Origin of the sequence: Planococcus sp. S3-L1, assembly GCF_030063085.1 — a bacterium.
GTDB classification, from domain to species: Bacteria; Bacillota; Bacilli; order Bacillales_A; family Planococcaceae; genus Planococcus; species Planococcus kocurii.
Genome location: NZ_JASISN010000023.1, coordinates 1 through 51604 on the forward strand (window position 1 = coordinate 1; position 51604 = coordinate 51604).

Below are 51604 nucleotides of genomic sequence, written 5' to 3' on the forward strand. Positions count from 1 at the left end.
TGGGTGGTATGTCTGATACCGGATCATTCCCGTTCATGTGGGTACTGGCCGGCTTAATGTTAGCGGCATTGACGACCGTAGTGGCGGTTCGTACACGCAAGCAATAAGCGTTAGTTTAAACGGAAAAAGCTAGCCTAACTGGCTAGCTTTTTTTTATCGCATTCGCTTAAGGAAGTTGTGTTTATTTGGAAAGCTATTACATTAAACCTTGCACTGAATACAAGAGGAGGTATTCGATTATGGAGATGGGATGTGACCTTGTTGTAGATTGCATCAATAGGTCTTTGCCGTTTGAAAGAAAGTGGGAAGAAAAGGTTGAAAAGCATCTAGAGGTTTGTCAGGAGTGTCAGGAACTTATGCAGTTCATAAGTGAACTCCCTTCCCTCATGAATGATGGCGTGTTTTCAGCCCAAATGAAAAAAAGAATTTTGACTACGGTGTTTGAGGAGAAGGTCGTATCAATTTCGGCAGAAAAACCTTTTCATGGTAAAATAGTTGGGTTGCTATTTCTTTCCGTCCCTTTCGTTACATCATTGTTTCGCAAGATGATCAAAGGGACCAAGTGAATTTTAAGGAAAGAAGCGATAAAGAATTAACGGTTTTGAATTTTTAAAAACCAGGAAATGGAGCGACTAAAGATGAAAAAAATTATCCTACTACTCGTATTAACGCTCTTCTCAATGCCATTAGTTGGCCAAGCACACACAACGCTGTCTTCATCATCACCTGCAGAAGGGTCAGTGGTGGTCGAATCGTTAGAAGAAGTGATGCTGACTTTCGGAACTGTCGTTGAACAAGGAAGCACAATGACACTAGAAAGCGAAGGCACTACTTACGAGTTTGATGAAATTTTACTGTCAGATGAAGTTATGACAGGGACGATAACAGAAGAGCTACCGAACGCTCCGTATACGATTAACTGGAAAATCATCGGTGTAGATGGCCATCCAATAGAAGGAATTGTGTCGTTTGAGTTGAACGTTGAGGCGATAGCTGAAGAACCAGTGGTAGAAGAGCCAGCAACTGAAACGGCAGAAGAAGAACCAGCTGTCGAAAAAGAAACATCAGTGGCAGAAGAACAAGCCGTTCAAACTGTAGACAACTCTTCAGAAGATAAAGGCAATTCACTGGTCACCATTTTGCTAGTGTTAGCCGTTCTGGTCATTGGATTTGTTGGGTATCGACTTATGAAGAAAAAATAACATGATAGCTAACAGAAAAAGAGAGGAGCTTCCAATAAAGCTGCCTCTCTTTTTGTGCAATTGCCTAATGGAATGACGACCAACTACTCAACCAAACCATCTTTCATCGTAACAATATGGTCAGCATATGACAGCATGTCTTCGTCATGTGTAACTAATAGCGTAGTGATACCCAAAGTTTTGGTCAAATTTTGGATGAGCTCCATGATTTCTTTCGAGCGCTTTGAATCTAAGCTCGCCGTTGGTTCATCGGCAAACAGCATTTTAGGTTTGTGGATAATGGCACGCGCAATCGCCACACGCTGTTTTTCTCCGCCTGACATGGATGCCGGATACGCATCTTTTCTGTGACTCATTCCAATTTGTTCTAGAAGTTCGCGCACTTCTTTTTTTTGCTGCTGTTTGGTTAATTTGGATCCTGACACTTCAAGCATCAATAGCAATTGTTCTTGCGCTGTCAGAAAAGGGACCAAATGTGCGGATTGAAAGATAAAGCCAAACTCACTTGCCCGAATTTCTCGGATTTGTCCTGGATTCATCGCAGTCAAATTTTTACCGTCAAAAATAATTTGACCACCCGTCGCTGGTTGTAGTCCTGCAGCAATGGTTAGTAGCGTACTCTTGCCGGAACCAGAAGCCCCAACAAGTGCGGTAATTTCGCCTTCGTGAAGTGAAAGATCAATGCCTTTCAAGATTTCTTCCGCTATTTCGCCGTTGGTAAATGTCTTTCTCACTTCTTGAGCTGTGAAAATGGTCATTTTAAACCTCTCCTTGTTGAATCGCTTGTAGCGGTTCGACTTTTTTAATTTGAATGCCTGATAACGTAGCTCCAATAAACCCGATGATTAAGAATACAATCGATAGCTGAATTGTTACGGTAGCTGTTAAGCTAAATGGCATGCCAGCCGGTGCAAATTGGTTGAAAAGTTGGCTCAGTGTAATTGAAAAGACCAACGCAATTCCTGTAATAAAGAACATCTGCATCCACATCATTTTAAACAAGGTACTGGTTTTCACACCAATGGCTTTCAATATGCCATACAAGCCTATTTTCTGTACATTCATCATATAGAAGAAAATAGCGAACAATAAAGCGCTAATGACTACTAAAAACCAAACAATCATGTTAAGTGATAGTTGTTCGGCACTATAGCTTGGCATAGCCGAAAGAAACTCTTTGTTCGTAAAAGATTGCATGCCAGCAATGGTCGGGTACATGTCACTTTCAGGAACAAATAGCATTTGCATTTCAGTGGTGCGGTACATTTCTTTATAATTGTCCATGTTAATAAAAGCAACAGGGGCATGGCTGTATTTTTGCTGATCGACGAAATCTTTTATAACAAATTCGCCGCTGAATTGGTCATTTGTTAGTGTGTCGCCCACTTGTAAGCCCGCTTCTTCTAATGAGCGATCGAGTACGATTTCGCCTTTTTTCACATCTTCAAACAGTGGGGACTCTGTAGAAGTAACAAACGCAACACTGCGTTGTTTGTCTTCTTCATCATTCAAAAAGCCCATTTGAATGGATAAAGCAACGGCATCTTTGGTTTCTGTTAGCATTTCATCTTGAATCTCTACATCGATACGCGATAAATTATTGGTGCCTTCCGCATCTTCAGCCATGTAAAACTGGCCTTCTGGTAAATCTTTAATAAGTGCTGCATTATCTTGTGAAAGCCCATTTGCTAGTCCTGAAATAATAAATGTTAAAAGGCTAACGAGAAAAACAATTGAACCTAAAATTGCGAACCGTACTTTATTTTTTTTAATTTCTTTCCATGCGATATTCATGATAGCGCCTCCGTTTTCTTTAATAACTTAAGTTTAACGCTCGTAGATGAACGGAAGATGAACAGAGGGTGACAATGATAAAAAAGCCGATTTTCTCTGTAGAAGAGAAAATCGGCTTTTTAAAGTACGGGTCATTCGGACAAAGGGAGTGTTACTTGTACGGTAGTGCCTTCTCCCGGAACACTGGATAGTAGGACCGTTCCGCTATGAAGCTCTACAATTTCTTTTACAATCGCAAGCCCTAAGCCTGACCCTTTTGATGAGCGAGTCCGTGCTTGGTCTGCACGATAAAATCGGTCAAAGGCGTGTTCGACTTCATTTGGGGACATGCCGATGCCTTCGTCTTGAATGGCTAACAGAAGTTGTCCAGAGTGAATACGTAACTGGACATCGATAGAACTTCCGGGTTCACTGTATTTGATGGCATTGGTCAAAAGATTTTCCCAGACGGTTTGAAGAAGAACGGCATTTCCCTTTACAGTCCCTGTTTCTAGTTGCGCTGAAATGCCAATGTCTTTTTCTTCAAAAGCATAGCGCAGGTGCGAAAGGGTTTGCTGAAGTTGCTGGTGTACAGGCACTCTTTCAGATAGCTCTGCAGATTCTGCGTCAAAGGATGCTAAAGTCAGCAATTGCTTTGTGAGTAGAGATAAGCGTGCTGTTTCATCTTGAATAATCGCGGTGTAATGTTCTTTTTCGCTCTTTTGAAGGCCTTCTTTTTGAAGCAAGGCCAGATAACTTTGGATAGTGTGGAGCGGCGATTGAATATCGTGGGAAACGTTATGGACAAATTCTTTGCGTTTTAAGGTGGATTGTTCGATTCGCGAACGCATCGTTAAGAATTGATCAGCCAAACGACCAATTTCATCTTTGCGATGGATAGTGAGCGGCACATCAAACGTTTCTGTTCCCATTTTTTCAGTCGCTTCGGTCAATTTTGTAATCGGTTGTATTAGCAAGCGTGCAACGATCAACATGCCGATAAAACTAAGTAAAATAATGCCTACTGCCAAGCCACCAAACAATAAGTGAAGTTCTTGAAATAGTAATTTAATGTCAGGTCGCATAAAGAGTGCATAGGGCTCACCGTCTAATTCAACTGGAACACCCACTGTGTTTTTCAATTCATTGGCAAAAAAACCAGTAACGAACGTTTCGCGAGGGAACTCACGAATCCCATTAAAGGACTCTCCAGCAAGCACTTGTTGAATATTAGCTAGATCAATTGACTCATCCCGGTAGTCGCCGCCAAAACGTTCTACAGAGTCACCGTTTGTTACATAAAGTTGATAGCCAGCATCGCCAAGCATGGTCAAAGTGGCTTGTGCTCGTTCTGTAGATTCTCCATCTAAAAAATCTGCAAAAGACAACGCAATGGCCATGTTTTTATCATTGTTTTGTTCTTTTAAATGACTGTGATAATAAGCATTCATTCCGAAAAATGCGATGCTGCTACTAACGAGCATTGTCGCGAAAGTAAACCAAATAAATTTGACATAAAGACTCATCCAACAACCTCCAGCTTATAGCCCACGCCTCTGACCGTGACAATCCGAACGTCAGGTGCAAACCGCTCTAAACGCTGACGCAGTCGTTTAATATGAACGCTAATTGTTTGTTCGTCCCCTTGAAAATCAATGCCCCAAACCGACTCAATGATATGGTCTCGGCTTACAACTTGAGGAGATTTTAGAGCGAGAAGTGCCAGTAAGTCAAATTCCTTTAACGGAATAAATAACATCCCGGTAGTTGATCTGATTTCATAGCTTTTTAAATCGATAGTTAAAGAGCCTACAGTTAGTAAGTCGTTTTCAGGATGGTTGTACCGTCGCAAAATAGCTTTGACTCGGTACAAAAGCTCTTTTGCTTCAAACGGCTTGACCAAATAATCGTCAGAACCAGCTGAAAATCCGCGTTCTTTATCTTCGATATGATGTCTAGCTGTTAGTAAAATTACGGGCAACTTATAGTCTGCGCGAAGTATGCGGGTCAGCTCAAAGCCGTCGATGCCTGGCATCATTACGTCAACGACTGCTAAATCGACTGTTTCGGATTCCAAGAGTTGCAAAGCCTGCTCGCCTGAGTTTGCTTCTAGGACTTCATAGCCTGTTTGGCGAAGTTCGGTAGCAACAAAATTCAACATATGCACATCATCATCCACTGCTAATATTCGAATCATTGAAATCAGCCTCCTTGATTTGTATTATACAGTGATTTGGTGAAAGTGCGGATTTAGGAAGAGGGCGCGGTCTTTTCTGTCATCCTCAGTAAAAGATGCTCCACACAAAACAGGGATTGCCTCTGTTTTGTGTGGAGCATCTTTTTGGTAAAGCCTGCATGTTATTTGGTGCATCTACTAATGGATTAACGAAGGGATGCCTACTAGTTGCCAGACCTATTCATAAACTTTATACGCATCGCGATCAATTTTTTTAGCTTCATACAAAGCTAAATCGGCACATTTAATCAATTGTTTTTCACTAGTAGCGTGATCGGGATATAAGGAAATTCCGATGCCTGCGCCCATCGTAATTTTATAGCCGTTAAAAAGAAATGGAGCTTCATATGACGTTAAAATTCGTTTAGCGGTATCAATCGCGGTTTTTACAGAGTCGATATCAGGCAAAATAACAGCCATCTCATCTCCACCTAAACGCGCAGCCGTATCACACGGACGAACGCAAGCTTGTAGGCGCCTAGCCATTTCTTTAATGACGGCATCTCCCGCATCGTGGCCAAATTGGTCATTAATTTGTTTGAACTTACGTCCATCAAGCATCAAAAGGGCGATTTTTTTGCTTGATGGATCAACTTGTAGAAAGGCTTTTTCCAATTTGCTATCAAAATTACGTCGATTAGGAATTCCTGATAAATGGTCATAAAAAGCCATTTTTGCAATTTCACTTTGAAGTTTTTTGCGCTCTGTAACATCTCTAGCAAGTGTAAACAATTGAATCATTTCTCCATTTGAAAAGACCGGATTAAAAGAAACTTCCATCCAAATGTAATGACCATCCCGGTGCAAGTAACGAACGTCTAATGGAATCGGCTTTCCTCCATTAAGAAGAGCCGTAATACGATCTGATAAATGCAAGACGTCTTCTGAATGGATATTTTGAGTAAAGGAGTTCCCAATGTATACGTGATCAGAAAATCCTAGAACTTTTTCGCTAGCAGGAGAGACGTATTCAATTTTTCCAGAAAGATCCATTAGCGTAATGATATCTAATGTATTCTCTGTGATCAATCTGTATTTCTCTTGGCTTTTTTGAAGTTCTTTTTCAATTTTTTTAAGTTCGGATACATTGTTGTATATGATGGTTGCTCCAACGACTTCTTTCCTCTCGTTACGCACAGGTGAATAAGAAGAAATGATATTTAGTAATTTCCCTGACTTGGTTACACGGAGTGTGTCATGCGATTTGACCGTGTCTCCTTTTAAAATTCTTTCCACAATATGATGTTGATCTGACTTCATCCCTTTCGGAATAATAGTCCCTTTACCGGCTATCATTTCTTCTTCTGTAAATTCAAATGTTTCTTCAAATGCGGGATTTACTTTTAAGATATCTCCTTGTGCATCAATATAAAAGATGGGAACTGCGGAATTTTTCCAAAAGATTTCAAGTTCTTCTTTTGTTTTAGTTAAGCTTTGTTGAGCCTGTGTAATTTCAGTGATGTCGGTCACTACGCTATGAATTCCAACCAACTGACCATGTAAGATGAGGGGGATGTTTGTTGCTTGAAGATAAATGAGCTGCCCGTTTTTATGATGGCAAGCAAATTCATAACGCTCGGACTTGTTGTTAGTGATTGTCTCGTGAAAATGATAACTTATTTTTTCTAGTTCATCCGGGATAATCTTGGCTATAAAGGATGTCTCGAGCAATTCCTCTACAGAGTACCCCGTAATATTTTCTGTTCCAGGATTCGCATTCTTTAAACGCCCCTTTTCGTCAAAAACAAAAATTCCGTAAGGATGGTTAGCGACTAGTGATTTATAGCGCTGCTCACTTTCTTGCAAAAGCCACTCTGTTTTTTTCTGTGTGGTAACATTCTTGGCAATCGCATAGACCCCAGTTAACGTTTCTTCAATAACTATAGGAACCGTATTCACTTGAAAAACAACTACTTCATGTTTTTTTGTATAAAGAGTCATTTCAAATTCAATAGGTATTCCTGCTAAAGCCTGTTCGAAATTCAAAAGTGTAGCTACTAATTGGTTTTCGACAGTTAAGGAGAACAAAGATTGAACGAGCAATTCTTCTTTACTAAAGCCGGTAATTTCAATAGCTTTAGCATTGACGTTGACGATTTTCTTTTGCTGGTCGAACTCGAATACAGCATGAATATTGTTTTCAAAAATAGACATTCCTTTTTGTCGTTCTGCATCCAAAGATTGAAGCGTTTCTTGCAGCATATTGTCTTTGTTCCTCTGTTCTGTAATGTCTTTTACGGTGGCTAAAATATAGTGACAGTAGCCGTCTTCTGTCAAGATGGGATTGAGTACAACTTCTCCTAAAATTTCTCCGCTTTCGGTTTCAATACTTTCAATCATTTCGATCGATTTTTGTGAAGCATGAACTTTATGGTAGTACTCAAAATGGATTTGAGCTCGCGCGGGAGATAGGACATCTTCTATGTTTTTGCCAATATCTGTTTGTTGGAGTGAGAGAATTTTGAAAGCAGCTGCATTTGCGTAAACATAACGGAATGTTTCGTGATCTTCGGCTACCAAAAAAATCGCATCTTGCATCAAGTCAAAAAGTTCAGTAGAAAGTAAAGTAGTCTGTTTTGATTTGTCTAAAAAATTTTTCAATTTTCTTGATCTCCCTTCGATACAGAAAGCCACTATTTCAATCAAAATCTATGTAGTGTACTGTGAAAATGCATGATTGGAACAGTTTTTTGACACTTGCAGCTCCAGTCAAGTCGATTGTTGCTATCAGTTGATCGCTACTTAAAAGTAAGTATTTAACATCTTTCTCCAGTTTAGTGGATTAACTAACAACAAGATATAGTTTTTTGAAATATCGCTTTAAGTTATATCGTGTCATGGCAAAGAGAGGAGATTTTATTTTTCAATTTAGTGGAATGGGGATAACTGAATATAAGTTTATACACTACTAGCTATTGAAGGAGTATTCTGTCATTTGATTTGAAACGGAGAGACATTTCCCTTATGATGAAGAGACATCAAGGAGTGCAGGTTCATAGAGCTAAGACCGCATCACAATTTGAGGAGGAACTCATTCATGACAAAAATCGGGATTATTACAGGCAGTACACGACCAGGACGTAATAGCTTGCAAGTTGCTCAGTGGGTGAAAGACATTGCTGATCAGCGTGGAGACGCTGAATACGAAGTAGTGGATTTGGCAGAATTCAAGTTGCCGATGTACGCAGAGCCTATTTCAGCAGCATATAGTCAGGATTACAAAACACCTGAAGCCATTCCGTGGTCGAAAAAAATTGCGGAACTCGATGGCTATGTCTTTATTTGTCCGGAATACAATCACGGTGTAACGTCTGCCTTGAAAAATACGATCGATTATTTGTATCCGGAATGGAACAACAAAGCAGCAGGAATTGTCAGTTACGGCTCGTCAGGAGGCGTGCGCGCAGCTGAAGCATTACGGGTTATTTTAGCAGAGTTACAAATCGCAACGGTCAGAACCCATCCGGCTATGTCGTTATTTACGGATTTTGTGAAAATGAGTGAATTCAAACCGGCAGATCTTCACACAAAATCAGTGACAACCTTGCTTGATCAAGTGAATGCGTGGACCAATGCGTTTGAACCACTTCGAAATAAAGAATGAATAACTAGAAATAAAAAAGAGTGATCTGAATTTTTGGATTTCTTTTTTCTGCTGTATGACAGATTTAAAAGTTGAGGTGAATCAGAAATTATAAGTAGCAAAATGTTTAGTAGATTTGAGGATAGCAACATCAGCCAAGTTTATTTTATTGATTTTGGTGAAGTTCTTTCTGGTTAGTGATTCTTTTGCTTCATCTAATCTACAATGTAGTGTCACTCATTGTTTGCTAATTTACTAAAAAAATGCCACAGAACTTATACGATGGCTTACTGATCGATCACTAGTTATTTGGTGCTTGCTCCTATCAGTGCGTGCAGATAGAGTCTTTAAAAGAATTTTTTTAGACACATTTACTAGTTGGACATACGGGCTCAAGGTGCTATACTAATATCACAACTCAATAGACTTTGACATCACGTCAAAGGGGAGTAGCTATAGGGAAACCTATTTCACAGTCGTCAATACATGGTTTGTAGCCATCGGTTGTGATAGCAAAATTTTGCTTAGCGAGACCTTTGCCTTTTATTAGGCAAGGGTCTTTTTTGTTGTCAAAAAATAAGAGGAGGCTGAAAGATGGAAGCGATTTTATTGGAGTATGTATGGGTGTTACTGGTGTTGGTGGCGTTGGAAGGGTTGTTAGCTGCAGATAATGCGGTAGTAATGGCAGTAATGGTCAAGCATTTACCGGAAAAACAACAGAAAAAAGCGTTGTTTTATGGATTAGTAGGAGCATTTGTTTTCCGATTTGCAGCTTTGTTCATGATTACACTATTGGTAAACGTATGGCAGATTCAAGCATTAGGTGCTGCGTATTTACTGTTTATCGCGTTTAAGCATATTTATGATCAGCGAAAAAGAAAAGATCATAGCCTTGAACCAGAGGCGACAAAAGGTTCTGGTTTTTGGATGACTGTATTGAAAGTTGAACTAGCGGACATTGCGTTTGCGATTGACTCAATGCTAGCAGCTGTTGCATTGGCGATTACTTTGCCTCATTTGGAGTTGTTCGGTGTCAGTGAAATTGGCGGCATTAACTCGGGTCAGTTCGCGGTCATGTTGGCAGGCGGACTAGTTGGACTCGTTATAATGCGGTTTGCTGCCCACAAATTCGTCAAACTCTTAGCCGATTATCCGCAGTTAGAAACAACTGCTTTCATCATTGTTGGTTGGGTAGGTGTTAAGTTGACCGTACTTACGCTAGGACATGAAAAGCTCGGGATTATCCCATATGATTTTGCTCATTCTACAGAGTGGAAACTTATTTTCTGGGGAGTGCTGCTTGGAATCGTTGCAGTAGGTGCATTAATAAGTATCAAAAAGAAAAAAGAACAGCAAGCATAAAAGCAGTATCCAAAAGGCCGCATGTATGTTAAATCTAAGGGAAAAAGTCCATTTAAATATGTTGCTATAGTAATCACCTACTTAAGAGATGAGGAAATAAGTTGAAAAAAGAAGTTGTTATTATTGGACTGGGCAGATTTGGGACAAGCATGTGCCGAGAGTTAAACCGATTAGGACATGACATACTCGCTATTGATACAGATGAAGAGAAAGTCAATGAAGTCTCGGATTGTACGACTCAAGCCGTTATAGCAAATGCCACAGATGAAAATGTATTGACATCATTAGGAGTGCGCAATTTTGAACACGCCGTTGTAGCAATTGGAGATAATCTTCAATCTAGTGTGTTATGTACGTTAATCCTCAAGGAAATGGGGATTTCAACTATCTGGGTCAAAGCCAGAGACTTGCAGCATCAAAAAATTCTTGAGAAGGTGGGGGCAGACCGAGTGATTCAACCAGAATACGAGATGGGAGTGCGTATGGCACATCACTTAAACTCTGAAAAAATCATTGATTATATTAATCTTTCGGAGGAATATAGCATCATCGAATTGGTCGCTCCCCCGTCTATTTCAGGAAAAACCTTGTTTCAGCTTGATATTCGTGCCAAGTTTAATTGCACGGTACTGGCGATTAAACGTTTTGAAGATGTCAACATTGCCCCGAGTCCAGAAGACGAGATTGTCAAAGGAAATATTCTGGTCTTGATGGGCCATAAAGATGATTTAAAGCAATTTGAGGAAAAAGGACTGTCATAGCTTTCCCCTGTTTGGTTTTATAAAGAGACGGCTAAACAAAGGTCACGAACAGTAAGCTAAAGCGACTTTCTTAACGTATAGTGATGAGTTGGAATTATCGTCTTGAGTAATGGCGTATGGTTGTGTCGAAGGAAACGCTAGAGAAGTCATAGCAAAAGAGGGAGCTCAGTTCAGTCATGCTGGAGTTCCTTCTTTTTTGTGTAAATAGCTAGGTTCATAAAGTCGTAAGAATTACCGCATAATGCAAGAACCAACTTTGCTATAGTAAGGAGGAGAGGAGAGATACTATGAGAGTTCCATTTTTTGTGATTATGGTGGCTTTACTAGGGTTACTAGCAGGATGTACGGAGGAACCATCGCTAACCCAAGCTGAAGTAAAGGAGTTAGTGTCTGACTTAAGTGGGAGTGACAAAGTCAGTGCAGCTTCGATAGATGATCAAGAACTAACGGTTGAAGACGAGGGAGAAACAGCTGTCTATCCGTTATCCGGAGAAGAGTTTTTTGTTTCAATCGCACCTTATGAGACATACACACATCCTTGTGAAATTCATAGTTTGACGGGATGCCAAGGAGAGCTAGCAGAAAAAGAAATGACGGTAAAGATTATAGATGATCAAGGAGAAGTTTATGTAGACGAGGTGATGACAACGCCGGCAAACGGGTTTATCGACCTCTGGTTGCCTCGTGACCGAACATACACAATTGAAATTGAAGCAGAAGGTAAAAAGGGAGAGATTGGCTTTTCTACATTTGCAGGCGATCCTACTTGTTTAACCGATTTACTGCTGAGCTAAGTTGAAAGTTCGCTAGTATAACTTCCTTTAAAATTGTGCTTTATGTCTTGAAAAAATTGGCATGAATTACACGACCATAATGAGTTGAGAGACTTATAAAATACTGTCATTAGGCTGTTTGCGCCCTGGATTTTATGGGCGCAAGCAGCCTAATTTTTGGGGATCGGATTTGCATTCGCGTACTTCTGTAGATGATCGTTGGAAAAGGCAAAGGGTGGTTCATCTTTTTTGACTCCATTAAAGTAGACATCAGCCTATTCTGTAGTAGGCAAAAAGAGCTACACTCAAGAAGTCATTTTTCATGACCTTATAGGACAGCCTTTTTAAATTAAAGCTTTAGCATTCTGTAACCAACACGTACATGGGTCTGAATGTATTTTGGATCTGAAGGATTTTCTTCGATTTTTTTTCGTAAAGTGGCCATAAATACACGCAAACTCGGAACGTCAGATTGAGATACATGCTTCCAAACTTCTTTTAATAGAAAGTTATGCGTCAACACTTTTCCTACATTTTTGGAAAGTACAATCAGTAATTTATATTCAATCGGAGTTAAGTGAATTTCTTGCCCATCGATAAAAACGGTATTTGCTAAGTAATCAATACATAAATCACCATTTTTGAACAACGGTTGTTCGTTCTCATAGTTGCGTTCAATCGTATTTCTTCTAAGAGCCACACGAATACGAGCTAAAAGTTCATCAACGCTAAACGGTTTTGTTACATAATCATCTGCGCCTGCGTCAAGCGCATTTATCTTGTCATGGTCTTCTCCTCGAGCGCTTACTATAATGATTGGTGTTTGTGACCAGCTTCGGACTTTATGAATCACATCAATTCCATCCAAGTCAGGCAGCCCAAGATCTAGAATAATAAGGTTTGGTTGAATGGAGAGCACCTTTTGCAGTGCAGACTCACCATTAGTTGCAATTTCATGTTCATATCCATTCACTGTTAATGTCATTTTAATTAAATTTGCAATTGCAACATCATCTTCTACCACAAGAATTCGTTTATTCATCGTCATTAATGTCTCCTTTTTTTAGCATAAAACTAAAAATAGTACCTGTTGGATGATTGTCCAATACCGTCAATTGACTACCGTGTACGTGTAGGATTGACTGACATAATGCTAATCCAAGTCCAAGTCCTCTACCACTGTCACTTCGATGTATTTTTCCTGTAGTAAAAGGTTCAAATAGTATGGATTTCAATGTGTCGTCAATACCTTGTCCAGTGTCACTAACAGTAATTTGAATATCATCATCAATTTCCTCAGCTTTTAAACTTATTTCAGTGCCTACAGGTGTGTACTTTAATGCATTATCAATGAGATTAATTAGTACTTGGATGAGCAGCCTAGCATCCATCATCGCGATTGCTAATGCAGGCTCGACTTGGCATGAAATACGGTGTGTGGTTTTGTTGTGAACTACATGTAAAAGAGCTTCTTGCATAATATCTTGCATAATCTCAGGCTGCATTTCAATCGCGAGTTTCCCCTCATCCAATCGAGATACAGCTAGTAAATTTTCAACTAACTGCACGAGCCATTTTGAATTGCTGTAAATATCATTATACAACTGATTTTTTTGTTCATCGGTAATTTTGTTTGAGCTAGTCAATAATATATCTGCGTTGCCTGAAATACTTGTTAAAGGCGTACGCAAATCATGTGAAATCCCACGCAATAAATTAGCCCTCATTTGCTCTAGTTCTGCTTCTCGTTTTACTTCTTCGGTCGCTTTTTGCAAATACCATTTATCTAGTGCAAACGCAAAATCATTGAGAATAGCATTTAAAATATGACGTTCAAAAGCGGGTAGTGGCACTTCAATGGGTAGTAAAATACCGAGGACGCCTTTAACACTTTCACCAGAAAAAAATGGAACATAATAAGCGCTCGCTTCAGGAAACGTATCAGTTGTCATACCTGCTTGTTGGTTATTATTTGCTACCCACGTTATTACACCACGCTCGTTGGCATTATGGAATTTGGAGAGTAGCTCCTTATTTTCCTGAGCTGTTAAGACGTCAGAAGACGAAGCTACTGAATGTGTGATGAGTTCGTTTGCAATTTCACAAAAAATAACAGGTCGTTCGATGAGTTTTACAACTTGAGACATTCCTTCTGTAATAATCTCTTCTAGCGATTTTGCATAGTTTAATTTGCGACTTGTTTCTAACAATACTTCCGTTCGGTAGGACTTGCGTATCGCTTCCCTAGCCTGTTTTTTTACTTTCCGTGTCAAACTGCTTGTGATAAAACCAGATATGAACATGATGGGAAACGTCATTGCGTAATCCCGATGATATGCTTCAAACGAAAATCTGGGTTCAGTAAATAAAAAATTGAAAAGTAATACGGCAATTAGCGAACTGACTATGCTGACCATCCACCCACTTGACCACAAGGCGAGTACTAACACTCCTAAAATATAAATAGTAATAATATTCGATTCACCTACGCCAAATGTAAAGAAAAGCAAACCGATTGCTGATACCGCAATAAAAATTACTATCATCTTTAATAAGTCGTTCCAGTCAAGTGAAAACTGTGGCTTTACAGGAAGAAAACCTTTTGGTTCTTGATGTTCATCTACGACAATGAACATCGCCAAGTTAGGCGCGTACTTACTAATCTGATCAGCTATTTTGAAATTTGTAGACCACCATCGATTTTTAGTTACCGACTTCCCTATTACTAAATTTGTTACACCACTCATCCGTGCATAGTTTGCGATAGTCGCAGCGACATCATCTGCTTGCATACTGACAACGCGCCCGCCAAGCTGTTCTACTAATTTGCTATGTTCTTGAATTCGTTGTGAGTCTGAAGGATAAGACCGATCATTATCATCTTTTTGTACATATATAGCGGTGAAGTTCCCGTGAAGGGCTTGGGCAAGTCGTGCTGCTGACCGTATCACTTTAGGATTAGTAGACGAGCTACTTATACCGACTAATATATGTTCTTCTATATGCCCGCTGGTCCCGAATGAACCCGCTTCGTGAGCCGTTCGACGATAAACGGTATCTGCTGTACGACGAAGTGCAATTTCTCGAAGTGCAACAAGATTTTTTCTTTGAAAAAAGTGATCCATTGCGTATTTGATTTGTTCAGATTTATAAATTTTCCCCTCTATTAATCGCTGTATCAGATCATCTGGTTCAATATCGACAAGCTTAATCTGAGAGGCATTGTCAATCATGAAATCTGGAATACGCTCGCGCACATTGACTCCAGTAATCTCTTCGACCAAATCGTGAAGACTTTCAATATGTTGAATGTTAACGGTGGTATAAACATCAATGCCTTGTGCTAATAATTCGTTTACATCGCCGAAGCGCTTTAAGTGACGCATCGTTGGAACATTACTATGTGCTAACTCATCTATCACTACAATTGAAGGCTTTCTTTTAAGAATTGTATCGATATCGAGTTCTTTGAAGGTCTTTTCTTTGTAGTCGATTTTAATTGGTGGTATGGATTCAAGACCGTTGAGTAAAGCTGTGGTTTCTGGTCGGATATGTGGCTCAATATAGCCAATTATTACATCTATTCCAAGCGCTTTTGCATGATGCGCAGCATCTAGCATTGCGTAGGTCTTACCAACACCTGCCGCATACCCAAGAAATATTTTTAACTTTCCTTTTTCTGAGTCCATCTGCTGTTGTTTGATTTTTGCTAAGATTTCTTCTGGATTCGGCCGGTTGTCTTCCATCAGTCTTCACCTCTTCTTGATTATACCGCCAACTATCATTAAGACAGTATTAAGATTGGCATCTTAATACTGTCTTAATACAATTTGTCTTTCTCTAACGCTACGTTAATTTAACAAGCAGTATGATGAAAATAATTACTAAGTAGAAAGGGTGATAGATGTGATAGATGTTTATATGGTCGCTTTACTCGGCATTTGCTTTACTAGTCTCTACGGTTTTACTAATTGGTGTTATCAGAAAGAAAATAAGTAGGAGGAGATTTTATGTGGGTTGTTATCCTCATTATCGTTGGATTGTTTGTCTATTTAGGTCATGCATTACTCTACCCAGAAAAATAGTAATAAGCCAATAGGAGGTTAAGAAAATGTGGCAAATCGCTTTCGTATTACTTATCTATCTACCTATGGTCGTGTTAATAGGCCATTATTTATACCATGTAACAATGCGCGAAAAAACATGGTTAGATCCGGTTATGGATCGTATCGATGGAGTTATTTACAAAATTTCTGGTGTTAAGCAAAATAATATGACTGGTAAACAATATGTGCTGGCACTCATTCTTTCGAATGCGCTCATGGTATTTATCGGTTATATTGTACTGCGTATTCAGTCAGTCTTATTTTTAAATCCAAATGAAATTACTAATATGGAAGCAACGTTATCATTTAATACGATTATCTCCTTCATTACCAATACAAACCTACAACATTATAGCGGTGAATCAGGACTAAGTTATTTGTCTCAAATGCTTGTTATTACATTTCTGATGTTCACTTCTGCAGCAACGGGTTACGCGGCGTGCATGGCATTCTGTCGACGTTTAGTAGCAAAAAAAGATACACTCGGCAATTTTTTTGTCGATATGGTACGTGTAATCACTCGAGTGTTACTGCCGATTTCATTTATTGTTTCAATGATTTTAGTGTTCCAGGGTACACCGCAAACTTTTAAAGCAAACGAAACTGTTCAAACTATTGAAGGAAAGATGCAAGATCTTGCCCTTGGGCCTGTGGCATCTTTAGAATCTATCAAACACGTTGGTACAAACGGCGGCGGTTTTTACGGTGCCAATTCAACGACGCCATTTGAAAACCCGACTGTGTTAACAAATATTATTGAAATATTATCTATGATGATACTGCCAGGGGCATGCGTTATTGCGTTTGGCTTAATGGTTGCAGCTCGACGTAAGAGAGCCTTAATTGGAAAGCAAGGAATGGTTATTTTTGCTGCGATGGGAATCTTATTTCTGGCTGGCTTAACTGCTTGTTATATGGCAGAGCGTGAAGGAAATCCAATCATTAGTTCACTCGGTATTACTCAGGAACTGGGTAGTATGGAGGGGAAGGAAATGCGTTTTGGTGTTGCACAATCGGCTTTATTTACTACCGTAACAACGGCTTTTACAACAGGTACTGTAAATAATATGCATGATACGTTAACGCCAATTGGAGGTATGGTTGCGTTATTTAATATGATGCTTAACGTTGTGTTTGGAGGTAAAGGTGTTGGGTTGATGAATATGATGATGTATGTCTTGCTGACAATTTTTATTGCTTGTCTGATGATTGGACGCACGCCGCAGTTTTTAGGTAAGAAAATTGAGGAGAAAGAAATGAAGTTAATCGCGCTGTGTATTTTAATTCATCCGGCAATTATCTTAAGTTTCTCAGCAATTGCAATTTCGACTACGGCAGGTATCGCAGGTATTACAAATCCAGGTGCACACGGGTTGTCACAAATTCTTTATGAGTACGCCTCTTCTTCAGCAAATAATGGTTCTGGCTTTGAAGGATTAGCAGATAATTCAACGTTTTGGAATGTGACAACGGGCTTAGCGATGTTTTTTGGTCGTTATCTTTCAATTATTATTCAACTGGCTATTGCTTCCATGCTTGCGACTAAGTTACTACACAGTGAAACGGCTGGAACATTAAAAACAGATAACGTAATGTTTGCATTCATGCTGATTTCAATTGTACTAATGATTGGTGCTTTGACATTTTTACCGGCTTTGGCACTTGGTCCAATTACAGAACACTTGCAAATACGTTCTTGACGAGGAGAGACAACGATGGAGACTGTGTCTAAAAAAAGTTTTATCACAAGTGAAATTATGAAAAGTTCCATTACAGCAGCTTTTAAAAAGTTAAATCCCGTTTATATGGTGAAAAATCCGGTAATGTTCGTAGTCGAAATCGGTTTTATTTTTGTTCTTGTATTAACTATTTTTCCCGCTTTATTAGAGGATAGTAGCGTTCAGTATGCACGTCTTTATAACGCGCTCGTTGCGGCTATTTTGTTTATCACAATTCTCTTCGCAAATTTTGCTGAAGCAATTGCGGAAGGTCGAGGTAAGGCTCAAGTACAGACACTTAAGAAGACAAAAACAAGTACAGATGCACGTGTCGTGATGGCTGATGGTACGCATCTTATGAAACAAGCTGAAGATCTTAAAAAGGGAGATGTTGTCTTAGTAAAGACTGGTGAAATCATTCCTAACGATGGTGAGGTAGTGGATGGAATTGCCACTGTTGATGAATCTGCAATCACTGGTGAATCTGCTCCGGTAGTGAAGGAGCGTGGTGGAGACTTTTCATCAGTTACCGGTGGTACGACTATAACAAGTGACTGGTTGAAAGTTGAAATCACTTCGTTACCAGGAGAATCGTTTCTAGACAAGATGATTGCGTTAATCGAGGGAGCAAAGCGTAAAAAAACGCCAAATGAAATTGCATTAAATACATTATTAGTCAGTTTAACTATTATCTTTTTACTAGTTGTAGTCACACTTTACCCTATGACCATCTATTTAGATGTTGATATCCCCATTTCAACACTTATTGCGTTAGTCGTTTGTTTAATACCAACAACAATCGGTGGGCTATTATCGGCAATTGGAATTGCAGGTATGGATCGCGTGACGCAATTTAATGTAATTGCAATGTCAGGAAAAGCTGTGGAAGCCTGTGGAGATGTAGATACTTTGATTTTAGATAAGACGGGGACAATTACTTATGGAAATCGTCAAGCTTCAGAGTTTTTGCCAGTACAGGGTATTGATCGGAAAAAACTTCTACGTGCTGCATGGCTAAGTTCACTAAAAGATGATACACCGGAAGGTAAATCCATTTTAACTCTTGCAACTACATTAGGTATTGAAAAAAATGATGAAAAAAAACTTGTCGAAACGAGCACTCACGTAGCATTTACAGCCCAGACGCGTATAAGTGGGGTGGATTTAGAGAATGGTCAAAAAATTCGAAAAGGCGCTTACGATTCAATGAAAAAAATGAGTGATGCTGCCAATCAAGTGATACCGAAAGACTTGGAGGGCATCGTTCAACAAGTATCATCTCTTGGTGGAACCCCGTTAGTAGTTGCAATAGATGAAAAAATACTGGGCGTCATTTATTTAAAAGATGTTGTGAAATCTGGTTTAAAAGAACGCTTTGAACTACTACGCGCGATGGGTATTAAAACCATCATGTGCACCGGGGATAATCCATTGACAGCAGCCACAATTGCAAAAGAAGCAGGTGTTGATAGTTTTGTTGCAGAAAGCAAACCTGAAGACAAAATCAATTTGATTAAAGAAGAGCAAGCGCTTGGGAAGGTTGTCGCTATGACTGGTGACGGTACAAATGATGCACCTGCACTTGCGCAAGCCAATGTTGGATTAGCGATGAATTCTGGAACAAATGCGGCCAAAGAAGCGGCAAATATGGTTGATTTAGACTCGAATCCAACCAAAATTATTGAAGTTGTAGAAATCGGAAAGCAATTGCTAATGACTAGAGGTGCATTGACAACTTTTAGTATTGCCAATGACGTTGCAAAATACTTTGCAATCCTACCAGCGATGCTAATGGTAGCGATTCCAGAGATGGACGTCTTAAATATTATGCATTTAAATTCACCAACAAGTGCGATTATCTCCGCATTGTTATTTAACGCAATCATCATTCCATTGCTCATCCCTATTGCGTTAAAAGGTGTTTCTTACAAACCCATGAGTACAGAGAAATTATTAACTAGGAACTTGCTACGTTACGGTCTAGGTGGGGTTATTGCGCCTTTTGTGGGCATTAAATTGCTTGATATACTGACAAGTCCTATTTTAACTATGATGAATTTATAGGAGGTAGATGAAATGAGAGGACTTTTTGAATATACAAAACAAGCCATGTTTATAACGTGTTCGTTGTTCATCTTATGCGGGCTAGTTTATCCATTTGCAGTCACTGGTGTTGCGCAAGTGTTTTTCAAACAACAAGCAAACGGTAATTTAATACAGGTTGACGATAAAGTAGTGGGATCTAAAAATGTGGGACAAGCGTTCACAAATCCAGCTTATTTTTCAGGTCGGATATCTGCAATTAATTACAATGTTTATACAAAAGAAGATACCTTACCGGATGTAAATGGCGACATAGCTTTTGGAGGTGTTAGCTCGGGAACATATAATTATGGACCTTCTAATCCAGAACTGGAGAAACGAATTGAAACAGACATAGTCGCATTTTTGAATGCTAATCCAGATGTAAAACGCGAGCAAATTCCAGCAGATTTGATGACTGCCTCTGGGTCGGGTCTTGATCCTCATATTAGTATTGAAGCTGCACAGATTCAAGTGAGCCGAGTAGCACAAGCAAGTGGATTATCTATAAAGGAAATAAATACGATTGTGCTGGACAATACTGAAAATAAAGTATTGGGATTATTGGGTGAAGATAAGATGAATGTTTTAGGGTCAAATATAGCTATTTTTCAAAAAATAAATGAAAAATAATCTTTTTGCTAGCGGTTCATAAAAATCAGTACAAAGTATAAGTTGTTAAAGAGCATCTAATGTAACTTAAAAAGATGCTCTTTTTCTTTTATGTATAGTTTCGATTGTTCTCAACTACCAACCTGAATCATTTTTTTATATCACAGCAGAACCAATTAAACATCAAAAAGAAAAGCCAACTCAACTAGTTGACACCCCAAAAACTACATGGTATTATTATCTTGAATTAAAGATAAATTGTTTCGAGATAGTTTATGTTGATAGAATCTTGGATTTATTAATTGTGAAATTTACTAAGCTTCTGTTGAGCCACTGAAAATTAGAGAACGATTAAATTTTTTTAACTATATATCTCGAATTCGAGATATTAATTGCTTTCAAAAAGAGGAGAGAATTTGATGAACGAATTAAAAGGAATTCACCACGTAACAGCCATCACTAGCAGCGCGGAAAAAAACTATGAATTTTTTACGCATGTATTGGGCATGCGTCTTGTCAAGAAAACGGTGAACCAAGACGATATCCAAACGTATCATCTATTCTTTGCAGATGATAAAGGGTCAGCGGGAACAGATATGACGTTCTTTGACTTCCCGAACATTCAAAAAGGCGTGCACGGAACAAACGAAATTTACAAAACGGCTTTCCGCGTGCCAACGGATAGCGCGCTCGACTACTGGATCAAACGTTTTGACAAATACCAAGTGGCACATAAAGGTATCGAAGAAATATTCGGTAAAAAAACGATTTCGTTCGTCGATTTTGATGATCAACAGTATATGCTGATTTCAGATGAAAATAATAGAGGTGTAGCATCCGGCACACCGTGGCAAAACGGTCCTGTGCCACTGGAGTTTGCAATTACAGGGCTTGGCCCCGTGCATATTCGGATCGCAGATTTTGACAGCTTGAAAAAAGTATTAGAAAGTGCGATGTTGATGCGCGAAATTGCAAAAGAAGATGCTTTCCATTTGTTCGAAATAGGAGAAGGTGGAAACGGGGCGCAAGTCATTGTCGAGCATAACACGTCGTTGCCATCTGGACGTCAAGGTTTTGGTACGGTTCACCACGCGGCTTTCCGTGTAGCAGATACTGACGTATTGCAGGAATGGATCGACCGGATGCAAAGTCTTGAGTTCCATACATCCGGCTATGTCGATCGATTTTTCTTCGAATCGTTGTATGCACGAGTAGGACAAGGCATTCTGTTTGAATGGGCAACAGACGGTCCAGGGTTTATGGACGATGAGCCTTATGAAACTGTTGGAGAAAAATTGTCGCTGCCACCGTTTTTGGAACCGAAACGTGAAGAAATCGAACAATTAGTGCGTCCAATCAATACGGTACGCAGCACACAGACGATTGAAAAAGAGGTTTTGTAACGATGGGAAAAAGAACAAGCATAATGAGTAAATTGTTCGGAACCAAACAAGAGGAGGAAATAACAATGACAACAGTAAATATCGGCATCATCTTAGGATCAACACGCGAAGGGCGCTTAAGCCCACAAGTAGGCAACTGGGTAAAAGAATTAGCAGACAAACGCGGTGATGCGAACTATACAATTATTGATATTGCAGAATACAAATTGCCGCTTCTTGGCGAAAACGGTGGCGACGCATCCGGAGCAGCTGGCTGGTCTGAAGCGATTGCTAAACAAGACGGCTTTGTCTTTATTACACAAGAATACAACCATTCCATTACAGGGTCACTAAAAAATGCACTCGATTATTTACGCGTGGAATGGAACAATAAAGCAGCGGGTATCGTATCGTACGGATCTGTTGGTGGAGCGCGTGCTGCAGAACATTTACGGGGCATTTTGGGTGAATTATCTGTAGCGGACGTTCGCGTTCATCCAGCATTGTCATTGTTCACAGACTTTGAAAATGGCGCAGAGCTAAAAGCTGCACCGGTTCAAGCAGATTCCGTCAATCAAATGCTCGACCAAGTAATTCCGTGGTCAACAGCATTGAAAACAATCCGTTAATCTTCCCTAAACCGACAGAATGTGCGTAACCATCCGCGCATTCTGTTTTTTAGTTACAATGGGTTATAGATGACGTAAATTGAGTAAATAAGTTGAATGAAAGAAGAACTCGCTGCAAACGGACGTTTTGCAACGAAGCTAGCGCAATTTTTTCTTAGCCTGTTCAATTAACAAATCATCAGGATATGGAGCAAACCAGCGTAGACTCCCGCGAGATAGCGAAGTGTCGAAATCCACTCGGGCGTAAAGTCCGAGTTAGTTTGGTGCAAGCTCGCAGGAAAGCGTAGTTGGTTTGTGGAATAACCATTGCAGAACATTTCTTACGGAAGCTATGGCCAAAGCGATATGTAAAAAATAGCTCATTTATATAGATCAATCTCATTAGTAAAGGAGTGGATAAGCATGATATCAATTGATCCGGAACAAAACGAGGAACGCGACAATTACAAACTATTAGTGGGCTCAATTATTCCACGACCCATCGCGTTTGTCACAACGCAATCCGCGTCAGGAGTCGTTAACGGTGCACCGTTCAGCTATTTCAATGTTGTGTCTTCCAATCCGCCGATGGTGTCGCTTGCGATTCAACGACCAGCAAGTGGCATGAAAGACACAGCTCGTAATATTTATGGCAACGGTGAGTTTGTCGTGCATATGGTAGACCGTGACAATGTAACAAAAATCAACGAAACAGCCGCTTCTTTGCCTCCATCAGAAAGCGAAGTCGAAATAGTAGGGCTGACGCAAGTGCCGAGTTCAATCGTATCGGTTCCAGGCATCGTCGAGTCGAAAATGCGTATGGAATGCCGCTTAGTAGAGTCAGTTGCGTTAGGTGGAGACGGTGCAGGCAGTGATTTGTTCATTGGGGAAATTGTGCAGTTCCACATTGACGAAGCTATTTACGAAAAAGGACGCATCGATCCGAAAGGACTGGATGCTGTAAGCCGGTTAGCAGGAACAAATTATGCAGCGATCGGCGAAATTTTTTCAATGGAACGTCCAAAATAAAGAATTTAAAAACAAGACAAGCCGCTGTCAGATAGCGGCTTGTCTTGTTTTTAGTTGATGAATTTTTAGGAACAGACTAAATCATTTTGACTGAAGGGAATCCGGTGACCAACAACTGAGTAAAACGATCAGCAGGTAGCGGTCTGCTAAAGAGGTAGCCTTGGATTTCGTCACAGCCCAATTCTTTTAGTAGCGCCAATTGCTCTTCAGTTTCCACACCCTCTGCAATTACTGACATATCGAAGCTATGAGCGATAAAAATCATCGCTTCGACGAGTGCTTTATCGTATGGATTTGTGGTCATGTCTTGGACAAAAGGTTGAGCGATTTTCAAGTTGTTGAGTGGGAAACGTTTCAAATAGTTTAGTGATGAGTAGCCAGTTCCAAAATCATCGATCGCCATCTGAATGCCCATTTTTCTCAATGCGTGCATTCGAGAAATGGCTTTTTCCGCATCATCAAGCGCCACACTTTCCGTAATTTCTAGTTCTAACAAAGCTGCTGGAAAGTGGGTAGTTGCTAATACCAGACTGATCGTCTCCAACAAATCGTCTTGCAAAAACTGAAGGGGCGATAAGTTTACAGCGAGCTTCAGGTGAGGATATCCAGAATCATGCCATTCTTTTACTTGCTGGCAAGCTGTATAAAGCACCCATTCACCAATAGGAAGAATTAAGCAAGTTTCTTCAGCCAAAGGAATAAATTCTGCAGGAGAAACGATGGTACCCTCTGCTTTTTGCCAGCGAATCAATGCTTCCATTCCGATAACATCACCACTCGAAGCACAAACTTGTGGTTGATAATGAAGAAAGAATTCCTCATTGGAAAAAGCGCGACGCAGATCATTTTCTAATACTAATTTACTGGAAGTAACGAAAGTCATATCAGTTGAGAAAAACTGATAATTATTTTTGCCTTTTGCTTTTGCACTATACATGGCCCTGTCCGCATGTTTTAGCAATTCGCTTGGTGTTTCTCCATCTTCTGGATACATGGCAATGCCAATACTCATCGAGATAGGCAATTCTTGCCCATTGATGTTCATAGGCTTTGCAAAATCAGACTGTAACCTACGAATGATCGGGATAACGTCTGTTTTAAAATGGATATCAGCAAGGAAAAGTGTGAATTCGTCACCGCCCTGTCGAGAAACGGTATCAATCGGACGCAAATTCGCCAATATTTTTTGCGAAAATGCTTGAAGCAATAAGTCTCCAAATTCGTGGCCGAACGTATCATTAATATTTTTGAAACGATCCAAATCTATGAATACGACAGCGAGCTTTTGACCATTTTGTTTGGCAACTGCTATGGAATTCTCCACTTTTTCAACGAATAGCCTTCTGTTTGGAAGGTTGGTTAATACGTCGTGATAAGCCATGTGCTCCATTTGTTTGACCGCTTTTTCTAGCTGTTCGTTTTTAGAAGTGACTTCTACTGTTCGTTGTTCAATTTTATGCTCAAGGACAGAGGTTAGCTGGTCATAGTTGAATAGCAGTCTCCGATTATCACGTAGCGTAAAAACTTGTCTCGTAATAATAAGAACAGCCGCCACAAAAGCGCCAGCAATCAAGCCCTTCATGTTTTCTTTTTGTTCAACAAGCATAATGGTGAATAGAAGAAGGAGACTCAGGTACGGTAACAGCATACGAATTGAAATTCGTTCATGTGCCCTTGTTGAAGTTGCTTGTGAACCATTTTTGGGTAAAGGATCAAGAGCATGCAAGCCAGCAAGTGCCACTAGTAAAAGACTAAGAGACCATAACGGAGCATATAAAATGCCCGATCTATAAGTATCCGTAACTGTTGAATACAGATAAGCGGTATCGGCAAAAACCATGAAAATAAGACCAGTGATGATTAGAGCTAATACACGTGTCGGTAACAAATAGGAAAAGCTGATATAAAAGCTGATCGCACCAAATAGCAACAACAAATCTCCAAGTGGATAACCTATAGAGACAACGAGCATCATTGGTGAAGATTCTTCCATCAGTAAATACTGAATCAAAAAATGCCAGCTGAGAGCGGTAGAAACAGTAATGATAATCATCATATCGAAAATAAATTTAATTTCATAAGAAATTTCTTTCTTTTGCTTAAACTGATAAACAACAGCAGCTAAATAGAAAAAGATTTGGGAAAAGTAAAAGACATCTGGCCATCCTGGATAATTGGGCTCTTCATATGAAACGTTATGGCTATAAACCCAAATACCTTCAGCGATTGCGTAGCTGAAAGCTCCTAAAGAAAGCAGTAACCAAAACAGACGGTTTTTGCCAACTGATTGACGGGAGACGATAAACAACGTGACACAAGCAACGATAGGCGCAAGCCACGAAATCAGGTTTTCGACCAATACAAAAGTACGTTCGTTGCTATCGCTAAACAAAATCCAAGCGTAGTAAATAGAAATATGAAGAAAGATATAGCTAGAAAATTTACTTTTAATGTTGGAACGTTCGATATGCTTCACCTCTTTTTAGAGAGCAGAATTATCTGCTAGAGTATCAAGGTCGGAAATTCACTCGTATTTTCTTAAGTATAAAGATTTTCTGAAAGAAAGGAATAGATATATCCCATAAAATAACATTTACTTAATGAATATTATTCTTTATGTAATATGATTTTAAAAGTCCAATAGCCTACCAAATTATTCATTTAACGTAATGTGTTAAAACTCAAGACAAAAAGACTGACTCCCTCCTGTTGTCAGTTTTTTCGGTGTGTTCTTTTCAGTGAACGGATTAAAGGAGAGAAAATCAACGATAATCCAGCTTAAAAAGACTTATTCCTACTATTGGGAATAAGTCTTTTTCATTTTAGCTAATAGGTATAGCCCAATTTAGCCGAAATACGCTGACTTGTTTCTTTCACTTGCTGTGCTAGAAACGCAAGTCGCTCATCTGTCAAGTTATAGCTGACAACACCGATGCTAAGAGCACCTTGCACTTTTCCAAAACGATTAAGGATAGATGCGCCAACAGAAGAAGTGCCTTCTGTTCGTTCGCTATGACTGATGGCGTAGCCTTGATCTTTGATTTGCTGCAGGAGGTCATAAAAAGCGGGTTGTTTTTCTTTGGCGATAAATGGCGTAATGGCTTTTTTTATTTCTGCATTTGGCATATGCGAAAGCATCGATTTATTGGCAGCTCCGATGTGAAGTGGAATACGGGAACCGAGTTTGTCATAGACACGGATTGCGTGATTTTCGTTGTCAATTCGCTCAGTGATCAATGCTTCACTTCCCATCGGCTGGCTTAGGTAGACGCTTTCTCCAGTTTCTGTCATTAGACGAACGAGTTCTGGCCGGATGGTACTAATATAATCCATCGTGTCGTACATATGCAGTCCGTACTCTAGCCAAATATTGCCTAAATCATAACGTTTTGTTTTATCGTCTTGCTGAATCATGCCGTGAGCTGCCATGGCTTTTAGCAAACGATGCATAGAACTCACCGGAAGGTCACATTCAGTTGAGAGTTCTGTAATGGTTAGCCCACCTTCAGTTGAACGGGAAACTAATAATTTCACGACACCCATTGCGCGATCAATTGATTGCATAATTCTTTCACCTGTCCTCTGTCTAATATAATTGTTTTAACATTTAAAATATATTGACATTATAACACGTATATCTTATATTGTTAAAAATATATTTTCAACTGGCGGAAATAGTTTCCACTATGTGGAAAAAGGAGTTGAGAGTTTTGAGTGTTTCATCCATGTATCACTCTTTAGAACGAGTTATCGTCAAGCATCCGAATGATGCTTTTATCAACCAGCAACATATTAAAAACGAGTGGCAAAAGCTTAATTATTTATCAGAACCTGATTTTGAAGAAGCAACAAGTGAATACGCTGAATTTATTTCACTGTTATCGCGACATGTTCCGACAATCGATTACTTACCACCGTCAGAGCAGGTCAGTATGGATTCCATCTATGCGCACGACCCGGTTAAATTTACACCTGAAGGGGCTCTTATTCTAAAGTCTGGAAAAGCGCTTCGTCAGCCAGAAGCAGCTGTTTACAGAAAATTTCTTGAAGAAAAAGAAATTCCTATTATTGGTGAATTGACCGGGCAAGCGACGTCCGACGGCGGTGACATTGTTTGGCTTGATGACCGTGTGTTAGCTGTAGGAAACGGTTACCGAACCAATGCAGAAGCTATTCGACAAATCAAAGAAATGACGGCACATCTGGTCGATGAGTTTATCGAGGTGCAGTTGCCTCATGCAGACGGGGAAGAAGAGTGCCTGCACTTAATGTCATTTATCAGCATGGTCGACAAAGATCTCGCTGTTGTCCACTCGCCCTTGATGCCCGTCGCTTTTCGAAAGCTTTTGCTGTCACGCGGTATCCAACTAATCGAAGTACCAAAAGCGGAATACGATCTTCTCGGTTGTAACGTACTGGCAGTTGCACCTCGAGTGTGCATCATGTTAGCAGGCAATCCATCAACAAAACAGCAGTTAGAAGAGGCTGGAGCTGTAGTTTACGAATACAAAGGCGAAGAAATTAGCGTTAAAGGAACTGGCGGACCGACTTGCCTAACAAGCCCGGCCGTGCGTACACCAACTTCAGCGAAAAGGGGACTAACACATGTTTAAAAATGTTATCGTCAAATCACCAGGAAAAAGCTACTTGAATGGATTAACGACATCGGATTTAGGTACACCCAACTACGAACTTTTGCTGGAACAGCATGCTGCTTATATTGAAGCTTTAAAGACGTGCGGTGTTGAAATTACACATTTGTCAGAAAGCGAAGAATATCCTGATTCAACTTTTGTCGAAGACGCAGCCGTGTTAACACCAGAGTTTGCGATGATCACAAACCCTGGGGCAAAGAGCCGAAACGGCGAAAAAGAAGAAATTGAAGCCGTACTAAAAAATTTCTACACGAATTTCCATTACATTACGGCACCAGGCACATTAGACGGTGGAGATGTTTTACAAGTAGACAAACATTTCTATGTAGGGATTTCTGAACGTACAGACCGTAAAGGCGCAGAACAATTCAAAACGATCGTGGAGTCAGAAGGCTACAAGGCAACAATTGTTGAACTGCAGGAATTTTTCCACTTGAAAACGGGCATCGCTTATCTTGGCAATAATACGGTGGTAGCAGCTGGAGAATTTTTGGACCATCCTGACTTTGTGGATTACGAGAAAGTAGAAATTCCCGCGACAGACGAATATTCGGCAAACTGTATCAAAGTAAACGACTATGTCATTATTCCAAAAGGCTTTGAGGAGACAAAACGCAAGTTTGCAGAACGCGGGATCGAAACAATCGAGCTCGAAATGTCAGAGTTTCAAAAACACGATGGCGGACTTAGCTGTTTGTCATTGCGGTTTTAAAAAAGCTGTCGGGTGAACAATTCGACTAAGTGGCTCAAGTATTGATATAAAGTGTCCGTGTAGAGGGACTTTATCGTTTATCAACTACAGCTAAAATATAGAAAATAACAATAGGAAAGGGGAAATTTTATGGTCAAAACACCGGAAGTGCCAGCTGCAAACCAGTTGAACCGTTCCATGAAAAGCCGCCATTTGTTCATGCTTTCACTTGGAGGCGTTATCGGAACAGGATTGTTTTTGAATGTAGGGTATACAATCAACCAGTCCGGTGCAGGAGGCGCGTTAATCGGCTACCTAATCGGCGGCTTGATCCTGTATATGGTGATGGTGTGTCTCGGAGAGCTAGCGGTTCATATGCCAGTTACCGGTTCGTTTCAAACGTATGCCTCGAAGTACATTAGTCCATCTGCAGGATTTTCACTCGGGTGGATGTATTTTGTGGGATCTGCTGCGACAGCGGGTGTTGAATTTACCGCAGCCGGCATTCTGATGAAATATTGGTTCCCAGAAACGCCGATATGGATTTGGTGTGCATTCTTTGTAGTGCTGCTATTTGTATTGAACGCGTTGACGACAAGAGGCTTTGCAGAAGCAGAGTTCTGGTTTGCTGGCATTAAAGTAGTCGCACTTCTGTTGTTTATCGGAATTGGAGCTGCTGCGATTTTCGGTCTGATTCCACTAGCAGATCGTCCGGCGCCGTTTATGGATAACCTAGCACCTACAGGGCTGTTCCCAGCAGGTATTGCCATTATTTTTATCACGATGATGAATGTTATTTTCTCTTATCAAGGATCAGAGCTCGTTGGAATTGCAGCGGGTGAAACAGAAGATCCTGAAAAGAATATTCCGAGAGCGATACGCAATATCTTAGTCCGAATTATCGTTTTTTATATCGCGTCTATTATTATCCTATCCGCGATTTTCCCAGCGTCTGAACTCGGTCTTATGACGAGTCCGTTTGTGACATTGATGGAAATGGCAGGAATTCCATACGCGGGAAGCATCATGAATTTTGTTATTTTGACAGCAATCTTGTCTGTAGGGAACTCGTGCCTTTATGCATCGACCCGTCTTTTATGGGCGATGGCAAATGAAGGCATGGCGCCGCGTATTTTCAGTACGCTGACAAAACGAAAAGTACCGCTTGCAGCATTAATTTTTACGATGATGTTTTCACTGCTGTCGCTTTTAACAAGTGTTATGGAAGCAGACACAGTCTTTATTTTGTTGATGTCGATTGCCGGTATTTCTGTAACGATTTCTTGGATGGGAATTGCCACTTCTCAGTTAATGTTCCGCCGTCATTACGTGAAGTCGGGTGGAGATATTGCCGATTTAAAATTTAAAGTACCTTTTTATCCGTTTGTCCCGATTTTCTGTATTGCTTTTTGTTTGCTGATTCTTGGATTTCTCGCTTTTGATCCAACGCAGCGTATCGGGTTGTTATACGGCATCGGATTTTTCGTAGTCTGTACGGTGTTCTACAAAGTGAAACTAGAAAAGAAAAAATCTGTTCTAGCTCCGGTGGAAGTAGAAACTGTCAAATAAGGAGGAATAGAGAGTGGGGAAATTGTTGTGGGGAACGCCAAAAGATCTTCGTACGCTACTATGTGAATTAGTTAGCTGGGAAAGCCGGACACTGACAGAAGGAGAAAAAGAATTTCCTTTTAAAGTGGAGAATAAGCTAAAACAACTCGATTATTTCAAGCAACATCCTGAATTTTTGGCGCTTCACGAAGCAGATCAGGGACGAAACTTGGTGATGGCTCTTTATGAGCATCCGAAAGCGGCCGATACAATTGTGCTCATCAGCCATTTTGATACGGTGCAAACCGAAGAATATGGGGATCTGGAACAACTCGCATTTCGTCCTGAAGAGTTAACGAAAAAGCTGTTTGAGCGAAAAGACGATCTTCCAGAAGAGGCGCGTGCAGATCTCGAGTCAGGTAACTACTTATTTGGCCGTGGCACGATGGATATGAAAATGGGGCTGGCTCTCCATATGGCACTCATTGAAAAAGCCAGTACGGAAAACTGGCCGCTGAACCTCGTGTTATTGACTGTGCCCGACGAAGAAGTTAACTCAATGGGCATGCGTAAAGCGGTGAGTGAGCTTGTTAACTTGCGTGAAGAGCGCGGCTTGTCGTACAAGATGTTCTTTAACAGTGAGCCGGCATTTTCACAAAAACCGGGTGACGAAAAGCATTACGTCTATTCGGGGACGCTCGGAAAAATCATGCCAGCTGCACTTTTCTATGGCAAAGAAACGCATGTGGGTGAACCGTTAAAAGGCATGACAGCGAATTACATGGCTTCTTTTCTATCGCAAGCGATGGAGTGGAACGCTCTATACCGCGAAAGTGATCTTGGTGAAAGTACACCGCTACCGGTTTCGCTTCAACAAAAAGATTTGAAAATGCAGTATTCGACACAAACACCTTACCGAGCAACTGCTTTGTATAATGTTTTTCTCATGAAACGAAATGCTGCCGAAGTGATGGAACTGTTTGAACAAACGGCAATGCAAGCGGCGACTATGTGTAATACGGCATATAGCGGACTATGCAGGCGTGAAGGGATCGAAGGCATTGGGGAAGTACAGGTATTGCGCTTTGAGCAGTTACTCGAGTATGCAGAAGCGAAACGCGGTGTTCGCTTTGTTTCAAAACTAAAAGCAGAAATTTTAGCACATCCAGAATGGGACGAACGCGAGAAATCGTTGCGTATTGCTGATAAACTGATGATTCAATGTCACGAATTAGCACCAGCAATCATCTTGTTGTTTGCACCGCCTTATTATCCGGCAGTCAATTCATCGGAAGATCCATTTATCATGGAGTGCATTGCCACTGTAAAAAGAGCAGCCGCAGAAAATGGCGTTGAAGTTGATCAAGTTCACTATTTTAACGGACTTTGCGATTTGAGTTATGTTAATTATAGCGACCCTGGTAACGGATGGAGCTCGTATGAACGCAACACGCCTGTATGGGGGGAAACCTATAGCATTCCGTTTGCCGACATGCTTGAGCTACGAGCGCCTGTGTTGAATGTTGGTCCGTTCGGCAAAGACGCTCATCAGTATACAGAGCGGCTTCATATGGACAGTGCTTTTGTTCATACGCCGCATATGCTGGAAAGTTTGATGAAGAGTTTGTGTAAAAAAGTACTTGAGACAGTTTAATGACAAAAACAAAAAGCACAGCCAAAACGGCCCTCCGTTTGGCTGTGCTTTTTGTTCTATCTGAACTTATATGACTCCGACTTCTTCGGTTTTTATATCTGTAATAAACATATGCCCTGGCGCATGTGTAATCATAAATGGCGGTTTGACATGTGCAGCAATGGCTTGTGGCGTGACCCCGCAAGCCCAAAAAAGCGGCACTTCACCATCGTTAATCGTCACGCGGTCACCGTAGTCAGGCTGATTTATATCGTCGATACCGATACTTTCCGGATTGCCAATATGGAGCGGTGCACCGTGGACGGTAGGAAAACGACTTGTTACTTGCACGGCGCGTACCACATCTTTTTCGGCAACAGGACGCATACTGACAACAGTGGGTCCTTCGAATATTCCGGCTTTAATGGTTGGAATAGATGTTTTGTACATCGGTACATTTATTCCTTCGTCGTTGTGGCGAATCGGAATGCCATTGTTGACTAAAGCTTCTTCAAACGTAAAGCTACAACCAATGAGAAACGCGACCATGTCATTATTCCAAAGCTCCGTAATGTTTGTCAGCGTTTCCGTTAATTTCCCGTCTCGGTAAACATGATAAAGCGGAATGTCACTTCTTATATCTGCTGTAGGCGCGGATTGGACAGGTGTAAATGAACCGGCATCGGTGACGTCTATTAATGGACAAGATTTTGGGTTGCGCTGGCAAAATAGCAGGAAATCGAACGCCATGTCTTTTGGAAGAACGACAAGGTTAGCTTGCAAAAAGCCATTCGCCATCCCCGAAGTAGGACTCTTTAAATTGCCTTCTCGAATCAGCTGCCGGATTTCTTCTGGTGTGGAATTTTGTAAGTTGATCATTTGCGAACTTCTCCCATCTGAAAGCGTGAGTTTTATCAATTGGTAGTCTTGTTATGTGAGGTTACTGATTAGCAATAAAAGTAACATCTGATCATTATTTTATACATCAAATAAAACAATAAAGAGCACAATCAAAACGGTACTCCGTTCTGGCTGTGCTTTTTCATAGTGGATCAAACTTGAGCTGCCCAAATTTCAATTTCAATTTTGATGTCGGGCAACCCCAGTTCTGTAATGTACCCAATCGTCATGGCTGGATAATCAGTGCCGAATAGCTGTGACCATTCAGCATATAAGAAATCCCAATCGATCTTTTCGGTAGCCCATATATTTACTTTGATGATATTCTCAGCAGTTAACTGTTCTGAATAGAGAACTTGTTTAATATTTTTAACTGTATTGGTAATTTGAGAATGGAATCCCTTAGGAAGCTTGCCGTTCGCATCTAGACCAATTTGCCCCGAAGTCACATACAGCTCTGCATTTCTGGGGATTCTCGTAATGTGTGTGTAATTGCCGACGGGTTTCGGCATACCGATGGGATTGCGTCTGGTGATTTTATCGTTTTCCACTAGGCTTCCCACCTTTCTTTGCAATTGTATTTTTAGAAAAAGAAAGGATGATCAGTTGTTCCACACCACGTTTTTTTGCGCTTTCTCATTGACACTCAACTGAAAAACATCCGGTCTAGCGTAATGTCCCGATACGTCAAAATCAAACTGACTTTCGGCGATTTGGTCTAAATCGAGTTCGGCGTAGAGAATGGTTTCTTCTCCGTACACCGGCTCGACGATCAACTCCCCTAGAGGTCCTGCTATGCAACTTCCGCCACGAGACATTTCCTCTGGCAACTCTTGAAATTCAGCCCGTGACGAAATAGCTTCTGGGTACATTGATTTTGTTGAATACTGATTGCACGACAATACGAAGCAACGCCCTTCTGCCGCTACGTGTCGAACCGTTGACGTCCACGTATCCCGTCCATCGGCAGTTGGCATGACGTAAATCTGGATCCCTTTGTCATACATTGCAGCACGCGCGAGCGGCATGTAATTTTCCCAGCAAATTAACGCACCAAGTCGTCCGTAAGGCGTCTCGAAAACTGGCAATGTACTGCCGTCGCCTTGTCCCCAAATGAGACGTTCCGACCCGGTCGGTTTTAACTTACGGTGCTTGCCGAGCAATTCGCCATCAGGTCCATAAAATAAGACTGTGCAATACAGCGTGCCTTGGCTACCGTTCGAGTCTTTTTCGATGACACCGATTACGACGTAAGCTCCCGCTTGTCTCGCTGCTTTGCCAATCGCTTGTGTTTCAGGACCAGGTGCTGTGATGGAATTGTCCCAGTATTCACGAAAATCTTTGCGACCTTCCAAGTCACGGCTGCCAACCACTGCACCAAACGACATACCACGCGGATAGGCGGGGATGAATGCTTCTGGGAAGGCAATAATATTAGCTTGCTGCCTAGCTGCTTCTTGAATCAAACGAACTGTTTTGGCTACGCCTTTTTCTTTGTCCATGATTTCAGCACCGGCTTGGACGACGGCTACTTTGAATTTCGTGATTTTTTTCATGTGATCATCCTTTCGTATCTAGTAGGTGTTTTGAAAAATCCTAACTCGTTTAAAAAAAGTTTCGAATATACACAAAAAATATTCCATAAAATAGAAATAGTGGAAAATCGACTTGATCCAAAGCTGCATTATATATATCCTTGGTAAGAAGACATAACTTATATCGTAACAATTAAATCGTCTTTCTAAATCTGAATTTTGCAACAGTTAAATTATATCAAATTTAAATCAATCTATTACCACTGCTTTAACTTAAATAAAAATAAAAGTAGGTGAGAAAAATGAAAATAAAAAACATATATGTCGTTGGGGCAGTTATTAAAGACGGTAACAAAATCTTGTGTGCACAACGTGGAACGGAAAAAAGTTTGCCTGGTTTATGGGAATTTCCTGGAGGCAAAATAGAAGAAACTGAAACGCCGCAAGCAGCGTTGCGAAGAGAAATCCAAGAAGAAATGCATTGCCAAGTAGAAATTGGTGAACAAGTAGAACATACGGTGTATGAATACGACTTTGGTATTGTTCATTTAACTACGTTTTACTGCCAATTGGTCGAAGGAACTCCAGTATTAACAGAACATATAGCAATCGAATGGTTAGAAGCGCACGAACTCGAGCAGCTAGAATGGGCGCCAGCAGATATTCCAGCGATACAAAAACTAAAACAGCATGCTTAAGTTTAGAGATATAAAATTGGCTGAAAGAAAAGCGGGGGATAGGTATGAATTTTCTTCAGAATTTAGAAGACTCTCTATATAAAGGGTTTATCGACCAAGCAAAACCAAGTGGTGAACGTTTCAAGCCAACTTTGCTGATCAATAATACGAAAACAAATGACACTGTGTTGAATTCCATTACAGAAGAGTTAGATAGCTGTCAATCATTTCTCTTTTCTGTAGCATTCGTGACTGAAAGTGGCTTGGCGACCTTAAAAACGCATTTATCAGATCTTGACCGAAAAGGAATCAAAGGAAGAATTTTAACTTCGACTTTTTTAAATTTTAATCAGCCTAAAGTATTTAAAGAACTTATGAAAATCAATAATGTGGAAGTCCGGTTATCGAACATGAAAGGTTTTCATTCAAAAGGCTATATTTTTTCACATGAAACGCATCAGACGTTAATTGTCGGCAGTTCTAATTTAACGGCACAAGCCTTGCAAGTGAACTATGAGTGGAATGTCAAATTGAGTTCTCATGAAAACGGAGAATTGGTCCATCATTTTTATCAGCAATTCGAAGAGGTTTGGGAAAATGCACAACCGCTAACAGAACAGTGGATTACAAACTATGAACAATCTTATGTACCGATTGAATACCGCAAAGAATTAAAAAATATAGCTGAATTTCCCGAAGTGTATACTGAAAATCCGTTAAAAGAAGCCATCAATATCAAGCCGAACAAAATGCAAGAAGCTGCTCTTCAACAAATACAGTCAGTACGTGAAGCTGGAAATGACAAAGGTTTGGTAATTTCGGCGACGGGGACAGGGAAAACTTATCTATCTGCTTTTGACGTCCGAAGTTTTGCTCCAAAAAGAATGCTATTTATCGTTCACAGAGAACAAATTCTTCAAAAGGCAAAGTCGGACTTTATTCGAATACTGGGTGGAGTGGAAAGTGATTTTGGAATTCTTTCAGGAAATTTGAGAGAAACGGATGCGCGTTATTTGTTTGCGACGATTCAAACTATTTCAAAAGAAGCCACGCTCAATCAACTAGATCCGCAAGCTTTTGACTATATTTTGATTGATGAAGTACATAAAGCGGGAGCTAAGTCGTATCAGAAAGTCATCGAGCATTTCCAGCCGAAGTTTCTCATGGGCATGACGGCAACACCGGAACGAACCGATGATTTTAATATATATGAGCTATTCGACTATAACGTTGCGTATGAGATTCGCTTACAAGAAGCATTAGAAGAAGACATGCTTTGTCCGTTTCACTATTTTGGCGTAACCGACGTTGAGTATGAAGAAGGCGTGATTGACGAAGCGACCGTTTTTTCGAAATTGATAACAGAAGAACGAGTTGATCATCTTCTGCAAAAAATCAATTACTATGGACATTCAGGTGAAAAAGTGAGAGGGCTCATGTTCTGTAGCCGAAAAGAGGAAGCTATCAAGCTTTCAGAAGAATTGAATCGTAGAGGGTTAAAGACGGTAGCATTGACTGGCCAAAATTCGCAAGAAGAACGAATTTTACACATTGACCGGTTAGAGAATGGCATCATTGATTATATTTTAACTGTCGATATTTTTAATGAAGGAATCGATATTCCGAGTGTCAATCAAGTGGTTATGCTAAGACAAACACAGTCTAGCATTATTTTTATCCAGCAGTTGGGCCGTGGTCTTCGCAAGCACGGATCAAAAGAATTCGTAACCATCATTGATTTCATCGGTAACTATAAAAATAACTACCTCATTCCAGTCGCGTTGTCAGGTGAGCGTTCACAAAACAAGGATAATATTCGCCGCCGAATGAAAGACACTAGCTACATCAGAGGGATTTCCACAGTGAATTTTGAAGAAATTGCGAAAAATCGTGTGTTCTCAGCGATTAAGAAAAGTAACTTAAGTGATATGAAGATTCTTCGAGAAACTTATCTAGAGTTAAAAAATAGAATCGGACACATTCCACAGCTTCAGGATTTTATTCAGTACAACTCTATTGATCCGTTAGTGATTGTTCACAAATACACAACCTATCACCAGTTTTTATTGAAGTTGAAAGAAATTGATCCGCTTGTAACTGTTTATGAGGAACAGGTATTGACGATGCTGTCACTGGAAATTCTAAACGGCAAAAGGCTGCATGAGATCCTATTGCTTGAATTATTAGTGGAAAAAGACCAAGTCACGCGGGGCACTTACGAGCAATCTGTAAAATCCCATAACTGTACGGTCAATTCGGACACTTTTGCTTCGGTAGAGCGCATCTTAGGTTTAAGCTTTTTCAACCAAGGTCCACGTAAAAAATATGGCAATAAACCACTTGTGGTCTTTGGAGAAAGCAGCATCTATTTTAATGAAGATATTCAAGAAAGCTTAAAGAAGAATACGAGCTTCCGAAAAATGTTTGTTGATCTAATAGTGAGTGCTAAAGAATTGAGCAAAAGCTACGAATGTAATCGTGCTTTAACACGTTATAAAAAATACACGCGTAAAGATGCGTGCCGTTTATTAAACTGGTCAAGCGATGAAAGCTCCACGATTTATGGCTATAAAACAAAGCACGGTTCTTGTCCGATTTTTGTTACGTATCACAAAAATGATGAAGTAGAATCGAGCGTTGCCTATACAGAAGGCTTTATCAGTCCTGAAATCTTTAAATGGTCAACAAGAAGTAATCGCACCTTAGCATCTGGAGAAGTAAAAACCATTATAGATGCTGCGGAAAATAATATTGATCTCCATTTGTTTATCAAAAAGGATGACGACGAGGGTGGCGATTTTTATTATTTGGGTCAAGCTCTTCCAGATAAAGAAAACATCGAGCAAGCGTTGATGACGGATAAAAACCTAAAAGAAATCCCGGTAGTCCATATGCATTTAACGTTAGAGAATACTGTGGAAAGTAAGTTGTATCACTACATTACGAGTGAAGAAAACTGATTTTAACAGCAGCTCTTGTTAATGGAAGACACGTATTTAGATTCGCCACTGCCGGCAATGAGTACAGTAATCGGTGACTAGATACGTGATTCGCATGACTGGAAAGTAGCAGGTAACAAATGTGCTTACATAAAAAACTGCTGTCTCGTGAGTCTCTATAAGTACGATTAATGCTTGATTTTACTTTATTAATTTTTACTTTATCTCCATTTGAGAATAGGCTGATTGAAATGAAGGCGGCGACTCCTGCGGGAACAGCACGAGCTGGAGCCACTGGACTGAGTGGAGCGAAGGAAGCGGCAGAGGCCGTGCCCGCGGAAAGCGTCCGCCGCAATGAAAATTAGCCGGTCTTTTCGAGAACAATAAAAGGGCTGTCACCAAAAGTCATTTTTTATGACCTTTTGAGGCAGCCCTTCTTTTTTATGCTTTTTACCCTGAAAATCCTACAACTTCACAATCGTTCTTCCTAAATGCTGGCCGTTTTTAATCGCTTCAATCGTCTGAGGCAATTCTTCAAGCGTTACTTCATCCGTTAAAGTCGTTTGAGTGATGTTCCATTCGTTGGCCATCTTCTCCCAAATAGCTCCACGCTTGTGAATCGGTACGTTCACCGAATCGATACCAAGCAAGCTTACACCTCTCAAGATAAAGGGCAAGACCGTAGTCGTGATTTGCAAGCCACCAGCGTTGCCACACATGCTCATACTGCCGTCGTAAGCAAGTTGAGGAATGAGTACAGCGGCAACATCTCCACCGACTGTATCGACCACATAATCAAAACGTGTTTTGTTTAATGGCTTTTGTAATTCACCTAAGTCATCTGCGAAAACGACGTTTGTTGCGCCAAGTGATTTTGCGACTTCAACTTGGTTGTCTTTCCGAACAAGTGCCGAAATGTTTTGGAAGCCCATTTTCGATAAAATCTGAAGTGCGATACTGCCGACTCCGCCTGTTGCGCCGGTAACCAAAATTTCGGGATGGTTCGCTGCGTCCATCCCGCTCTTTTCCAACGCACCAATAGACAGTGCTGCAGTAAATCCAGCTGTTCCGAAGACCATCGCGTCCTTTAAGCTCAAGTTACCAGGCAATGGGACGATCCAATCTGCAGGGACACGTGCGTATTCTGAGAAACCGCCTGTGTGGCTCATGCCCATGGCAAAGCCTGTAACGATGACTGCTTGCCCTTTTTTGAAACGTGAATCTGTCGACTCAAGGATTGTTCCGCTCAAATCGATTCCTGGTGTCATCGGATAATTGCGGATCACGCCGGTATTTTTTTGAACAGCTAACATATCTTTATAATTGATGGAGGAGTAGGCAACTTTGATTAAGACTTCACCTTCTGAAAGTTGGTCGATGGTGACCTCTTCTAAATCATAAGTGACTTCAGTATTTTGTTCATTAACTCGAATTGCTTTAAACGGATTCATAAAAAATTGCCCCTCTCTATTTGTTGTTTCTGAAGAATAGTTCTGCAACAAAATTATTTGAATACAAAACCTAACATGATAAGATGAATATTGTCAATATGGAGGAGATTAAATGGAACTAAATGAGTGTATTAACTACTTACTGAGTATTAGCCAAAACAAGGTGTTTAAACACTTTAGCAAGCTATTAGAAGAATACGACTTAACCCCAGCTCAATACGGGGTGTTAAATTGTTTATGGAGAAAAGGCGAAATGTCTCCTAAACAAATTGGTGCCATGATGCATTTGGAAGCTTCGACGGTGTCTGGGATTTTAGATAAAATGCAAAAAGCAGGCTTTATCGAACGCTCAATCGATCCTGAAAACCGCCGAAACATTTTAGTGGCCACCACGAAAAAGGCGAAAGCGATTCAACAAGACGTAGAAGCAACGACTGAACAGCTAAATGAGTCAGTGCTGCAATTTCTCTCAGATAGCGATAAAGTGGTGCTAAAGAAGTCATTAGCAAGTATTATACAAGCTGATTTTTATTAACTAAAAGAGCTACCGAATCGAGGGATTCGGTAGCTCTTTCTTATCGTAATTTTCTTTTTAAGCTAAGCTGTTTTTTCTTTTTCTTTTCTGAAATGGGCGGCTCTGGTGCTGGATTGTAAGTATCCGCATATAATCCGGTGTAGGACTTGTACCAGGTGAACAGATGACTCAAAATTACTTTAAGGACGGCGTAGGCCGGAATTCCGAGGATGACGCCGAAAATACCAAAGAGATTCCCCGCAGTCAATAAAACCGCAATGATGGTAACAGGGTGAATTTGTAAATTACTGCCAAGTATAAGCGGTTGAATAACACGCCCTTCTAAAGTTTGTTCGATAAAAAAGACAATCAGTACTTTAACGAGCATAAACGGCGAATGGACGACAATCGCGATAATAACGATAGGAACGAAAGCGATAAAGGATCCAAGAAAAGGAATCAAGTTCAAAATGCCCGCCAGTACACCTAAGGTTAACGCGTATTTAAGTCCAATGATGCTAAAACCAATCCAGAACATCAGTCCAACAAAAAAGGCGACAATCAATTGTCCTCGGATATACTGGCTAATCTGTAAGTTCATTTCGCGCAACAACAGGTAGCTATGTTCACGCATATTCGAAGGCACGAGCTTCATAATGTGATAAGGCAAATGGTGGCCGTCTTTCAGCAAGTAAAAAAGAATAAATGGAGTCGTGATGATAGCGAGTAACGTTGTCGACAAGACGCCAAAGACACTACCGAGGCCAGTCACGGTCGTACCCACCACATTATCTGCTTGATTAGTAATGGACGTGGATAAGTTCTCTGTTCCTCCCGTTAGCTGCGTTTGCAGTTGTGACAGCAAATTACTCTGGAAAAAGCTATCGATTTGAGAGACAAAGGTATTCAAATAGTCTTGCCAGTTTTCCAGTAAGCTTATTGTCTGTTCTCGGATAATCGGAATCAATGTCGCAATGCCCCAAGCGAGCAAACCAGCAATCACTACAAAGACAATTAAAATACTGGCCGAACGTGGGAATTTTTTCGTTTCCATCCAATTAACGAGTGGATTAAGCAAGTAATAAAAGACCCCCGCCATGATTAATGGCAGCCCCATGACATCGAAAAAAGCAGTGAATGGCCGGAATATAAAACTAACTTTTGGTAACAGTAGCAAGTTTACTAAAATCAACAAAACAATAATCAGTATGGCTACCGCTTTGTTGTTCAGTACCCATTTTGTAAACCAGGAAGCTGCATGGCTAAAAGGATTCTTGTTTTTATCTTGCTCCATCATGTCCACCTCTTTCTCGCTAACTCTAGCTAGTGTCGTTTTGAAATTCCATTTCTTGTAGTAAGATTAAAATACCCGGATAGCCGATTTTTCACACTAAAAAGAATTTTTCTTTCAAGTTGTTTCTAGGTATGTTGAAAGTTTGTCGTAAATTTCTAACGTATTTGTCCACATGTGGATAAGTGGCAGAGAATGACAAAACACCATAGTTATCCCCGTTTCTACGTGAAATCATCCACATATTCAAGGTTAGCTCCAATCCCTAAACAACTTCGCCTTCACTATCCACTAAATTAAAGAACAGAAAAAACCGAAACCTCAATTCTTTTCGTTCGTAGAATAGACAAGCGATTAGGAGGTGCGAGATATGGATACAAGTTTTTTGTTTGTTTGGCTAGTCGTTATTTTCGGCTTTCATTTTTTAAGAATATTTTTGAAAAAGCGCTTTGGGATTGATAAAGAAGCACAAGCAGGAGTTCCAGTGAAGAGATTCGAGCGATGGAATGGGTTGCTGACTGTAGCTGCAATCATTGCCATAGCTTTAATGTTCCAAGGTTCATTAGAAAGATTTTTCTTTTGGCTATTTTTTATTTTTTTTGTGGGGAGTGCTATGCAAATTATTTTAGAATGGAAGTATTTAAAAGGATCTCGAAAGTATCAGGCGTCACTTCTGTACTTTTCAATCGTAGCAGTAACCTTGGTCGTTTTCATGACGATGGCTTTCTTACAAGTAAGCTAGTAGATGAAAAACTTTCAGGCAAATTGATTTTTTGAGGAGGTAGAGTGAAATGGAGACGTTAATTCTAATTGGACTTGGTGCTCTTCTGCTGTTTATTGGCTTCTTGCTCCAGCGAATAGAGAAAAAGCACGGAGTAGACCGAAAAGCAGCGCCCGTAAAGAAAATCGAGCGATGGGTAGGATGGATCCTTGTCACGAGCTTGATTGTACTTTTGCTTTTGTCGATAAACGAGGTAACGATCAATTACATAAATGTCTTATTGTTTTTTGGAATAGTAGCATTGTTCCAGACCGTTCTTGAATGGGGTTATGTTAGAAATACGCAACGATCTGTTATTAGCTTGGTTTTAAATCTTGTTTTTTTGTTGTCGCTAGTTGGGTTGGTTGAAGTTGTGAAATGGACGATTGCGAACTTTTAAAAGAGATCTCGCTATGACGAAAGAATAAGCACAAGTCAGTAGAGAATAAATATTCTTTTCTCTTGTTTATACCGGATTCTGCGCTCCAGTCGGTCGCTTTCCGCGGGCTTGCCCCAAACTAACTCTGGCTAATCGCCCGAGTGGATTTCATCGCTTCGTTATCTCGCAGGAGCACCTCTTTGCCCTTTGGATCCTGGAGTGTGGAGGCTACACGTATTCAGCATCTCTAAGTAAGGAACGGATAAATAGTTTGCTCTCTTTGATTAAAGCCGCCTGCTTCTAAGCGGGCTGAGCCCACGGAAAGTGAAGTGGTCAGCTCGCTTGGAAGTATACACTACTATTCATTCTCATGTGGACTAGTTATCCAACACTACCGAACCGTCATACATTTTGCCATGAAGTTTCGCAAGTTTACCCGCCATGGTTTTGGGAGAATCTTTAAAATCTTGTTGGATCCAGTAAAAGAAAAAGCCTAAGCTGCCGTATGTCATAAAATAATTGAGTGTGGGAATTTCTAAGTCGCTCGTTTCTTCCAATTGTAGCTCTGTAGCAGATATTTGAACGAGCGTTTCACAAAACTGATTTTGTGAACCAGGCAGTACTTCTCCTCTAATAATCAACTGGAAGATAAATTGATGTTGATAAATGTATTCGAAAATTGGCAAATGACGCTGCACGTCGGTTGAAGAAAAGCGTTTTAAATTCTGAAAGCTCTTACGAAAATCACTTGCAAGATTTTCCAAGTGATCTGTCACGATAGCTGCGAGCAAGTCGTTCAAATCCTTATAATGTGAGTAGAACGTCACACGGTTGCAGTCTGCGCGCTTCGCGACTTCTGTAATAGTCAGTTGTTGCAGTTCTTTTTCTTGCAATAAATGCAATAAGGCTGTCTTTAACTTTTTTTGTGTTCGCAAAATGCGGCGGTCTTCTGTGCTGTTCACCTTATTTTCCTCCTCTTGTATCTAGAAAATGAAGCGATTTGTGAATTAAGTATGACATGGAATCTTTTCATTGGACAAACTAGATATTTATCTGTTAACTTACAAGTGTAGTTTAATTATGAATCGATTTCCAGCATAACCATAGGAGGAATAGAAAATGGCAAGATTACAAGGCAAAGTAGCAATTATTACGGGTGCGGCACAAGGTATGGGTGCATCGCATGCGAAGAAATTTATCGAAGAAGGCGCAAAAGTTGTAATCACGGACTTAAACGTAGAAAAAGGCGAAGCGCTAGCGAAAGAACTTGGAGACAATGCATTATTCGTTAAGCAAAACGTCACTAACGCAGAAGACTGGGCAACAGTAGTGGCAGAAACTGAAAAAGCATTCGGTCAAGTAGACGTATTGGTTAACAACGCCGGTATTACGATGGCAAAATCAATCTTACAAACGACAGAAGAAGAATACCGTCGCATTGTAGACATTAACCAAGTATCTGTATTCCTTGGAATGAAAACAGTCATTCCAGCTATGCAAAAAGTAGGCGGCGGTTCGATCGTCAACATTTCTTCTATGAACGGGATGGTTGGTGGAGCAATCGGTTACACAGATACAAAATTCGCAGTTCGCGGCATGACAAAAGCAGCAGCACTTGAATGCGCAAACTATGGTATTCGTGTAAACTCTGTACACCCAGGCGTTATCGCAACGCCAATGGTTGTTCAAGAAGATACAAAAGCAGCTGTAGAAGCATTTTCAAAAACAATTCCAATGAAGCGCGTTGCGCAATCTGAAGAAGTTTCGAACATGGTGTTATTCTTAGCTTCTGACGATGCAAGCTACTCTACTGGTTCAGAGTTTCTTGTTGATGGTGGACTAACAGCTCAGTAAAAACAAAATAAAAAGCCGTTACGCTGCAATTTGCGTAACGGCTTTTTTTATGTTGTTTTTTTGTTTACAAACAATACGAGTACGGGTCCAATAATTGGAATCCAAGCGAGTGATTTGAGTTTTGCTTGTGAGTAGAAATGATAGGTAGCATAGACGGATAAGCCCCATAGCACAAACCAGTCAACAGTCATAACAGATACCAGGCTTGATGCGAAAAAAGCTTCGCGGTAAGCAGCTAATGAAAACCCCTGGAATAATGTCAGGCCATTGAGTAACCAAAACACCATAAGCACAACCAGCCAAAAGCGGGAAGCAAGAAAGCGAGCAAGCCAGTCGGGAGTCCTTAATTTTCTATCAGCTTGTCGATTGCCAAAAGCGAAATACAGTAAGAGTGAAAAAGCACCAATACCGAAAGACAGCAGTGCAAACGGCCACGCCGGCCATTTTTGTCGATCATTGAGTAGCAGCAAAGTCAAAAAAACCAGTGGAAACAAGCCGAGCGCATTGAAAACGGCAAGCACGAGCGGATCAATGGCACCCAGGTCGCCACTGAATATGCTCGACAAGATTGGATCTGTTTCGCCACCAGGTGCTAGAAAAACAGCATAGCCGATTAGTAGTAGCCAGACAATCAAGAAAATCATGGGTAGCACTCCTTTTTAGAGTAAAGTTATTAAATGACTAGTTAAGTTGAATAAAAGAAAACGTTTTCTACACCGCTTCGGGCGCTTTGGGCATGGCTCCCGCAAGAAGCCAGGCAAAGTTCGCCTGGCTTCTTACTTCGCCGAGCCCATGGACGCGCGGTCCTGTCGCGCCAGAGGCATGAATCATATCCTGTGGGCCCGAAAGTACAGCTGTTTTGCAGAATATCAACAAGTGGAAATCATTCGTTCAACCTATGTAGTTCCCTTAAAAAGTTATGGACAAACGAACGAGTGGTTTAGCTAGCATGGAAAAAAACCATAAGGACAAACAAACCGAGAATTAGTAAGCTTCTGACTTTACTAGCTTTCCATGTGACAATGCTTGAACCAATGCCACCTATAATCAGTAACACAAGGCCCATTGTTTTGATCATGGGAACAGCAAAGGTATCACTGAATTCGATAAGAAAAGCCCCTAAAGCAAAAGAGCCCATACTTACTAGAAATTTTGGCGATGTAAAATCAGACTTCACAGACTGTTGGTCAGTCGCGTTCATTTTGAAATAAGCCCATGTCATCATTGCAATGGGTACACCAAACGCAATGAGGAAAGTGACAAGTGAATCTGTATCCGTCTCCAATGCATATGCCTCCAATCACGTAGAAAAATAAGTAGCAGGTGAAATCGTCTCTTTTGTAGAATTTTAACAGGTAGAGGAGTGCTTGCATATGGAAGTTGTGATGTATATGGGGTTATTTGTTCTTGTCATTTCTTATTTTCTTTTCTCGGACGTATATTTAAAGAAAAAGCGTGGAATCAAAAGAGGTTCGAGAAGTATTTTTCACGAAAACAAAAATCGTTACGTACTGATTTTGCAAGGAGTTATTTTCATCGGTTTTATTTACGCGTGTATGTATCTAGTTGCAGAACTAGATTTTACAGAACTTTCTTTAGCTGTCCAGATCAGTCCTTTAGCAGGTCTCTTTGTTCTCCAAACAGTTGTTACAGGGCTTGAAGAGTGGGTACTCCATAGAGACAAAGAGCGCTATTGGTATGATTGGACTGAAACAGTATTTGTTGGGCTAATTTTTGCTTTATTACTTACAACGGGAGGGTAATGACTATGTATAGGGTAACGAAAAAGAGAGCTAAAGCGTTGTTGATCGATTCGGTGATTGCTGCGACTGTGTCATTGGGCGCAGAACTGTTATTAAAAAAGAGAATAAAAAGTCCGTTTTTTCACCAGATAGTTTCGCCTTCATTAGTTTTCTGGGGGCTTGAGTATGCGCAGCTACGAGTGAACGGGCAAACAGTCGGACAGAAAGCGATAGGCATTGCGTTAAAAGATGAAGCCGGTGGTGAGCTAAGCGCAGAACAAATTCTCAAACACATCGTGCACCGAGATACGATAAGTGCCTTCATGTATGTGAAAAATCGAGCACGCTACGATAGTTACAAAGGTGAAAAATACCCACATGATCTTTATGCGCACACAGTCGTTAAAGAAGTAGATTGACGGTCATCTCTCCTTATTCAAGGAGAGATTTTTTTGTTTTGAAAATGATATTGCAAGATACAAGACATAATCTACCGGCATATCCTACTCGTTTGATTTGTGAGAATATATTCTATCGATATACAATCTTGTTTTTTAGCGCTACAATATCCAAGGTGCTAGTCATTCCATCATTTTTTAACGGGTGACAAGTGCAAACGTATACGTCAAAACGATGAACTAGATGGTTCGAAAGAATATAAAAGTAAGCTGCTGGAGGATTTGTATGAAGAAACAAACAGAAATAAACAATACTGAAAAAGCTGGATGGGTCTTGTTGATTGGTATTGTGTTAATTGGAGCAAATTTACGTGTGCCGATCACGTCGGTGGGTACATTAATGTCATTTATCCGTGAAGATCTTGCTATAAGCAATGCGGTCGCAGGATTGGTTACGACATTGCCTTTAATCGCTTTTGCTGTGCTTTCTCCCTTTGCACCGAAAATCGCAAACCGTATCGGCATGCAATGGACAATCGCCTTATCCATGGTGTTTCTAATTATCGGAATTGCCATAAGGTCTGTAACGGGAATTGGTTTTCTGTTTATCGGAACACTTCTCATCGGATTGGCGATTTCTATAGGAAATGTGTTGATCCCGGGAATTATCAAAATGAATTTTCCCTATCGAATCGGCGTCATGACGGGGATATACGCAGTCTTTATGAATATATTCGGTGCGTTAGGCTCTGGTTTAAGTGTACCGATTTCTGGTATCGGTAATATGGGGTGGCAAGGTGCGCTTGGGGTTTGGGGAATACTTGCCACCATAGCCTTAATCGTGTGGCTTCCGCAATTGCGCAAACAGCAAGGAGCCGTGTCAAAAGCACCGATACAACCAAAACAAAAAACCAAGTTATGGCGATCCCCGCTTGCTTGGAGTGTCACTCTTTTTATGGGAGGACAGTCTTTAGTCTTTTATACCTTAGTCGCCTGGATGCCAGATATACTGAACACGATTGGGTACAATGCCGGTTCTGCCGGATGGATGGTCTTTCTAATGCAAGCGGCCATTATTCCGACTACGTTCGTAGTTCCCGTGATTGCTGAGAAGTTAAAAAATCAAGTCGGTCTTGCGATTGCTACAGCTTTGTTGTTTATGACCGGATTTTCGGGCTTGCTTTTTGGGAGTATGATGTTGGTGCCGTTGTGGGCCGTGTGTCTTGGAGTTGCTGGGGGAAGTGGATTTAGTCTTTCGATGATATTCTTTACACTAAGAACGAAAGATGCAAAAGAAGCAGTGGAATTGTCAGGGATGGCTCAATCATTTGGTTATATGCTGGCAGCTATTGGTCCTGTTTTTGCAGGTGTCTTGTACGATATCGGCAGCGGTTGGACATTGCCACTGCTATTCTTGATGTTGATATCTATTGTTATCTTGATTGCAGGGATCATCTCCGGTAAAGAAGGCACAATAGCAGAACGAGCTAAAATAGTAGCATAAATGCACGATAAGCTTTTATCACTCGACTTTCCTATCATAAGGAAAGTCTTTTTTTATGGATAAAACGAAATAAAGCAGCATTCTTCTACAATCTTCTTGCCAAGTTATATAATGATAAAAAAGCGAAAGGGTGATTCGCGTGAAACTGTACAAGGACTTGGCCAACTGGTGGCCGCAATGCTTTTTACTTTAAAAAGTTTTTTTCAATGACTTTGACAGACTTGTCACCAAATATGTTGGAAGTGAGTCGGGAGTTGAACCCAGATTGCCTTCATATGCAAAGCGAAATGGGGATAATCGACGCAGGGCGCGATTTTGATTTGGTATTTATTCATGACGTAATTTCTTATTTTACGGATAAAAATGATTTACTCACGGTAATGAAAAATGCTAAAAAACATTTGAACTCCGATGGCCTGCGCTATTTGGAATGGAGCTACGACTTAGACACAAAAGACCAAGTAACGGAAGTCGAATACGCTTATCTTATGTGTGGAGAAGACGACTAGATTTTCAATGACTTTGACAGCGCAAAATGCGTGTAGTTTTCTATGGGTAACTAATAGGTAACGCTGGAATTAATGCTCATTTTGAACGCGTAATCTTTTCAGAGGAACCCGGTACCTATTTTGCGATTGCTGCTACACAAATAAAACAAAAAGTATAAATATGATTCAAGGAATAGAAAGGACAGTGGATATGGAACAGTACCGCATCAATCCAGACAAGGGCATGGAATTTGGTATTTATACGTTGGGAGATCATCTGCCAGACCCGCATACTGGGCAGCGGATTTCTGCAAGAGAGCGCATTCAAGAAATCATTGGCTTGGCAGAACTAGCAGATCAAGCGGGACTCGACTTTTTCAGTGTCGGTGAAAGCCATCAAGAATATTTTGCCACTCAAGCGCATACGGTGGTACTCGCGGCGATTGCCCAAGCAACGAAAAATATCAAAATCTCTAGCTCTTCTACTATTATTAGCACGTCAGATCCGGTACGTGTGTTTGAAGATTTCGCGACCATCGATTTGATTTCAAATGGCCGCGCAGAAATTATTGCCGGGCGAGCGTCGCGTGTTGGATTATTTGACTTGCTTGGCTACGACATCCGTTATTACGAAGAATTGTATGAAGAGAAATTTGAGTTGCTGCTACAAATCAACAAAGAAGAAACGGTCGATTGGAGCGGGCAGTTTCGTGCTCCACTACGTAGCGCACAAGTTATTCCGCGTCCGCTTACAGGTTCGCTTCCCATTTGGCGTGCGGTTGGTGGACACCCAGCAAGTGCGATTAAAGCGGGGCATGCGGGTGTACCGATGATGCTTGCGACGCTCGGCGGTCCTGCAGAAACATTCAAGCATACGATTGATGCTTACCGCGAAGCAGCGGAAGAAAGTGGCTTTAGTCCCTCTAAGTTACCTGTTGCGACTGCTGGATTTTTTAACGTGGCCGCAACAACTCAACAAGCCATGGAAGAAGTTTATCCACATGTGGATAAAGGGATGCGAAAAACCAATGGACAAGGTTACCCACAAGCCGCATTCATGCACGGTGCACAAATGGATAGCGTCATGAACATCGGCAGTCCCCAGCAAATTATCGAAAAAATCCTTTACCAACATGAACTGTTTGGTCATCAACGCTATATCGCGCAAATGGATTTTGGTGGCGTGCCGATTGACCGTTTAAAACGCAATATCGATTTGATCGGGACAGAAATTTTGCCAGCGATTCGGAAATATACGATGAAAAAATAAAAAGATGGTTCAGGCATTGTGCCTGAACCATTTTTTCGAATGTTACTGTTTTACTTTTATCGTCGCTACAAAATCTAAAAGATCTTTCAATGGCATATCCGCCATCGAATCCAGGCGGTGCTCTACGTGACCAAAATTCATTGTGCTTGTGATTTTGTTCGGCACCACTACACAACTCATACCCGCGCGTTTTGCCGCTGTGGCACCATGAGCCGAGTCTTCAAAAACAAGACATGTCTCAGGAGCTAAATCCAAATGCTCGGCTGCTTGTAGATATAAAGCAGGATCGGGTTTTACTTTTTCAACATGGTCCGATGTTCGGATACACTGAAAGTAATCATACAGATCTAGGCGTTTTAAATGACCCGAAACCCAGTGATAACTAGAACTCGATGCCAAACCAATTCTCAAATCCATTTCTTTTGCTGTTTCCAAGTACTCAACGACACCATCGCGTGGTTTTTCTTTAGACAAAACAGAAAGAAATCTTTCTTTATATTGTTTGTTTAGTAACTCATGTTCTACGGGCTTCCCAATTTGCTGCTCCATATAATGGAACGGTGAAAACGAACCATCTGTACCTACTTCATTTTGCCACATACCTAGTGGCAATTCGCTATTATACTCGGCAAACATTTCTTGAAGAAGTTGATACTGATGCGTTTCTGTGTCAAAAATCAATCCGTCAAAATCAAATATAATTCCATTTATCATAAGGCACGTCCTTTGCTATTTAATTGAATAAGCTATTCTTCAAAATTAAAGCTACTCTATATCTTCTGCTATATGTCTAAATACAACATACTCAGAAGAAAGTGCGAAAGGCGGCGACTCCAGGGGGAACAGGACGAGCTGAAGACCCTGGACTGAGCGGAGCGAGGGAAGCGGCTGAAGCCGGCCCCCCGGAAAGCGTCCGCCTGGAGCGCTTTCTTCTTTGCTCTCTACGCCAACAACTTCGTCACTTCACGAGAAATAGCATGTGTGTTGATCGTTGATTCTAACTGCTCGTTTTTCACGCAGCTGATAAACTCTGCCAACTCATAATACATCGAGTCAAAATCATGCGCTATAGACAAGTCTTCAGTCTGCCCGTCTCTATACTTAATGAAGATATTTTTCGGATCACTGATGCGATCAATTTCAATGGTGCCATTCTCGCCTTGAATTTCACTTGGCAGAAAAGAATCCGAAATCTTCGAATACATAATAACTGCTTCCATATCCGCATAATTCCAAATCATGCTGCCTTGCCCATCGGCACCTGTCGATAATAGTAATTGATTTTTCATTGCAGAATCAGGGACACCAACCAAATGAATAATCGGCGCGATGCAATAAACGCCTAAATCCATTTTAGAACCATTGCCAAGTTCGGGCTTAAAGGCATTTTCAATAATGCCATTTTTGTATTTATCGTAACGTGAAGAATATTGGTTGTAATGAAACACAAAACGACGAATCGGCCCAATTTTATCGATATTTTTCTTCAAGTTCAAAAAAGAAGGAACCAATGTCGATTTCATCGCTTCCATATAAGTTGTTTTGTGTGTTCTTGAAGCTTCAATAATTTGGTCCATTTCATCAATTGATGTAACAGCTGGTTTCTCACAAAGAACATGAATGCCGTGCTTCATCGCCAATATGCTTTGCTCAGCATGCATAGCATTAGGTGACGCGACATAAACCGCTTCAATCTGTCCGCTGCTGAACATAGCCGCCATATCGGTATAGACGTTATCAATCGCGTATTTTTCCGCAAATGCGGTGCCAGTTTCTAACTTTCTGGAATATACAGCTCCAATTGTAAAGTCAGGATGCTCTTTAGCCGCTTTAATAAATCGGTCAGTAATCCAATTTGTGCCGATAATGCCAAACTTCATTGTAACTCCTCCAATATAAATATAGATACGATTCTCATCCTCTATTCTAACTTAAATATCTCCAAAAAGAGCGGGAGGGATCAGACTGTAGAAAAAGTCTCATTAAAGTGAATAGCGGTGTATAACTTCCAAGCGGGCTAACCACTTCGCTTTCCGTGGGCTCAGCTTCAGCCCATAGCTGTCAACTTAAGAAATAACGTGGAGTATGCCCATTAAATTTGTACGATATGGGGGTTTGAATTAGGGGAATATCGGAAATGGTGATAAC

47 protein-coding genes are annotated in these 51604 nt (G+C 40.7%); 28 read left to right on the top strand and 19 right to left on the bottom strand.

Annotated elements, in window-relative coordinates; translation table 11 throughout:
• Nucleotides 1–239: 239 nt before the first annotated feature.
• Both QMF37_RS15735 and QMF37_RS15740 read left to right on the top strand, forming a co-directional pair.
• Entirely contained in the window at nt 240–566 is a 327-nt protein-coding gene (locus QMF37_RS15735) for a hypothetical protein (protein WP_078080765.1), read from the top strand.
• A 72-nt stretch (nt 567–638) separates the two neighbouring features.
• Complete coding sequence (locus QMF37_RS15740; RefSeq protein ID WP_283478833.1) at nt 639–1202, top strand: copper resistance CopC family protein; 564 nt, start codon at nt 639–641, stop codon at nt 1200–1202.
• 83 nt (nt 1203–1285) lie between these two features.
• On the opposite strand, the gene QMF37_RS15745 is transcribed toward QMF37_RS15740, so the two are convergent.
• From QMF37_RS15745 to QMF37_RS15765, 5 genes are all read right to left on the bottom strand, one after another.
• Complete coding sequence (locus QMF37_RS15745) at nt 1286–1960, bottom strand: ABC transporter ATP-binding protein (RefSeq protein WP_071152762.1); 675 nt, start codon at nt 1958–1960, stop codon at nt 1286–1288.
• A gap of 1 nt (nt 1961) precedes the next feature.
• A complete protein-coding gene (locus tag QMF37_RS15750) occupies nt 1962–2996 on the bottom strand; it encodes an ABC transporter permease (protein ID WP_078080764.1) in 1035 nt (344 codons plus the stop codon).
• Between the two features lie 131 nt (nt 2997–3127).
• A complete protein-coding gene (locus tag QMF37_RS15755) occupies nt 3128–4501 on the bottom strand; it encodes a sensor histidine kinase (RefSeq protein WP_078080763.1) in 1374 nt (457 codons plus the stop codon).
• Complete coding sequence (locus QMF37_RS15760; RefSeq protein WP_078080762.1) at nt 4498–5172, bottom strand: response regulator transcription factor; 675 nt, start codon at nt 5170–5172, stop codon at nt 4498–4500. Before QMF37_RS15760 ends, QMF37_RS15755 begins: the two co-directional genes overlap by 4 nt.
• Nucleotides 5173–5388: 216 nt before the next feature.
• The gene (locus tag QMF37_RS15765; protein WP_245830218.1) at nt 5389–7812 is read right to left on the bottom strand and encodes a PAS domain S-box protein; all 2424 of its coding nucleotides are present in this window, start codon (nt 7810–7812) and stop codon (nt 5389–5391) included.
• A 436-nt stretch (nt 7813–8248) separates the two neighbouring features.
• Between QMF37_RS15765 and QMF37_RS15770 the strand changes: the two genes are divergently transcribed.
• The 4 genes from QMF37_RS15770 (at nt 8249) to QMF37_RS15785 (ending at nt 11711) form a co-directional block, all read left to right on the top strand.
• Nucleotides 8249–8815 (top strand): NADPH-dependent FMN reductase, encoded by a 567-nt coding sequence (locus QMF37_RS15770; RefSeq protein WP_283478834.1) that lies wholly within the window; start codon nt 8249–8251, stop codon nt 8813–8815.
• Between the two features lie 573 nt (nt 8816–9388).
• On the top strand, nt 9389–10156 hold the full coding sequence (locus QMF37_RS15775) for a TerC family protein (RefSeq protein ID WP_071152759.1): 768 nt from the start codon (nt 9389–9391) through the stop codon (nt 10154–10156).
• 101 nt (nt 10157–10257) lie between these two features.
• Nucleotides 10258–10917 (top strand): potassium channel family protein, encoded by a 660-nt coding sequence (locus QMF37_RS15780; protein WP_071152758.1) that lies wholly within the window; start codon nt 10258–10260, stop codon nt 10915–10917.
• 287 nt (nt 10918–11204) lie between these two features.
• Nucleotides 11205–11711, top strand: coding sequence for a CueP family metal-binding protein (locus tag QMF37_RS15785; RefSeq protein ID WP_283478836.1), 507 nt, complete (start codon nt 11205–11207; stop codon nt 11709–11711).
• A 328-nt stretch (nt 11712–12039) separates the two neighbouring features.
• On the opposite strand, the gene QMF37_RS15790 is transcribed toward QMF37_RS15785, so the two are convergent.
• Nucleotides 12040–12732 (bottom strand): response regulator transcription factor, encoded by a 693-nt coding sequence (locus QMF37_RS15790; protein ID WP_071152962.1) that lies wholly within the window; start codon nt 12730–12732, stop codon nt 12040–12042.
• The gene (locus QMF37_RS15795; RefSeq protein WP_078080761.1) at nt 12725–15436 is read right to left on the bottom strand and encodes a sensor histidine kinase; all 2712 of its coding nucleotides are present in this window, start codon (nt 15434–15436) and stop codon (nt 12725–12727) included. The genes QMF37_RS15790 and QMF37_RS15795 overlap by 8 nt, the downstream gene beginning before the upstream one ends.
• 264 nt (nt 15437–15700) lie before the next feature.
• Here QMF37_RS15795 and kdpF point away from each other — a divergent pair, with 264 nt between their 5' ends.
• From kdpF to QMF37_RS15825, 7 genes are all read left to right on the top strand, one after another.
• On the top strand, nt 15701–15775 hold the full coding sequence (gene kdpF, locus QMF37_RS18310) for a K(+)-transporting ATPase subunit F (protein ID WP_078080859.1): 75 nt from the start codon (nt 15701–15703) through the stop codon (nt 15773–15775).
• A 26-nt stretch (nt 15776–15801) separates the two neighbouring features.
• Entirely contained in the window at nt 15802–17496 is a 1695-nt protein-coding gene (gene kdpA, locus QMF37_RS15800) for a potassium-transporting ATPase subunit KdpA (protein WP_071152756.1), read from the top strand.
• Nucleotides 17497–17511: 15 nt separating this feature from the next.
• Nucleotides 17512–19578, top strand: a complete 2067-nt coding sequence (kdpB, locus tag QMF37_RS15805) for a potassium-transporting ATPase subunit KdpB (RefSeq protein ID WP_149456112.1) — start codon at nt 17512–17514, stop codon at nt 19576–19578.
• A gap of 12 nt (nt 19579–19590) precedes the next feature.
• Nucleotides 19591–20229: a potassium-transporting ATPase subunit KdpC gene (gene kdpC / locus QMF37_RS15810; protein WP_058384120.1), complete on the top strand. Its 639-nt coding sequence runs from the start codon at nt 19591–19593 to the stop codon at nt 20227–20229.
• A gap of 398 nt (nt 20230–20627) precedes the next feature.
• On the top strand, nt 20628–21611 hold the full coding sequence (locus QMF37_RS15815; RefSeq protein ID WP_071152754.1) for a ring-cleaving dioxygenase: 984 nt from the start codon (nt 20628–20630) through the stop codon (nt 21609–21611).
• A 65-nt stretch (nt 21612–21676) separates the two neighbouring features.
• Nucleotides 21677–22219: an NADPH-dependent FMN reductase gene (locus tag QMF37_RS15820; RefSeq protein ID WP_058386823.1), complete on the top strand. Its 543-nt coding sequence runs from the start codon at nt 21677–21679 to the stop codon at nt 22217–22219.
• A 402-nt stretch (nt 22220–22621) separates the two neighbouring features.
• Nucleotides 22622–23227 (top strand): flavin reductase family protein, encoded by a 606-nt coding sequence (locus tag QMF37_RS15825; protein WP_071152753.1) that lies wholly within the window; start codon nt 22622–22624, stop codon nt 23225–23227.
• A gap of 76 nt (nt 23228–23303) precedes the next feature.
• Here the strand turns inward: QMF37_RS15825 and QMF37_RS15830 are convergent, their stop codons facing one another.
• A complete protein-coding gene (locus QMF37_RS15830) occupies nt 23304–25619 on the bottom strand; it encodes a putative bifunctional diguanylate cyclase/phosphodiesterase (RefSeq protein WP_245830216.1) in 2316 nt (771 codons plus the stop codon).
• A 434-nt stretch (nt 25620–26053) separates the two neighbouring features.
• Nucleotides 26054–26791 (bottom strand): IclR family transcriptional regulator, encoded by a 738-nt coding sequence (locus QMF37_RS15835; RefSeq protein ID WP_071152752.1) that lies wholly within the window; start codon nt 26789–26791, stop codon nt 26054–26056.
• Between the two features lie 161 nt (nt 26792–26952).
• Here QMF37_RS15835 and QMF37_RS15840 point away from each other — a divergent pair, with 161 nt between their 5' ends.
• The 4 genes from QMF37_RS15840 (at nt 26953) to QMF37_RS15855 (ending at nt 31775) form a co-directional block, all read left to right on the top strand.
• A complete protein-coding gene (locus tag QMF37_RS15840; protein ID WP_283478855.1) occupies nt 26953–27840 on the top strand; it encodes a dimethylarginine dimethylaminohydrolase family protein in 888 nt (295 codons plus the stop codon).
• Nucleotides 27833–28594 carry a dimethylarginine dimethylaminohydrolase family protein gene (locus QMF37_RS15845; protein WP_071152750.1) on the top strand — a complete coding sequence of 254 codons (762 nt, stop codon included), beginning with the start codon at nt 27833–27835 and terminating at the stop codon, nt 28592–28594. The genes QMF37_RS15840 and QMF37_RS15845 overlap by 8 nt, the downstream gene beginning before the upstream one ends.
• A gap of 129 nt (nt 28595–28723) precedes the next feature.
• Complete coding sequence (locus QMF37_RS15850) at nt 28724–30142, top strand: amino acid permease (RefSeq protein ID WP_071152749.1); 1419 nt, start codon at nt 28724–28726, stop codon at nt 30140–30142.
• Between the two features lie 13 nt (nt 30143–30155).
• Entirely contained in the window at nt 30156–31775 is a 1620-nt protein-coding gene (locus QMF37_RS15855; protein WP_283478842.1) for a M20/M25/M40 family metallo-hydrolase, read from the top strand.
• A 66-nt stretch (nt 31776–31841) separates the two neighbouring features.
• On the opposite strand, the gene QMF37_RS15860 is transcribed toward QMF37_RS15855, so the two are convergent.
• The 3 genes from QMF37_RS15860 to QMF37_RS15870 all read right to left on the bottom strand — a co-directional run bounded on the left by QMF37_RS15860 (nt 31842) and on the right by QMF37_RS15870 (nt 34210).
• Nucleotides 31842–32633: a putative hydro-lyase gene (locus QMF37_RS15860; RefSeq protein WP_058384123.1), complete on the bottom strand. Its 792-nt coding sequence runs from the start codon at nt 32631–32633 to the stop codon at nt 31842–31844.
• 173 nt (nt 32634–32806) lie between these two features.
• Nucleotides 32807–33205 carry a RidA family protein gene (locus tag QMF37_RS15865; RefSeq protein WP_058384124.1) on the bottom strand — a complete coding sequence of 133 codons (399 nt, stop codon included), beginning with the start codon at nt 33203–33205 and terminating at the stop codon, nt 32807–32809.
• Nucleotides 33206–33256: 51 nt separating this feature from the next.
• Nucleotides 33257–34210 (bottom strand): carbon-nitrogen hydrolase family protein, encoded by a 954-nt coding sequence (locus tag QMF37_RS15870; RefSeq protein ID WP_283478844.1) that lies wholly within the window; start codon nt 34208–34210, stop codon nt 33257–33259.
• 281 nt (nt 34211–34491) lie between these two features.
• On the opposite strand from QMF37_RS15870, the gene QMF37_RS15875 reads away from it, so the two are divergent.
• Both QMF37_RS15875 and QMF37_RS15880 read left to right on the top strand, forming a co-directional pair.
• A complete protein-coding gene (locus QMF37_RS15875) occupies nt 34492–34887 on the top strand; it encodes a (deoxy)nucleoside triphosphate pyrophosphohydrolase (RefSeq protein ID WP_071152745.1) in 396 nt (131 codons plus the stop codon).
• Between the two features lie 44 nt (nt 34888–34931).
• Nucleotides 34932–37826, top strand: a complete 2895-nt coding sequence (locus QMF37_RS15880; protein WP_283478846.1) for a DEAD/DEAH box helicase — start codon at nt 34932–34934, stop codon at nt 37824–37826.
• A 443-nt stretch (nt 37827–38269) separates the two neighbouring features.
• On the opposite strand, the gene QMF37_RS15885 is transcribed toward QMF37_RS15880, so the two are convergent.
• A complete protein-coding gene (locus QMF37_RS15885; RefSeq protein ID WP_071152744.1) occupies nt 38270–39256 on the bottom strand; it encodes a YhdH/YhfP family quinone oxidoreductase in 987 nt (328 codons plus the stop codon).
• Between the two features lie 112 nt (nt 39257–39368).
• Here QMF37_RS15885 and QMF37_RS15890 point away from each other — a divergent pair, with 112 nt between their 5' ends.
• Complete coding sequence (locus tag QMF37_RS15890) at nt 39369–39791, top strand: MarR family winged helix-turn-helix transcriptional regulator (protein ID WP_071152743.1); 423 nt, start codon at nt 39369–39371, stop codon at nt 39789–39791.
• Between the two features lie 40 nt (nt 39792–39831).
• Here QMF37_RS15890 and QMF37_RS15895 read toward each other — a convergent pair whose 3' ends face one another.
• Entirely contained in the window at nt 39832–41064 is a 1233-nt protein-coding gene (locus tag QMF37_RS15895; protein WP_078080759.1) for an AI-2E family transporter, read from the bottom strand.
• Between the two features lie 367 nt (nt 41065–41431).
• On the opposite strand from QMF37_RS15895, the gene QMF37_RS15900 reads away from it, so the two are divergent.
• Complete coding sequence (locus QMF37_RS15900; protein ID WP_283478848.1) at nt 41432–41803, top strand: DUF4181 domain-containing protein; 372 nt, start codon at nt 41432–41434, stop codon at nt 41801–41803.
• 49 nt (nt 41804–41852) lie between these two features.
• The gene (locus QMF37_RS15905; protein ID WP_071152741.1) at nt 41853–42221 is read left to right on the top strand and encodes a DUF4181 domain-containing protein; all 369 of its coding nucleotides are present in this window, start codon (nt 41853–41855) and stop codon (nt 42219–42221) included.
• A 356-nt stretch (nt 42222–42577) separates the two neighbouring features.
• Here the strand turns inward: QMF37_RS15905 and QMF37_RS15910 are convergent, their stop codons facing one another.
• The gene (locus tag QMF37_RS15910) at nt 42578–43162 is read right to left on the bottom strand and encodes a TetR/AcrR family transcriptional regulator (protein ID WP_071152740.1); all 585 of its coding nucleotides are present in this window, start codon (nt 43160–43162) and stop codon (nt 42578–42580) included.
• Between the two features lie 157 nt (nt 43163–43319).
• Between QMF37_RS15910 and QMF37_RS15915 the strand changes: the two genes are divergently transcribed.
• The gene (locus QMF37_RS15915; protein ID WP_071152739.1) at nt 43320–44054 is read left to right on the top strand and encodes a glucose 1-dehydrogenase; all 735 of its coding nucleotides are present in this window, start codon (nt 43320–43322) and stop codon (nt 44052–44054) included.
• Between the two features lie 47 nt (nt 44055–44101).
• On the opposite strand, the gene QMF37_RS15920 is transcribed toward QMF37_RS15915, so the two are convergent.
• Entirely contained in the window at nt 44102–44698 is a 597-nt protein-coding gene (locus QMF37_RS15920; RefSeq protein WP_078080758.1) for a hypothetical protein, read from the bottom strand.
• A 296-nt stretch (nt 44699–44994) separates the two neighbouring features.
• Nucleotides 44995–45339, bottom strand: coding sequence for a hypothetical protein (locus QMF37_RS15925; protein ID WP_071152738.1), 345 nt, complete (start codon nt 45337–45339; stop codon nt 44995–44997).
• A gap of 88 nt (nt 45340–45427) precedes the next feature.
• Here QMF37_RS15925 and QMF37_RS15930 point away from each other — a divergent pair, with 88 nt between their 5' ends.
• The 5 genes from QMF37_RS15930 (at nt 45428) to QMF37_RS15950 (ending at nt 49456) form a co-directional block, all read left to right on the top strand.
• The gene (locus QMF37_RS15930) at nt 45428–45817 is read left to right on the top strand and encodes a DUF4181 domain-containing protein (RefSeq protein WP_071152737.1); all 390 of its coding nucleotides are present in this window, start codon (nt 45428–45430) and stop codon (nt 45815–45817) included.
• Between the two features lie 5 nt (nt 45818–45822).
• Nucleotides 45823–46215 carry an RDD family protein gene (locus tag QMF37_RS15935; RefSeq protein ID WP_283478851.1) on the top strand — a complete coding sequence of 131 codons (393 nt, stop codon included), beginning with the start codon at nt 45823–45825 and terminating at the stop codon, nt 46213–46215.
• A gap of 265 nt (nt 46216–46480) precedes the next feature.
• Complete coding sequence (locus QMF37_RS15940) at nt 46481–47698, top strand: CynX/NimT family MFS transporter (protein ID WP_078080757.1); 1218 nt, start codon at nt 46481–46483, stop codon at nt 47696–47698.
• A 206-nt stretch (nt 47699–47904) separates the two neighbouring features.
• Nucleotides 47905–48207: a methyltransferase domain-containing protein gene (locus QMF37_RS15945; protein WP_149456096.1), complete on the top strand. Its 303-nt coding sequence runs from the start codon at nt 47905–47907 to the stop codon at nt 48205–48207.
• Between the two features lie 190 nt (nt 48208–48397).
• The gene (locus QMF37_RS15950) at nt 48398–49456 is read left to right on the top strand and encodes an LLM class flavin-dependent oxidoreductase (protein ID WP_078080857.1); all 1059 of its coding nucleotides are present in this window, start codon (nt 48398–48400) and stop codon (nt 49454–49456) included.
• Between the two features lie 42 nt (nt 49457–49498).
• On the opposite strand, the gene QMF37_RS15955 is transcribed toward QMF37_RS15950, so the two are convergent.
• On the bottom strand, nt 49499–50170 hold the full coding sequence (locus tag QMF37_RS15955) for an HAD family hydrolase (RefSeq protein WP_078080756.1): 672 nt from the start codon (nt 50168–50170) through the stop codon (nt 49499–49501).
• Nucleotides 50171–50397: 227 nt separating this feature from the next.
• Nucleotides 50398–51336: a Gfo/Idh/MocA family protein gene (locus QMF37_RS15960; RefSeq protein ID WP_283478854.1), complete on the bottom strand. Its 939-nt coding sequence runs from the start codon at nt 51334–51336 to the stop codon at nt 50398–50400.
• Between the last annotated feature and the right edge of the window lie 268 nt (nt 51337–51604).

What these genes read in the sequence shown, in the direction of transcription:
- QMF37_RS15735 (WP_078080765.1), top strand. Translation starts at nt 240, where the DNA reads ATGGAGATGGGATGTGACCTTGTTGTAGATTGCATCAATAGGTCTTTG.
- QMF37_RS15740 (WP_283478833.1), top strand. Translation starts at nt 639, where the DNA reads ATGAAAAAAATTATCCTACTACTCGTATTAACGCTCTTCTCAATGCCA.
- QMF37_RS15745 (WP_071152762.1), bottom strand. Translation starts at nt 1,960, where the DNA reads ATGACCATTTTCACAGCTCAAGAAGTGAGAAAGACATTTACCAACGGC.
- QMF37_RS15750 (WP_078080764.1), bottom strand. Translation starts at nt 2,996, where the DNA reads ATGAATATCGCATGGAAAGAAATTAAAAAAAATAAAGTACGGTTCGCA.
- QMF37_RS15755 (WP_078080763.1), bottom strand. Translation starts at nt 4,501, where the DNA reads ATGAGTCTTTATGTCAAATTTATTTGGTTTACTTTCGCGACAATGCTC.
- QMF37_RS15760 (WP_078080762.1), bottom strand. Translation starts at nt 5,172, where the DNA reads ATGATTCGAATATTAGCAGTGGATGATGATGTGCATATGTTGAATTTT.
- QMF37_RS15770 (WP_283478834.1), top strand. Translation starts at nt 8,249, where the DNA reads ATGACAAAAATCGGGATTATTACAGGCAGTACACGACCAGGACGTAAT.
- QMF37_RS15775 (WP_071152759.1), top strand. Translation starts at nt 9,389, where the DNA reads ATGGAAGCGATTTTATTGGAGTATGTATGGGTGTTACTGGTGTTGGTG.
- QMF37_RS15785 (WP_283478836.1), top strand. Translation starts at nt 11,205, where the DNA reads ATGAGAGTTCCATTTTTTGTGATTATGGTGGCTTTACTAGGGTTACTA.
- QMF37_RS15790 (WP_071152962.1), bottom strand. Translation starts at nt 12,732, where the DNA reads ATGAATAAACGAATTCTTGTGGTAGAAGATGATGTTGCAATTGCAAAT.
- QMF37_RS15795 (WP_078080761.1), bottom strand. Translation starts at nt 15,436, where the DNA reads ATGGAAGACAACCGGCCGAATCCAGAAGAAATCTTAGCAAAAATCAAA.
- kdpA (WP_071152756.1), top strand. Translation starts at nt 15,802, where the DNA reads ATGTGGCAAATCGCTTTCGTATTACTTATCTATCTACCTATGGTCGTG.
- kdpB (WP_149456112.1), top strand. Translation starts at nt 17,512, where the DNA reads ATGGAGACTGTGTCTAAAAAAAGTTTTATCACAAGTGAAATTATGAAA.
- kdpC (WP_058384120.1), top strand. Translation starts at nt 19,591, where the DNA reads ATGAGAGGACTTTTTGAATATACAAAACAAGCCATGTTTATAACGTGT.
- QMF37_RS15815 (WP_071152754.1), top strand. Translation starts at nt 20,628, where the DNA reads ATGAACGAATTAAAAGGAATTCACCACGTAACAGCCATCACTAGCAGC.
- QMF37_RS15820 (WP_058386823.1), top strand. Translation starts at nt 21,677, where the DNA reads ATGACAACAGTAAATATCGGCATCATCTTAGGATCAACACGCGAAGGG.
- QMF37_RS15825 (WP_071152753.1), top strand. Translation starts at nt 22,622, where the DNA reads ATGATATCAATTGATCCGGAACAAAACGAGGAACGCGACAATTACAAA.
- QMF37_RS15835 (WP_071152752.1), bottom strand. Translation starts at nt 26,791, where the DNA reads ATGCAATCAATTGATCGCGCAATGGGTGTCGTGAAATTATTAGTTTCC.
- QMF37_RS15840 (WP_283478855.1), top strand. Translation starts at nt 26,953, where the DNA reads ATGTATCACTCTTTAGAACGAGTTATCGTCAAGCATCCGAATGATGCT.
- QMF37_RS15845 (WP_071152750.1), top strand. Translation starts at nt 27,833, where the DNA reads ATGTTTAAAAATGTTATCGTCAAATCACCAGGAAAAAGCTACTTGAAT.
- QMF37_RS15850 (WP_071152749.1), top strand. Translation starts at nt 28,724, where the DNA reads ATGGTCAAAACACCGGAAGTGCCAGCTGCAAACCAGTTGAACCGTTCC.
- QMF37_RS15860 (WP_058384123.1), bottom strand. Translation starts at nt 32,633, where the DNA reads ATGATCAACTTACAAAATTCCACACCAGAAGAAATCCGGCAGCTGATT.
- QMF37_RS15870 (WP_283478844.1), bottom strand. Translation starts at nt 34,210, where the DNA reads ATGAAAAAAATCACGAAATTCAAAGTAGCCGTCGTCCAAGCCGGTGCT.
- QMF37_RS15875 (WP_071152745.1), top strand. Translation starts at nt 34,492, where the DNA reads ATGAAAATAAAAAACATATATGTCGTTGGGGCAGTTATTAAAGACGGT.
- QMF37_RS15880 (WP_283478846.1), top strand. Translation starts at nt 34,932, where the DNA reads ATGAATTTTCTTCAGAATTTAGAAGACTCTCTATATAAAGGGTTTATC.
- QMF37_RS15885 (WP_071152744.1), bottom strand. Translation starts at nt 39,256, where the DNA reads ATGAATCCGTTTAAAGCAATTCGAGTTAATGAACAAAATACTGAAGTC.
- QMF37_RS15890 (WP_071152743.1), top strand. Translation starts at nt 39,369, where the DNA reads ATGGAACTAAATGAGTGTATTAACTACTTACTGAGTATTAGCCAAAAC.
- QMF37_RS15895 (WP_078080759.1), bottom strand. Translation starts at nt 41,064, where the DNA reads ATGGAGCAAGATAAAAACAAGAATCCTTTTAGCCATGCAGCTTCCTGG.
- QMF37_RS15900 (WP_283478848.1), top strand. Translation starts at nt 41,432, where the DNA reads ATGGATACAAGTTTTTTGTTTGTTTGGCTAGTCGTTATTTTCGGCTTT.
- QMF37_RS15905 (WP_071152741.1), top strand. Translation starts at nt 41,853, where the DNA reads ATGGAGACGTTAATTCTAATTGGACTTGGTGCTCTTCTGCTGTTTATT.
- QMF37_RS15915 (WP_071152739.1), top strand. Translation starts at nt 43,320, where the DNA reads ATGGCAAGATTACAAGGCAAAGTAGCAATTATTACGGGTGCGGCACAA.
- QMF37_RS15920 (WP_078080758.1), bottom strand. Translation starts at nt 44,698, where the DNA reads ATGATTTTCTTGATTGTCTGGCTACTACTAATCGGCTATGCTGTTTTT.
- QMF37_RS15930 (WP_071152737.1), top strand. Translation starts at nt 45,428, where the DNA reads ATGGAAGTTGTGATGTATATGGGGTTATTTGTTCTTGTCATTTCTTAT.
- QMF37_RS15935 (WP_283478851.1), top strand. Translation starts at nt 45,823, where the DNA reads ATGTATAGGGTAACGAAAAAGAGAGCTAAAGCGTTGTTGATCGATTCG.
- QMF37_RS15940 (WP_078080757.1), top strand. Translation starts at nt 46,481, where the DNA reads ATGAAGAAACAAACAGAAATAAACAATACTGAAAAAGCTGGATGGGTC.
- QMF37_RS15945 (WP_149456096.1), top strand. Translation starts at nt 47,905, where the DNA reads ATGACTTTGACAGACTTGTCACCAAATATGTTGGAAGTGAGTCGGGAG.
- QMF37_RS15950 (WP_078080857.1), top strand. Translation starts at nt 48,398, where the DNA reads ATGGAACAGTACCGCATCAATCCAGACAAGGGCATGGAATTTGGTATT.
- QMF37_RS15955 (WP_078080756.1), bottom strand. Translation starts at nt 50,170, where the DNA reads ATGATAAATGGAATTATATTTGATTTTGACGGATTGATTTTTGACACA.
- QMF37_RS15960 (WP_283478854.1), bottom strand. Translation starts at nt 51,336, where the DNA reads ATGAAGTTTGGCATTATCGGCACAAATTGGATTACTGACCGATTTATT.